At 40.4% G+C, this 56,371-nt stretch carries 63 protein-coding genes, 1 other RNA gene, 1 pseudogene and 2 riboswitches (2 of these 67 running past the window's edge); of the genes and pseudogenes, 15 read left to right on the top strand and 50 right to left on the bottom strand.

The window, feature by feature from the left end:
* The 13 genes from QF028_RS32915 to QF028_RS32855 all read right to left on the bottom strand — a co-directional run.
* Nucleotides 1–14, bottom strand: the 5' end (the start) of a protein-coding gene (locus tag QF028_RS32915) for a bifunctional metallophosphatase/5'-nucleotidase (RefSeq protein WP_429472042.1). The gene continues 1,339 nt to the left of window position 1, outside the view; only the first 14 of its 1,353 coding nucleotides appear in the window; its start codon is at nt 12–14; its stop codon lies beyond the left edge, outside the window.
* Between the two features lies 1 nt (nt 15).
* Entirely contained in the window at nt 16–843 is an 828-nt protein-coding gene (locus QF028_RS32910; protein ID WP_429472039.1) for a sulfite exporter TauE/SafE family protein, read from the bottom strand.
* Between the two features lie 39 nt (nt 844–882).
* Nucleotides 883–1,728 carry a DUF72 domain-containing protein gene (locus tag QF028_RS32905; protein WP_429472036.1) on the bottom strand — a complete coding sequence of 282 codons (846 nt, stop codon included), beginning with the start codon at nt 1,726–1,728 and terminating at the stop codon, nt 883–885.
* 243 nt (nt 1,729–1,971) lie between these two features.
* Complete coding sequence (sufB, locus tag QF028_RS32900) at nt 1,972–3,369, bottom strand: Fe-S cluster assembly protein SufB (RefSeq protein ID WP_429472034.1); 1,398 nt, start codon at nt 3,367–3,369, stop codon at nt 1,972–1,974.
* Between the two features lie 90 nt (nt 3,370–3,459).
* Nucleotides 3,460–3,903: a Fe-S cluster assembly sulfur transfer protein SufU gene (gene sufU / locus QF028_RS32895; protein ID WP_088089494.1), complete on the bottom strand. Its 444-nt coding sequence runs from the start codon at nt 3,901–3,903 to the stop codon at nt 3,460–3,462.
* Nucleotides 3,893–5,122, bottom strand: a complete 1,230-nt coding sequence (locus QF028_RS32890; RefSeq protein WP_215015362.1) for a cysteine desulfurase — start codon at nt 5,120–5,122, stop codon at nt 3,893–3,895. Before QF028_RS32890 ends, sufU begins: the two co-directional genes overlap by 11 nt.
* Nucleotides 5,122–6,432, bottom strand: a complete 1,311-nt coding sequence (gene sufD / locus QF028_RS32885; protein WP_168245597.1) for a Fe-S cluster assembly protein SufD — start codon at nt 6,430–6,432, stop codon at nt 5,122–5,124. The genes QF028_RS32890 and sufD overlap by 1 nt, the downstream gene beginning before the upstream one ends.
* A gap of 21 nt (nt 6,433–6,453) precedes the next feature.
* Nucleotides 6,454–7,239 (bottom strand): Fe-S cluster assembly ATPase SufC, encoded by a 786-nt coding sequence (sufC, locus tag QF028_RS32880; RefSeq protein ID WP_088089497.1) that lies wholly within the window; start codon nt 7,237–7,239, stop codon nt 6,454–6,456.
* Between the two features lie 395 nt (nt 7,240–7,634).
* A complete protein-coding gene (locus QF028_RS32875; RefSeq protein ID WP_429472030.1) occupies nt 7,635–8,474 on the bottom strand; it encodes a MetQ/NlpA family ABC transporter substrate-binding protein in 840 nt (279 codons plus the stop codon).
* A gap of 16 nt (nt 8,475–8,490) precedes the next feature.
* Nucleotides 8,491–9,156, bottom strand: a complete 666-nt coding sequence (locus QF028_RS32870; protein WP_215005393.1) for a methionine ABC transporter permease — start codon at nt 9,154–9,156, stop codon at nt 8,491–8,493.
* Nucleotides 9,149–10,174: a methionine ABC transporter ATP-binding protein gene (locus tag QF028_RS32865; protein WP_429472027.1), complete on the bottom strand. Its 1,026-nt coding sequence runs from the start codon at nt 10,172–10,174 to the stop codon at nt 9,149–9,151. The genes QF028_RS32870 and QF028_RS32865 overlap by 8 nt, the downstream gene beginning before the upstream one ends.
* 166 nt (nt 10,175–10,340) lie before the next feature.
* Nucleotides 10,341–10,450: riboswitch (SAM riboswitch) on the bottom strand.
* Between the two features lie 133 nt (nt 10,451–10,583).
* Entirely contained in the window at nt 10,584–11,900 is a 1,317-nt protein-coding gene (locus QF028_RS32860; protein ID WP_410882620.1) for an O-acetylhomoserine aminocarboxypropyltransferase/cysteine synthase family protein, read from the bottom strand.
* 66 nt (nt 11,901–11,966) lie between these two features.
* Nucleotides 11,967–12,077: riboswitch (SAM riboswitch) on the bottom strand.
* A 79-nt stretch (nt 12,078–12,156) separates the two neighbouring features.
* Nucleotides 12,157–12,516 carry an SCP2 sterol-binding domain-containing protein gene (locus QF028_RS32855; protein WP_410882618.1) on the bottom strand — a complete coding sequence of 120 codons (360 nt, stop codon included), beginning with the start codon at nt 12,514–12,516 and terminating at the stop codon, nt 12,157–12,159.
* 229 nt (nt 12,517–12,745) lie between these two features.
* On the opposite strand from QF028_RS32855, the gene QF028_RS32850 reads away from it, so the two are divergent.
* The gene (locus QF028_RS32850; RefSeq protein WP_429472024.1) at nt 12,746–13,120 is read left to right on the top strand and encodes a nuclease-related domain-containing protein; all 375 of its coding nucleotides are present in this window, start codon (nt 12,746–12,748) and stop codon (nt 13,118–13,120) included.
* A 25-nt stretch (nt 13,121–13,145) separates the two neighbouring features.
* Here the strand turns inward: QF028_RS32850 and QF028_RS32845 are convergent, their stop codons facing one another.
* From QF028_RS32845 to QF028_RS32810, 8 genes are all read right to left on the bottom strand, one after another.
* Entirely contained in the window at nt 13,146–13,454 is a 309-nt protein-coding gene (locus QF028_RS32845) for a thioredoxin family protein (RefSeq protein WP_168245604.1), read from the bottom strand.
* 7 nt (nt 13,455–13,461) lie between these two features.
* On the bottom strand, nt 13,462–13,818 hold the full coding sequence (locus tag QF028_RS32840; protein WP_088089506.1) for a toprim domain-containing protein: 357 nt from the start codon (nt 13,816–13,818) through the stop codon (nt 13,462–13,464).
* 146 nt (nt 13,819–13,964) lie between these two features.
* Nucleotides 13,965–14,204: a YusG family protein gene (locus QF028_RS32835; protein ID WP_429472022.1), complete on the bottom strand. Its 240-nt coding sequence runs from the start codon at nt 14,202–14,204 to the stop codon at nt 13,965–13,967.
* A 108-nt stretch (nt 14,205–14,312) separates the two neighbouring features.
* A complete protein-coding gene (gene gcvH, locus QF028_RS32830) occupies nt 14,313–14,696 on the bottom strand; it encodes a glycine cleavage system protein GcvH (RefSeq protein ID WP_215005408.1) in 384 nt (127 codons plus the stop codon).
* An 80-nt stretch (nt 14,697–14,776) separates the two neighbouring features.
* Nucleotides 14,777–15,133: an arsenate reductase family protein gene (locus tag QF028_RS32825; protein WP_429472019.1), complete on the bottom strand. Its 357-nt coding sequence runs from the start codon at nt 15,131–15,133 to the stop codon at nt 14,777–14,779.
* A gap of 193 nt (nt 15,134–15,326) precedes the next feature.
* Nucleotides 15,327–17,111 (bottom strand): acyl-CoA dehydrogenase family protein, encoded by a 1,785-nt coding sequence (locus QF028_RS32820; protein ID WP_429472016.1) that lies wholly within the window; start codon nt 17,109–17,111, stop codon nt 15,327–15,329.
* Between the two features lie 95 nt (nt 17,112–17,206).
* Entirely contained in the window at nt 17,207–18,382 is a 1,176-nt protein-coding gene (locus tag QF028_RS32815; RefSeq protein ID WP_215005417.1) for an acetyl-CoA C-acetyltransferase, read from the bottom strand.
* A gap of 120 nt (nt 18,383–18,502) precedes the next feature.
* The gene (locus QF028_RS32810; RefSeq protein ID WP_429472013.1) at nt 18,503–20,890 is read right to left on the bottom strand and encodes a 3-hydroxyacyl-CoA dehydrogenase NAD-binding domain-containing protein; all 2,388 of its coding nucleotides are present in this window, start codon (nt 20,888–20,890) and stop codon (nt 18,503–18,505) included.
* 188 nt (nt 20,891–21,078) lie between these two features.
* On the opposite strand from QF028_RS32810, the gene QF028_RS32805 reads away from it, so the two are divergent.
* From QF028_RS32805 to QF028_RS32795, 3 genes are all read left to right on the top strand, one after another.
* On the top strand, nt 21,079–21,213 hold the full coding sequence (locus QF028_RS32805; protein WP_215005423.1) for a YuzL family protein: 135 nt from the start codon (nt 21,079–21,081) through the stop codon (nt 21,211–21,213).
* A 103-nt stretch (nt 21,214–21,316) separates the two neighbouring features.
* Entirely contained in the window at nt 21,317–21,610 is a 294-nt protein-coding gene (locus QF028_RS32800; protein ID WP_088089513.1) for a hypothetical protein, read from the top strand.
* A gap of 172 nt (nt 21,611–21,782) precedes the next feature.
* Entirely contained in the window at nt 21,783–22,124 is a 342-nt protein-coding gene (locus QF028_RS32795; RefSeq protein WP_098930876.1) for a spore coat protein, read from the top strand.
* Nucleotides 22,125–22,169: 45 nt separating this feature from the next.
* Here QF028_RS32795 and QF028_RS32790 read toward each other — a convergent pair whose 3' ends face one another.
* From QF028_RS32790 to QF028_RS32770, 5 genes are all read right to left on the bottom strand, one after another.
* A complete protein-coding gene (locus QF028_RS32790; protein WP_215005429.1) occupies nt 22,170–22,421 on the bottom strand; it encodes a YusU family protein in 252 nt (83 codons plus the stop codon).
* On the bottom strand, nt 22,381–23,160 hold the full coding sequence (fhuF, locus tag QF028_RS32785; protein WP_429472010.1) for a siderophore-iron reductase FhuF: 780 nt from the start codon (nt 23,158–23,160) through the stop codon (nt 22,381–22,383). The genes QF028_RS32790 and fhuF overlap by 41 nt, the downstream gene beginning before the upstream one ends.
* Complete coding sequence (locus tag QF028_RS32780) at nt 23,153–23,971, bottom strand: ABC transporter ATP-binding protein (RefSeq protein ID WP_429472650.1); 819 nt, start codon at nt 23,969–23,971, stop codon at nt 23,153–23,155. The genes fhuF and QF028_RS32780 overlap by 8 nt, the downstream gene beginning before the upstream one ends.
* Nucleotides 23,972–24,067: 96 nt before the next feature.
* Complete coding sequence (locus QF028_RS32775) at nt 24,068–25,123, bottom strand: FecCD family ABC transporter permease (RefSeq protein WP_429472008.1); 1,056 nt, start codon at nt 25,121–25,123, stop codon at nt 24,068–24,070.
* Nucleotides 25,120–26,124: a FecCD family ABC transporter permease gene (locus QF028_RS32770; RefSeq protein WP_429472005.1), complete on the bottom strand. Its 1,005-nt coding sequence runs from the start codon at nt 26,122–26,124 to the stop codon at nt 25,120–25,122. The genes QF028_RS32775 and QF028_RS32770 overlap by 4 nt, the downstream gene beginning before the upstream one ends.
* Nucleotides 26,125–26,314: 190 nt before the next feature.
* Here QF028_RS32770 and QF028_RS32765 point away from each other — a divergent pair, with 190 nt between their 5' ends.
* On the top strand, nt 26,315–27,301 hold the full coding sequence (locus QF028_RS32765; protein ID WP_429472002.1) for an ABC transporter substrate-binding protein: 987 nt from the start codon (nt 26,315–26,317) through the stop codon (nt 27,299–27,301).
* Between the two features lie 323 nt (nt 27,302–27,624).
* Here the strand turns inward: QF028_RS32765 and QF028_RS32760 are convergent, their stop codons facing one another.
* The 3 genes from QF028_RS32760 to QF028_RS32750 all read right to left on the bottom strand — a co-directional run bounded on the left by QF028_RS32760 (nt 27,625) and on the right by QF028_RS32750 (nt 30,080).
* Nucleotides 27,625–27,813 carry a hypothetical protein gene (locus QF028_RS32760; RefSeq protein ID WP_429471999.1) on the bottom strand — a complete coding sequence of 63 codons (189 nt, stop codon included), beginning with the start codon at nt 27,811–27,813 and terminating at the stop codon, nt 27,625–27,627.
* A 200-nt stretch (nt 27,814–28,013) separates the two neighbouring features.
* Nucleotides 28,014–29,183, bottom strand: a complete 1,170-nt coding sequence (locus QF028_RS32755) for an FtsW/RodA/SpoVE family cell cycle protein (RefSeq protein ID WP_429471997.1) — start codon at nt 29,181–29,183, stop codon at nt 28,014–28,016.
* A 132-nt stretch (nt 29,184–29,315) separates the two neighbouring features.
* Complete coding sequence (locus QF028_RS32750; protein ID WP_429471995.1) at nt 29,316–30,080, bottom strand: DUF4931 domain-containing protein; 765 nt, start codon at nt 30,078–30,080, stop codon at nt 29,316–29,318.
* Nucleotides 30,081–30,283: 203 nt separating this feature from the next.
* Between QF028_RS32750 and QF028_RS32745 the strand changes: the two genes are divergently transcribed.
* On the top strand, nt 30,284–31,066 hold the full coding sequence (locus QF028_RS32745; protein WP_429471992.1) for an undecaprenyl-diphosphate phosphatase: 783 nt from the start codon (nt 30,284–30,286) through the stop codon (nt 31,064–31,066).
* 148 nt (nt 31,067–31,214) lie between these two features.
* Here the strand turns inward: QF028_RS32745 and QF028_RS32740 are convergent, their stop codons facing one another.
* The gene (locus tag QF028_RS32740; protein WP_429471990.1) at nt 31,215–31,391 is read right to left on the bottom strand and encodes a hypothetical protein; all 177 of its coding nucleotides are present in this window, start codon (nt 31,389–31,391) and stop codon (nt 31,215–31,217) included.
* A 43-nt stretch (nt 31,392–31,434) separates the two neighbouring features.
* Complete coding sequence (locus tag QF028_RS32735; RefSeq protein WP_429471987.1) at nt 31,435–31,614, bottom strand: hypothetical protein; 180 nt, start codon at nt 31,612–31,614, stop codon at nt 31,435–31,437.
* Nucleotides 31,615–32,045: 431 nt separating this feature from the next.
* Here QF028_RS32735 and QF028_RS32730 point away from each other — a divergent pair, with 431 nt between their 5' ends.
* The 4 genes from QF028_RS32730 to QF028_RS32715 all read left to right on the top strand — a co-directional run bounded on the left by QF028_RS32730 (nt 32,046) and on the right by QF028_RS32715 (nt 35,360).
* Entirely contained in the window at nt 32,046–32,993 is a 948-nt protein-coding gene (locus QF028_RS32730; RefSeq protein ID WP_429471985.1) for a substrate-binding domain-containing protein, read from the top strand.
* Nucleotides 32,987–33,853: a substrate-binding domain-containing protein gene (locus QF028_RS32725; RefSeq protein WP_429471983.1), complete on the top strand. Its 867-nt coding sequence runs from the start codon at nt 32,987–32,989 to the stop codon at nt 33,851–33,853. The genes QF028_RS32730 and QF028_RS32725 overlap by 7 nt, the downstream gene beginning before the upstream one ends.
* Nucleotides 33,854–33,921: 68 nt before the next feature.
* Entirely contained in the window at nt 33,922–34,620 is a 699-nt protein-coding gene (locus QF028_RS32720) for an ABC transporter permease (RefSeq protein WP_429471981.1), read from the top strand.
* On the top strand, nt 34,617–35,360 hold the full coding sequence (locus tag QF028_RS32715) for an ABC transporter ATP-binding protein (protein ID WP_429471979.1): 744 nt from the start codon (nt 34,617–34,619) through the stop codon (nt 35,358–35,360). Before QF028_RS32720 ends, QF028_RS32715 begins: the two co-directional genes overlap by 4 nt.
* A 95-nt stretch (nt 35,361–35,455) precedes the next feature.
* Here QF028_RS32715 and QF028_RS32710 read toward each other — a convergent pair whose 3' ends face one another.
* Both QF028_RS32710 and QF028_RS32705 read right to left on the bottom strand, forming a co-directional pair.
* Nucleotides 35,456–36,829 (bottom strand): HAMP domain-containing sensor histidine kinase, encoded by a 1,374-nt coding sequence (locus tag QF028_RS32710; protein ID WP_429471977.1) that lies wholly within the window; start codon nt 36,827–36,829, stop codon nt 35,456–35,458.
* Nucleotides 36,807–37,517 (bottom strand): response regulator transcription factor, encoded by a 711-nt coding sequence (locus QF028_RS32705; protein ID WP_214715590.1) that lies wholly within the window; start codon nt 37,515–37,517, stop codon nt 36,807–36,809. The genes QF028_RS32710 and QF028_RS32705 overlap by 23 nt, the downstream gene beginning before the upstream one ends.
* Before the next feature lie 347 nt (nt 37,518–37,864).
* On the opposite strand from QF028_RS32705, the gene QF028_RS32700 reads away from it, so the two are divergent.
* Entirely contained in the window at nt 37,865–39,229 is a 1,365-nt protein-coding gene (locus tag QF028_RS32700; RefSeq protein ID WP_429471974.1) for an ATP-binding protein, read from the top strand.
* Nucleotides 39,230–39,264: 35 nt separating this feature from the next.
* Here the strand turns inward: QF028_RS32700 and QF028_RS32695 are convergent.
* From QF028_RS32695 to nadE, 6 genes and pseudogenes are all read right to left on the bottom strand, one after another.
* Nucleotides 39,265–40,080: pseudogene (locus QF028_RS32695) on the bottom strand (flotillin domain-containing protein); the annotation flags it as partial.
* A complete protein-coding gene (locus QF028_RS32690; RefSeq protein WP_429471972.1) occupies nt 40,065–40,469 on the bottom strand; it encodes a hypothetical protein in 405 nt (134 codons plus the stop codon). The gene QF028_RS32690 and the pseudogene QF028_RS32695, both read right to left, overlap by 16 nt.
* A 550-nt stretch (nt 40,470–41,019) precedes the next feature.
* Entirely contained in the window at nt 41,020–41,754 is a 735-nt protein-coding gene (locus QF028_RS32685) for an amino acid ABC transporter ATP-binding protein (protein ID WP_088089532.1), read from the bottom strand.
* A gap of 15 nt (nt 41,755–41,769) precedes the next feature.
* Nucleotides 41,770–42,468, bottom strand: coding sequence for an amino acid ABC transporter permease (locus QF028_RS32680; protein ID WP_429471969.1), 699 nt, complete (start codon nt 42,466–42,468; stop codon nt 41,770–41,772).
* A complete protein-coding gene (locus QF028_RS32675) occupies nt 42,455–43,285 on the bottom strand; it encodes an amino acid ABC transporter substrate-binding protein (RefSeq protein WP_429471967.1) in 831 nt (276 codons plus the stop codon). Before QF028_RS32675 ends, QF028_RS32680 begins: the two co-directional genes overlap by 14 nt.
* Nucleotides 43,286–43,445: 160 nt before the next feature.
* On the bottom strand, nt 43,446–44,267 hold the full coding sequence (gene nadE, locus QF028_RS32670) for an ammonia-dependent NAD(+) synthetase (protein WP_429471965.1): 822 nt from the start codon (nt 44,265–44,267) through the stop codon (nt 43,446–43,448).
* Between the two features lie 127 nt (nt 44,268–44,394).
* Here nadE and QF028_RS32665 point away from each other — a divergent pair, with 127 nt between their 5' ends.
* Nucleotides 44,395–44,907 (top strand): acyl-CoA thioesterase, encoded by a 513-nt coding sequence (locus QF028_RS32665; RefSeq protein WP_215005493.1) that lies wholly within the window; start codon nt 44,395–44,397, stop codon nt 44,905–44,907.
* Nucleotides 44,908–44,949: 42 nt separating this feature from the next.
* Here the strand turns inward: QF028_RS32665 and QF028_RS32660 are convergent, their stop codons facing one another.
* The 5 genes from QF028_RS32660 to QF028_RS32640 form a co-directional block, all read right to left on the bottom strand.
* On the bottom strand, nt 44,950–45,945 hold the full coding sequence (locus tag QF028_RS32660) for a DUF3231 family protein (protein ID WP_429471963.1): 996 nt from the start codon (nt 45,943–45,945) through the stop codon (nt 44,950–44,952).
* 110 nt (nt 45,946–46,055) lie between these two features.
* Nucleotides 46,056–47,030, bottom strand: coding sequence for a cation diffusion facilitator family transporter (locus tag QF028_RS32655; RefSeq protein ID WP_429472648.1), 975 nt, complete (start codon nt 47,028–47,030; stop codon nt 46,056–46,058).
* Between the two features lie 123 nt (nt 47,031–47,153).
* Nucleotides 47,154–47,387: a group-specific protein gene (locus QF028_RS32650; RefSeq protein ID WP_168245634.1), complete on the bottom strand. Its 234-nt coding sequence runs from the start codon at nt 47,385–47,387 to the stop codon at nt 47,154–47,156.
* Nucleotides 47,388–47,453: 66 nt separating this feature from the next.
* The gene (locus QF028_RS32645; protein WP_429471960.1) at nt 47,454–48,455 is read right to left on the bottom strand and encodes an AI-2E family transporter; all 1,002 of its coding nucleotides are present in this window, start codon (nt 48,453–48,455) and stop codon (nt 47,454–47,456) included.
* Between the two features lie 96 nt (nt 48,456–48,551).
* Entirely contained in the window at nt 48,552–49,571 is a 1,020-nt protein-coding gene (locus tag QF028_RS32640) for a polysaccharide deacetylase family protein (RefSeq protein WP_429471958.1), read from the bottom strand.
* Between the two features lie 505 nt (nt 49,572–50,076).
* On the opposite strand from QF028_RS32640, the gene QF028_RS32635 reads away from it, so the two are divergent.
* Complete coding sequence (locus tag QF028_RS32635; protein WP_215005511.1) at nt 50,077–50,544, top strand: hypothetical protein; 468 nt, start codon at nt 50,077–50,079, stop codon at nt 50,542–50,544.
* A gap of 41 nt (nt 50,545–50,585) precedes the next feature.
* On the opposite strand, the gene QF028_RS32630 is transcribed toward QF028_RS32635, so the two are convergent.
* The 3 genes from QF028_RS32630 to QF028_RS32620 all read right to left on the bottom strand — a co-directional run bounded on the left by QF028_RS32630 (nt 50,586) and on the right by QF028_RS32620 (nt 52,617).
* Complete coding sequence (locus QF028_RS32630) at nt 50,586–50,972, bottom strand: 2Fe-2S iron-sulfur cluster-binding protein (protein ID WP_429471956.1); 387 nt, start codon at nt 50,970–50,972, stop codon at nt 50,586–50,588.
* 3 nt (nt 50,973–50,975) lie between these two features.
* On the bottom strand, nt 50,976–51,824 hold the full coding sequence (locus QF028_RS32625) for a family 1 encapsulin nanocompartment shell protein (RefSeq protein ID WP_168245639.1): 849 nt from the start codon (nt 51,822–51,824) through the stop codon (nt 50,976–50,978).
* A 220-nt stretch (nt 51,825–52,044) separates the two neighbouring features.
* Nucleotides 52,045–52,617: an IMEF encapsulin system ferritin-like cargo protein gene (locus tag QF028_RS32620; RefSeq protein ID WP_429471954.1), complete on the bottom strand. Its 573-nt coding sequence runs from the start codon at nt 52,615–52,617 to the stop codon at nt 52,045–52,047.
* A gap of 196 nt (nt 52,618–52,813) precedes the next feature.
* Between QF028_RS32620 and QF028_RS32615 the strand changes: the two genes are divergently transcribed.
* Nucleotides 52,814–53,482: a spore coat protein gene (locus tag QF028_RS32615; protein WP_429472646.1), complete on the top strand. Its 669-nt coding sequence runs from the start codon at nt 52,814–52,816 to the stop codon at nt 53,480–53,482.
* 158 nt (nt 53,483–53,640) lie between these two features.
* Nucleotides 53,641–54,048, top strand: coding sequence for an LAGLIDADG family homing endonuclease (locus QF028_RS32610; RefSeq protein WP_410882495.1), 408 nt, complete (start codon nt 53,641–53,643; stop codon nt 54,046–54,048).
* Between the two features lie 333 nt (nt 54,049–54,381).
* On the opposite strand, the gene ssrA is transcribed toward QF028_RS32610, so the two are convergent.
* The 3 genes from ssrA to rnr form a co-directional block, all read right to left on the bottom strand.
* Nucleotides 54,382–54,716, bottom strand: a transfer-messenger RNA (tmRNA) gene (ssrA, locus tag QF028_RS32605).
* 192 nt (nt 54,717–54,908) lie between these two features.
* Entirely contained in the window at nt 54,909–55,376 is a 468-nt protein-coding gene (smpB, locus tag QF028_RS32600; protein ID WP_168245642.1) for an SsrA-binding protein SmpB, read from the bottom strand.
* Nucleotides 55,377–55,468: 92 nt separating this feature from the next.
* Nucleotides 55,469–56,371, bottom strand: partial view of a ribonuclease R gene (gene rnr / locus QF028_RS32595; RefSeq protein ID WP_429471951.1) — the final stretch only. 1,464 nt of this gene lie beyond the right edge of the window; the window shows 903 of its 2,367 coding nt (coding positions 1,465–2,367); its start codon lies beyond the right edge, outside the window; its stop codon occupies nt 55,469–55,471.

Here is a 56,371-nt window from a genome sequence, read left to right as displayed (position 1 = left end):
TGTATGGTTTCCATCCTAGACCTGCCCAAAAATTCCTTGATAAATTAACCTGATTCCAACAATGACAAGAATGGTTCGTAAAATTAACACAATTGTTTTACTCTTAAGCTTTGTGTTTAAAAAGACACCCACCTTAGCTCCAATCCAAGCCCCAGGAACCAATGCTAGAGCATAAAGCCAGTTCACATTTCCTAAAGTAATATGTGTAATCGAGCTCAGCAAGGATGTTGGTAAAATCATAAACATCGACGTGGCGGTTGCCACATGTGGTGGAAAGAAAAACACCAAAATCATGGTCGGAACCATTAAGGACCCGCCGCCCACACCAAAGACTCCCGATAAAAAGCCCACTATAAAAGCAATCAGGACTCCCACTATTGGGTTATATCCATATTCAAAGGTTTTACTCGCATTATCTGTAAAAGTGCGGATAATCCCCCGATCCTTCTGATAAGGAATGGGCTTTAATTTGTCCTTCAGTAATAAAATAATCGAAATAAAAATAATAAATAGACCAAAAAAGATATTGAACGTCTTCATATGTAAGCCTTCAGTTACCCATGCGCCCAGAATACTCCCTGGACCACTTCCGATTAGAAAAATCAGGCCGCTTTTATAATCAACTGTTTTGTGTTTCATATAAGCTAATGTAGATGATAGACCTGTAAAAATCATCGTAAACAGTGATGTTCCTACCGCAACCTGAGGTGTTATATGTCCAAAGGCTGATAGGGTTGATAAATAAAGCAACGAGGGAACAATAATAATTCCTCCGCCTAATCCTATCAGCGAGCCTAACGAACTCGCAATAAGTCCAATCACTACTAGAATAATCCATTCCATGTTTTCTTTCTCCTAACCTCTCGCTGTTTTGTATCCCTTTTATAATAAATCTAGCTGGCGTGGAGCAAGTCCCTGATATTCAATTTGTAAAAGGTTGACCATTTCCTTGGCATTGTCTGCCGCATCTCCGCCAGAGTTGTTGTTAAAAAGGAGATAAACATCTCTTGATTCCTGGGTTAATTTTTGAATGGAATCTGCCCATTCTTCTAGCTCTTTTTGGTTATAGCGGTAAAGATAACGGACCTCACGCCAATCCTCTCCGATTCGTTTTTGCCAGCCATGGACATTACGGCCATGAAAACGGACAAGGACCTTCTTTGAAGTGGTCGCCTGTACTACCATTGGGATAGAACCTTCTCCGGATTGTGGTTCATCACAAATACTATGAATCCATTTTTCTTTTTTCATAAAATCAAGTGTTTTTTGACGATACTGGGGAGCGAACCACGACTGATGTCTAAATTCTAACGCACAAGGAAGGTCACCCATGTCATGCTTGCACCATCTTAAGTATTCGACATTTTCGCGAGTACATGTAAACCATGGTGGAAATTGAAAAAGGGTCATCGCTAGTTTATTCGTTTCTATGTATGGTTCGAGCGACTCTTTGAAGGCTCTGAACATCGCCTTTTTATTTTCAAACGGAATTTCCCCTCGCATATGTCCGGTCATTCCCTGGTAGGATTTTACAATAAACTGGAAGCTGGCAGGTGTTTCATTGACCCACTTCTCAGCATTTCTTTTTGGCTGAATCGCATAAAAGGCTGAATCTACCTCTACGATTGGAAAGTGGCCTGCATATGCCTTTAGTTTGTCCCTTGACGAAATTTGGCCTGGATATAAGCTATCATGGTCGCCCCAGCCGGTTACACCGATGTAGATCAAAAAATTCACCTCCAACTATTAATAATAGCATATCCATTTTTCGATTTGAGAAAAAGGGTGGAAGATATTTAGGTGCAAACAACAATTTCATAGCAAATGGGGGCAGTCGCCAGTAAAGTGAGGCTATTCGCCAGTAATCTCACCTTATCCGCCAGTATACTGGTGCTATCCGACAGTAAACTGATTTTCAACGCAAAAACCCGCCTGCCATTGCGGCAAAGCGGGTAAATTTTATAAAAAATATTAACCGATCGATCCTTCCATCTCGAATTTAATGAGACGGTTCATTTCAACGGCGTATTCCATTGGTAATTCTTTCGTAAATGGCTCAATAAAGCCCATAACGATCATTTCTGTTGCTTCCTGTTGAGAAATACCACGGCTCATCAAGTAGAAGAGCTGCTCTTCAGAAACTTTAGAAACCTTCGCTTCATGCTCGAGCGAGATGTTATCGTTTAAGATTTCATTGTATGGGATTGTATCTGATGTCGACTTGTTATCCATAATTAATGTATCACATTCGATATTAGAACGTGCCCCATCTGCCTTACGTCCGAAGTGAACTTGACCGCGATAGGTTACTTTACCGCCATGCTTAGAAATTGATTTAGAAACGATGGTTGACGATGTATTTGGAGCTAAATGAATCATTTTCGCCCCAGCATCCTGGTGCTGACCTTTACCAGCAATTGCAATCGAAAGCGTCATACCACGAGCGCCTTCGCCTTTTAAAATGACGGCAGGATACTTCATCGTTAATTTTGAACCGATGTTACCATCAATCCATTCCATTGTCGCATTAGCATCACAAACCGCACGCTTTGTTACAAGGTTAAAGACGTTATTAGCCCAGTTTTGGATCGTTGTATAACGGCAGTAAGCATCTTTTTTAATAACAATCTCTACAACGGCACTGTGCAGGGAGTTTGTTGTATAGACTGGTGCTGTACAACCCTCAACATAATGCACGTGTGCGCCTTCATCAACAACGATTAATGTCCGTTCAAATTGACCCATGTTTTCAGAGTTAATACGGAAGTAAGCCTGTAATGGTGTATCTACTTTCACACCTGGTGGCACATAGATAAACGAGCCGCCTGACCATACAGCAGAGTTAAGCGCAGAAAACTTGTTATCGGTTGGCGGAATTGTTTTTCCAAAGTGTTCGCGGAAAATTTCTTCATTTTCCCTTAAAGCAGAATCTGTATCCTTAAAGACAATTCCTAAGTCTTCAAGTTCTACCTTCATGTTGTGGTAAACAACTTCAGATTCGTACTGAGCGGATACACCAGCAAGGTACTTTTGTTCAGCTTCTGGAATTCCTAGCTTATCAAAAGTTGCCTTGATTTCTTCTGGTACTTCATCCCATGACTTCTCTGATTTTTCGGATGGTTTTACATAATAAGTAATTTCATCGAAATTTAAAGAAGCCATATCCCCGCCCCATTGTGGCATAGGCATTTTGTAAAAATGCTCAAGCGACTTCAAACGGAAGTCTAACATCCATTGTGGCTCATTCTTCAATTTAGATATTTCTTTTACAATATCAGATGTTAAACCACGTTTTGATCGGAATATGGAAACGTCTTTATCGGCAAAACCATATTTATAATCACCGATTTCCGGCATTTTTTTCGCCATCGTCGTGTTCCTCCATTCTTCGAAAAGCGGAAGCGCCTTAGTTAGGCACTGGAGCTGGACATTGCCCTCTCCCACCGCGTTTTCTTAATTTTATGCTTGTTCCTCTTCTTTCAAACCTTTTTCCATCGCTTTCCACGCTAGAGTGGCACATTTGATGCGGGCTGGAAACTTACATACACCCTGAAGTGCTTCAATATCACCTAAATCAAGATCGTCATCGTCGTATTCAATTCCCTGCATCATATCAGAAAAAATCTTCGCTAATTTTAAAGCTTCTTCGATTTTTTTCCCCTTAATCGCCTGCGTCATCATCGAAGCAGATGACATTGAAATCGAACAGCCTTCCCCTTCTTGCTTTGCGTCGACCACAATTCCATTCTCCACTTTTAGTGTTAATTGAATACGGTCACCACAGGTAGGGTTATTCATATTAATAGTATGGCTGCCATCCTCTAAAACACCGCGATTACGAGGATTTTTATAATGATCCATAATCACCTGACGGTACAGTGTATCTAAATTATTAGAAGACATCGCTGAAATACTCCTTTGTTTTAACAAGTCCTTCAACAAGTTTATCTATATCATCTTCTGTATTATACAAGTAGAAGCTTGCACGTGCAGTCGCGGAGGCTTTAAGCCATCTCATTAGCGGCTGAGCGCAATGATGTCCGGCACGAACAGCAATACCTTCTGCATCAAGTACCGTTGCTACATCATGAGGATGAACATCACTTAAATTAAAAGTGATTAGCCCTGCCCGCTTCGCTGCATCAAGTGGACCGTAAATAGTCATTCCTTCTACAGCAGACATTTTTTCCAAAGCATATGCTGCAAGTTTATGTTCATGTTCGGCAATTTGGTCTAAGCCTACTTCATTTAAAAAGTCGATAGCAGCCCCAAGACCAATGGCGCCTGCAATGATTGGAGTACCGCCTTCAAACTTCCAAGGCAGCTCTTTCCAAGTTGATTCGTACAATTGCACGAAATCAATCATTTCGCCGCCGAATTCGATTGGCTCCATGTTTTCGAGTAGATGTTTTTTTCCATAAAGAACACCAATACCGGTCGGACCGCACATTTTATGTCCTGAAAAAGCTAGAAAATCACAATCTAAATCTTGAACATCAATTTTCATATGCGGAGCACTTTGCGCTCCGTCTACAACCATGATAGCCCCATTCTCGTGTGCAATTTGAGCAATTTCTTTGACCGGATTAATGACGCCAAGTACGTTTGATACTTGCATGACAGATACAACCTTGGTGTTTGCTGTAATCGTCGCACGTGCATCATCGAGTGAAATTGTTCCATCAGCTTGAAGTGGAATATATTTCAACTGTGCTCCAGTCCGTCTGGCCACTTGCTGCCACGGAATGATATTACTATGGTGCTCCATATAGGTTATAACGATTTCATCGCCTGCTTTTAAATTTGCTGCCGCATAGCTTGCAGCTACCGTGTTCAAAGACGTTGTCGTTCCACGGGTAAAAATTACTTCTTGAATGGACTTGGCATTGATGAACTTACGAACCTTTTCCCTTGCACCTTCGTAAGCATCTGTTGCTCTTGTTCCTAGTGTATGGACGCCACGATGGACATTGGAATTGATTTCACGATAATATTTTTCGATTGCCTCGATTACTTGGAGCGGCTTTTGAGATGTTGCAGAACTATCCAAGTATACCAATGGCTTCCCATTGACCTCTTGTTCTAAGATTGGAAATTGTGAACGAATATCCTGGATATTCATTAGCGTACTTTCCTTTCAATTACCTCAGTTAACTGTTTCTTTACTCCTTCAATTGGGAGCTGATTCACAACCGGTGCAAGGAAACCATGAATAACTAAGCGCTCTGCTTCTTCTTTACGAATTCCGCGGCTCATCAAGTAGTAAAGCTGAACAGGGTCAACACGTCCGACAGAAGCAGCGTGGCCTGCTGTTACATCATCTTCATCAATCAAAAGAATTGGGTTAGCATCACCGCGTGCTTTTTCACTTAGCATAAGTACGCGTGATTCTTGTTCCGCATTTGATTTAGAAGCACCATGTTCTATTTTTCCGATACCGTTAAAAATGGAGGTAGCACTGTCCTTCATGACACCATGCTTTAAGATATAACCTTCACTATTTCTTCCAAAGTGTACAACCTTTGTGGTAAAGTTTTGCGTTTGCTCGCCACGCCCAACAACGACTGTTTTCGTATCACCGTAGGAGCCATCACCGATCAAATTAGTTGTGTTATCTGAAATTGTATTTCCTTCATTCATTAAACCTAATGCCCATTCAATTCGTGCATCTCTTCCGACAACACCACGACGATTTACATAGGTTGTGATTCCTTTTGCAAGCGTATCAACTGCGCCAAATTGAACTTTCGCGTTTGTATTTACAATGACTTCCGTCAAGATATTTGCAACAGTAGTTGATACTTCCATCGTTGAAATGTAGTTTTCAACATAGGTTACTTTGCTATTGTCCTCAGCGACGACTATGACATGATTAAACAAGTTCGCCTGATCATTATCATGCACATAAATGGCATGTATTGGTTCAGAGACTTCTACATTTTTTGGAATGTATAAGAAAACTCCGCCATTGACTAGTGCAGCATTTAGAGCGGTTAAGCGATGCTCATCGGCATTGATGGCTTGTGTCATATAATACTTTTTCAATAAGTCACCATGTTCTTTAGCTGCTGTAAAAATATCTGTGAAAATAACACCTTGGCTCTTTAGCTCTTCCGATAAAGATAAAAAGGCCGGAGTTTGATTTCGTTGAATATATAAATTATTATTTTCAGCATCCACATCAATCAGTGCTTTTACTTCTTCTGGCAATTCAGCAAGTGAAGTATAAGGAGCACTTTTTACAGTATGTTGTGAGAATTGGGTGAAGTTCCACTTATCAATCTTTGTTTTGTCTGGTCTTGGCATTGGCAGTTGATCGAACTCAGCTAATGCTTTTAGACGTAGTTCTTCAAACCAAGCAGGCTCGCTCGTTTCTTTTGAAAAGGAGCGAACATTGTCCTTGTCAAATGGTAATTTGGTTTCAGTTGTCATTGTAATCCTCCTAACCCTCTCTTACGCTTCTTGCCCAACTGTTTCATCTTCAATTCCTAGCTCTTGTTTGATCCAGTCATATCCTTCAGCTTCTAAGCGTTGTGCCAGTTCTGCTCCACCGGATTTTACAACACGGCCTTGCATCATCACATGCACATGGTCTGGAGTGATATAGTTTAAAAGTCGTTGATAATGTGTAATAACTAAGCAGCCAAAATCTTCGCCGCGCATTTGATTGATCCCTTTTGAAACTACCTTCAAAGCATCGATATCTAGTCCGGAGTCAATTTCATCTAAAATTGCAATTTTCGGTTCTAACATCATTAATTGCAGGATTTCGTTACGTTTTTTCTCACCGCCGGAGAAGCCTTCGTTTAAATAGCGTTGTGCCATATCAAGGTCCATTTCAAGGTATTCCATTTGCTTATCCATTTTGCGGATGAATTTCATTAATGAAATTTCATTTCCTTCACCAAGACGGCTATTAAGTGCTGAACGTAAAAAATCGGCATTGGTAACGCCGTTAATTTCACTAGGGTATTGCATTGCAAGGAATAGACCTGCTCGTGCACGCTCATCTACTTCCATATCCAGGACATTTTGTCCATCTAAAGTGATTGTTCCGCTTGTCACTTCATATTTTGGATGACCCATAATTGCAGAAGATAAAGTGGATTTACCCGTACCGTTTGGACCCATGATTGCGTGGATTTCTCCACCCTTTATTTCAAGGTTCACACCTTTTAAAATTTCTTTCCCATCAATTGCTACATGTAAATCTTTGATCGTTAAAGTTGATCCAGCCATATCTATACCTCCGAAAAGAAAGTGTTGTTTCTTGTAGATTGAGTTATTCTATAACTCTATTCTCATTTTATTCTCATTCCAATCTTATAACAAATGAAATGTATTAGCAACTCTTAAACAGTAAAAACAGTCCATCTATTTTCATTAAGCTTGTACCAAATGAGAATGAAAAGGGGATTTGGAGTGGTTTTGAATAATAATTCAGTATATTATTATTAATGGAAATGACACTCGATTAAAATCATACCTCATTTTTTTAGCATTTCCAAGTGAATTCAGGTCTAATGTTCTCTCTATTTTTACCCATCGTCATTGTTTAAATGTATGCCATCTTTAAACACAACTACAGAGAAAAAGCCAGTGTTTCCCCACTGACTTTCTTCCTATTTATAACCTTATTCAGAAACTGGTACAACGGCACCTTTGTATTTATCAAGAATGAAATCTTGAATTTCTTTTGAGTGAAGCACTTCTACAAGCGTTTTGATTTCTTTTCGGTCTTTGTCCTCTGAACGAACGACAATTAGGTTTGCCGGAACAACGTCATCGCCTTCAAATGCAATTCCATACTTTCCGATGTCAATACCGCCTTCTAATGCGTAGTTCGTATTAATGACGACCGCATCACCTTCACCGCTATCGAAAGAAGAAGCTAATAATTTTGCTTCAATTAAAGTTGAGAAATCAAGGTTCTTAGGATTTTCGACAATATCCTCTACTCTTGCATTCGCGCCAACGCCTTCTTTAAGCTTAATTAAACCTTCTTTTTCAAAAATAGGTAAGATACGTCCATGGTCACTTAGTGAATCACTCATAATGATTTTTGCACCTTTTGGAAGGTCTTTTAAGCTTTTATATTTTTTAGAATAAATTCCGATTGGTTCCTTATGAATTCCACCAACACTTACAAAATCAAAATCCTTATTTTCTTTCATTTGAAGATCTAAATACCCTGGAGTTTGAAAATAGTTTGCGTCGAGTTCTTTATCCCTTAACGCTACGTTTGGCAGGATATAATCTTGAAAAACTTGCACTTCTAGGTCAATACCTTTTTTCTTTAATAAGGGTTTTGCCGCTTCTAGCACTTCCGCATGCGGCACAGCAGATGCACCAACGACTAATTTCTTGTTACCATCTTTTCCTTCTTTTTCCCCCGCATCGTTTTTAGCACCAGCGCACGCTGTTAGGGCAAATGCTAATAGAGCAATGACAATAAAACTAAATACTCTTTTCATAATTTAACTCCTCCTGTTATCGTTTATCAGTTTTCTTTGTAAAATAATCTCCAGCAAATTGGATGATAAATACTAAAATTAAAATCGCAATCGTTGCAACTAATGTGACAATCGGTCGATTACGCTGAAAACCTTCAAGGTAGGCAAAATGGCCAAGTCCCCCAGCTCCAATGACTCCGGCCATCGCTGTAAAGCCGACGAGCGAAATTGCTGTAACTGTAATCCCTGAAATTAATGCCGGCAAGGATTCCGGTATTAATACTTTAAAAATGATATGACCCTGTGTTGCCCCCATCGATTGTGATGCCTCAATAACACCTTTATCAATCTCCCTAAGGGCAATTTCTACCATTCGTGCGTAAAAAGGAGCTGCTCCAATAATTAGGGCCGGCATCGCTGCATTTGCACCGAGCATGGTCCCAAGCAATAATTTTGTAAAAGGAATTAATAAAACAATTAAGATAATAAAGGGGATCGATCTGAAAATATTAACAAAGCCAGCAATAACGACATTAACAGTCCGATTAGCCCATATATTTCCTTTATCTGTTAAAAATAATAGCAGACCGAGGAATAATCCTAATATGAAAGTCGTAAATACTGAAATGGAAGTCATATAAATGGTTTCACGTGTTGCTTCTATTAAATTTTCCCACTTTACCATTTCCATAAAATCAGCCATTACTGATCACCTCCACGCCGACTTGCTGTGAGTGAATATAATCGATGGCTTTCTGTATTTCGCTTGACTGTCCATCCAAGTGAATAAATAATGTTCCGTATGATCCGTTTTGCGTGTGCGAAATTTTCCCTTGAAGAATATTTACGACAACATCGAAATCTCGGATGACGTTTGTGATTAATGGTTGTTCTGCTGCTGCCCCGATGAATGAGAGCTGAACCACTTGTCCATGCGGATAAAGTTCGAGTAGATGTTTGATTGTTTCTATCGTTTCATCCGGTTCCGTTACCTGCTGGACAAATCGCTTTGTAATCGGCTGCTGCGGGTTTTTAAACACATTCAACACCGGACCAAGCTCAACGACTCTTCCGTTTTCCATTACTGCCACCTGGTGGCATATTTTACGGATGACATGCATTTCATGGGTAATCAAAACAATCGTTAAACCAAGCCGTTTATTAATATCCACTAACAAATCCAATATAGAATCTGTTGTTTGCGGGTCAAGTGCGGAGGTTGCTTCATCACAAAGCAGCACTTTTGGATTGTTAGCGAGTGCCCTGGCAATCCCTACCCGTTGCTTTTGTCCACCGCTTAACTGGGATGGATAAGCATTTTCTCTTCCCTCTAGGCCAACTAGTTTAATAAGCTCTTCCACTCTTTTTTTTCTTTGTGGACCATTTACACCTGCAATTTCGAGTGGAAAAGCGATATTTTCACTAACCGTCCTCGACCACAGTAAATTAAAATGCTGAAATATCATGCTGATTTCCTGACGTGCTTTTCGAAGCTCACTGCCTTTAATCTTCGAAATAACGCGGCCAGCTACTGTTACAGTTCCGTCGGTTGGCAGCTCTAATCCATTTAACATTCGGATTAAGGTACTTTTACCAGCACCACTGTATCCAATCACTCCGAATATTTCTCCCTCTTGTATTTCCAGGTTGACATCATCGACGGCTCTTAGCTGACCTTGTTTAGAAGGGAATATCTTCTGGACATTTTTTATTGATATCATTGAATCACCTGCTTCTTATCCAATTTACTTAACATTCTGAAAGATTTGTATTGTAATATACCGCTTATATAATATAGGGTTTGACTTTTTCAACAAAAAGATTCTGTTTTAACAAAATAAAAGCCTTTCTGCGCAGGCAGAAAGGCATCATTAAAAATAATCCTTTCTCCCATCTCCCAAAGCAATCGCTTTGTGTGAATTGGCACCATTTCAATAATAAATATTGACGGTTGCCGGGCTTCATCGGGCACATCCCTCCACCTCTCTTGATAAGAGCATCAAGTAACCTATATTCAATTAAAACGTTAATTTGTTTAAGTAATTATATTACGAAAGTTATCGTATCATGGATAAAAAGGGGTGTCAATGAAAATAACTTCATATTCGGAAAAATAAGTTTTGGTAACTTTTATGCATTTACCTTTAATGAGATTACACCAGTAGCAGCCAAAATAGCTGATTCGAGATCTTCGATTAAATCCTCAACATTCTCGATACCGATTGAAAGGCGAATCAAATCCTCTGTTACACCTGCAGCTTTCAGGCCATCAGCATCTAATTGCTGATGGGTGGTGCTTGCTGGGTGAATAATTAAACTTTTTGCATCGCCAACGTTTGCCACATGCGCCCATAGAGTAATCGAATCGATTAATTTGGCTCCTGCTTCTTTACCGCCTTTAATCCCGAAGACAACCATGGAACCTGCACCTTTTGGCAAGTACTTTTTGGCTAATTCATAATCTGGGTGGGATGGGTGTCCTGGATAAGATACCCATTCCACAGCAGGGTGATTGGTTAGATATTCCACCACTTCTTTTGTATTAGCCACATGCTCCTTCATTCGAACATGCAGTGTTTCAAGTCCAAGGATAAACTGGAAGGAATTTTGCGGACTTAACGCCGGTCCTAAGTCCCGCAGCAATTGGACACGGGCTTTGATAATATAGGCGATCTCACCTAGGGCTTCTGCATAAACCAGGTCATGGTAGCTGGCATCTGGCGTTGTAAAACCAGGGAATCGCGGCGAATTCCAATCGAACTTCCCACCATCGACAATAACTCCACCAGTAGTTGTTCCATTTCCTAAAAGCCATTTGGTGGCAGAATGAATCACAATATCGGCACCATATTCAATTGGCCGGCACAGATATGGAGTGGCAAAGGTGTTATCAATAATTAATGGAACACCTGCTGCATGGGCAATATCGGCGACTTTTTCAATATCAAGTACACGAAGGCTTGGGTTACCAATCGTTTCAGCGAAAACAGCCTTTGTTTTGTCGGTAATAGCCGCACGGAAGTTTTCCGGATTTTCAGGGTCAACAAATTTCACTTTAATCCCGTATTTTGGAAGCGTCACTGCAAAAAGATTATATGTTCCGCCATAGAGATTTGATGCCGATACGATTTCATCGCCAGCTTCAGCAATATTTAAAATGGCGAGGGTAATCGCTGCCATACCGCTAGCAACTGCTAGGGCACCAACGCCGCCTTCCAATAATGCTACTCTTTCTTCAAAAACGGTAGTAGTAGGGTTGTGAATGCGTGTGTATATGTACCCAGGTTCCGCTAAGCTAAATAGGTTTGCCGCATGCTCTGTATTCTTAAATTGATAGGCGTTGTTTTGATAAATCGGAACGGCTCGAGCCCCCGTTACCGGATCCGGAGACAATCCACCATGAACACTCAATGTTTCAAAACGATACTTCTTTTGATTTTCACCCATACTACTTCCTCCTTTTTTGCAATTCAACAAACAAAACCCCCGCTTCATAGAAGAGGGGGGACTCTCTCCTCATCTCTCAGAGCATCTCCGCTCTGCTGGATTTAGCACCGTGTGATTGTGTTATAAACCGGTTGCTGGGCTTCAAAGGGCCAGTCCCTCCGCCACTCTCGATAAGAATGTTTATTGAATTGTCTTTATTATTTGATTATTCACCTAAAACTTTACAGTAAGTTTAATTCCGAGTCAATAGCTCTGATTAGAAATTTGTTATTTTTGGTAAATTTTCCTGTGCCTTTGTCAAATAGAAGACAGATTCTAGTAATAATGTGCTGCGAATTGGAGCGGAAATACGTAATTGGCCGTTATGTTCAAGGGCCCTTAACCGTTCCTTCCCTTCAAGTAGTTGTTTCATTGCCTTAAGGTCACCGCGGATTTCGGATATCGTTCGTGTCACTTCGCTATCATGAAGTATGAAAATTTCTCCATTCTTTATGATAATCTGAATGGCTTTTTGTTCACAAACCAAATTCACTCGCAAATCGATATGTTCTAGTAACGGCAGAACATGCCTTTGCTGTTTGATTGCTAATTGAAAGTTTTTCAGCATCTCTATCATAATCCACCACTCCGGTCTGCTCTCTTATATTAAATATACAGGAACGGGGCATGAAATCCTCTTTAAAGTGGTCGACAATTATCAACCTTTTGGAGGGGATTTACGGAGATTTCCTGAGAAATATGTCGGATGGAGAGAATTTTTTGAAAAGTGTTGAAAATTATTCAAACATTACTGCTGATTAAAGGGCAGCATTTTGTAAAATGAAGTTAGATTCGATATCGAAAGGATGTGGATTATGAGTTTTAAAGACCGTAATGAATCAGATGAAATTAAAATTTTAAGATTTCTAAACTCGCGAATGAAATTAGCTGAAAAGGATAAAATTCGCTTTCATAACCTTGTGAAAGGATTTGAAGGTGACCGATTCTATGCTCTACCCAAAAAGGAATACAAAAATCCCCTGCATCAACTACAACGAAGTGAATCCCTACTCCGCCAGCTGTTAGAAAGCCTTGGGTATCGAATCCCTATTGAGGCTTATGTAGTTTTTATCAACCCCCATTTACTTGTTATAAAGTCCCACTTAATGAACAGACCATGTTGCGGACTGTTCCCTCTCTTCTCGGGTAGGATTTTACTTAAGAGGCTTGAGTACACCTAAAAAGCAGATGCAAGCGCGCATCTGCTTAGGATAAATGCTGTTTTATTTTTTCAAGCAAAAATGGAACTGATTGAAAAGCGTAGAGGGTTTCTTTTATCTTGCCGGCTTCAACAAATAATAGGCAAGGGACACTTTCAATTGCTAAATCCCTAGCAAGGTCTGGGTAGAAATTTAAATTCATTTTTCCCATATCTAACTCTACTAGTTGCTCAATGACCTGCAGCATTTTTGAAGCTACCTGACAGGTACCGCACATGGGTGTATAAAAATAGACTAACCCGGTCGCCTTTTTTTCAAGAAAGGCAGATAAATCTGTTCGATTCCATTCGTTCATATATCTTTTAACCCATTTCTAAAAATTCAGTATGAACATCGATATTCGCCCCTATTAGAACGGTTGCCAAATGGTGCACTGGCGCAGTTGCCACCTCACGATACATCCGATCAATATACAAATGTTCCGCTTGGGGAAATTCTCGTTTTAACTGTTTGCGAAGCTTTTCACCTGAGGAGTCGGCATCCACAAGAATATAGACATCCTTATCCTCAAGAAATTCAATTAGTTCATCTAATTTTGTGATACTGATTGTACCATTGGTACAAATAATCTCTACTGGTTCCTTAACAATTCTTTTGACCTTATTTTTATCTGATTTTCCTTCGACAATAAGAACTTTGTCAACATACGAATCATTCATCATCCATCACCTGTATTAGAAGTTGTTTATGTTAACATATTCTAAAATATTGATTACGTGTGTATTCTTCTGCCTATGTTAACTTTATCATTATTGTCATTTTAAAAATAGAGATTTGACTCAGAATTCACGTGAAATTTACCTAGTTAACACCATCCTCCATCATCACAATCTGTATATTTTGCATTAGGGTTTTCTGTTGTCGTGACATGTTGATAGATTTTTTGCTGATCCACTTCAAAATGATGCTCTAATTCTACTTGCATTTGATCTGAAAGCTTCATTTTTCCAATCGGTGTATTATCAAGAAACAGTTCCATTTCCCCATTTTTCATTTTGCCAATCACTCGATTAGTAACATCGACTCTTTGCTGCTTTAACGTCATTCTCCCACCCTCTACAATATATTTATTATAAGGTTCCCTAAAATAGTAGAAGAAAAAGTGGGAAATTAAGAGAAAAAGCACCTTGACAAGGTGCTTTTTCGGGATTAATTAGTCTTCTTTAATCATTTCTTCATATTGTTCAGCCGTCATGAGCTTGTCTAGTTCGCTGCTGTCTGATAATTCAATGACAATCATCCATGCTTTTTCATATGGAGATTCGTTGACAAACTCAGGGCTATCACTTAAATCTTCATTTACTTCAACGACTTTACCACTAACTGGAGCGTAAAGCTCAGAAACGGTTTTTACAGATTCAACACTTCCAAATGGTTCGTCAGCAGATATCTCATCGCCAACTTCTGGAAGTTCAACGAAAACGATATCTCCTAATTCATGCTGTGCAAAATCAGTAATCCCAACACGCACTTTTTCCCCTTCAACCTTTACCCATTCATGTTCTTCTGAATACCGTAATTCTTTTGGTGTACTCATCTTAAAAAACCTCCATTTATTTTTTTAAAATCTATCATCGAAATAAATCGATTCCCATTAGTAATGAAGGAAGAGCAGGCTCACAGCCACATTTTTTCATACTCTTCTTCTTTAAAGCCCACGGTGACACGGTCACCATCAGTTAAAATCGGCCGTTTGATTAACATGCCATCGGAAGCCAGTAATTCTAGCAGTTCTTCATCAGTTGCAGACTTCATTTTATCCTTTATACCTAATTCACGATATTTCATACCGCTTGTGTTAAAGAATTTCTTTAATTCCAGTCCGCTTTTTTGATAAAATTCCTGCAATTCCTCACGACTTGGAGGATGTTCAACAATATGTACTTCTTCATAGGAAAGCTGATGGGCATCCAGCCATTTCTTCGCGTTTCGACAAGTGCCGCATTTCGGATACCAGTAAAACGTCAGAGACATCAATATCACCGCCTTTTCCTATAAAATATCAATGACTTATTAGTGTCAATTGAATATTATCATACCGTTTTTCAAAATCCTAATGCAAAAAATATGTTCTACTTAAAAAAATTCGACTAATTTTTCAAAATTCCTTCCTTTTCTAATATAAAAATTTAAGCCCCCTTCCTAATAGAAAGGGAGCCTGATTTAATTAAACAAGATAGCGTTCAGCCTTAATTATGATATCAGCAGCTTCACGTTTTTTCGCAATGACATTAATTGGAGTATGACGTGTAAATTTACGAAGCGAGGACAACATCATGCGCAAGGTATCGCCTTGTTCAACAGCCACTAATGTTTCTTTGGCAATCGCCTCAAGCTCATTGAAGGCTTCTTGGCAGTAAATTTGTGTATAAAGAAGTTTCTGCTTGTTCTTATCTAAACCAGTTTTTGCAATCGCCTTTTCAGTACGTAACACAACGGATTCCATTGCATACACGTTAGAAATAAGATCCGCGATATTTGCTAAAACTTCCTGCTCTTTTTCAAGTGCTTTACCATATTTTTGCGTGGCTAAACCAGCTGCTAAAAGGGCAATCTTTTTTGCATTTCTTACAAGATATTTTTCCTGGGCAAGTGGCTCATCACCAGGTTCTTCTGGTGTTAACATCATTAATTCCTCTTGAAGGGCCACTGCCTTTTGGAATAATGGGAGCTCCCCCTTGAACGCTTTTTTCAATAAGGTGCCTGGCACTAGCAGGCGGTTAATTTCATTTGTTCCTTCAAAAATACGCTGAATACGTGCATCACGATATGCTCTTTCAATTGGATACTCCTGCATAAATCCGTATCCACCATGAATTTGTACACCTTCATCCGTTACATAGGCTAATACTTCACTTGCAAAGAATTTATTCAATGAACACTCAATCGCATATTCGGCAATTGAATTTGCCACTAATTTAATATCCTTTTCTTCTTCAGTTGAAAGTTTGCCTTGGTTTTCTTCGTACAGACCTATGGTACGGTAAACAGAGCTTTCTGCCGCGTAAATCTTAGAGGCCAGGGTTCCGAATTTTTCTTTGGTTAAATTGAATTGTGAAATTGGTGTTTTAAATTGTTGACGCCCATTTGCATATTTAACAGTCAATTCAAAGGCCTTCTTGGAACCACCCACACTGCCAACTGCAAGCTTGTAACGCCCGATATTTAAGATGTTAAAGGCAATCACATGACCTTTACCAATTTCACCTAATAAATTTTCGACAGGAACGGGAACATCTTCTAAAATAAGCGTCCGAGTGGAAGAACTCTTAATTCCCATTTTCTTTTCCTCTGCACCAGTTGAAACTCCAGCGAAATCCCGATCAACAATGAATGCAGTGAATTGCTCGCCATCAATTTTTGCATATACTACAAATACATCAGCAAAACCGGCATTGGTAATCCATTGCTTTTCCCCGTTTAGAATATAATGAGTACCTGCAGCATTTAATTTGGCCGTTGTTCTGGCACCAAGGGCATCAGAACCAGAACCTGGTTCGGTTAAGGCATAAGCGGCAAGTTTTTCACCTGATGCAAGGGCAGGTAAATATCTGCGTTTTTGGTCCTCATTCCCGAACAACACGATTGGCAGGGAACCAATTCCCACGTGTGCCCCGTGAGAAAGAGAGAAACCACCGCCTCCAGCCATTTTTTCGGTAAGTAGCGATGAGGTAATCTTATCTAGGGCTAAGCCTTCATATTCCTCCGGTACGTCAACTGCTAACAGACCAAGTTCACCGGCTTTTTTAAGGAGCTTCACCGTCCGGTCAAACTCATGGTTTTCTAAATGTTCAAGCTGTGGAACCACTTCTTTTTCAACAAAATCTTCTGCTGTTTTCGCAATCATCAAATGCTCTTCGGTAAAATCCTCCGGTGTAAATAGTTGCTCATAAGAAATATCTTCAATTAAAAAGCTTCCGCCTTTAATGATTTTTTCTGTTTGGTTTGCCATTATTTATTCCTCCTAATCTTTGATTAGTGGGGGCAGATAGCCGCCCCCTTGTAAAAGGTATATGTTGCATTTTGCTTGGGACAGCCCAAAATGGATTAAAGTAATTCAAATACGCCCGCTGCACCCATTCCGCCGCCAATACACATGGTTACTACACCAAATTGTTCTTTCCTGCGTTTTAATTCGTGAATGAGTGAGAGCGTTAATTTTGCTCCTGTACATCCAAGCGGATGTCCTAGGGCAATGGCGCCTCCATTTACGTTAACAATTTCATCATTTAGACCTAATTCACGAATAACTTGGAGGGATTGGGAAGCAAAGGCTTCATTCAATTCAAATAAGTTAATATCCGATAACTCTAGACCTGCAAGTTTAACCGCTTTTGGAATCGCAACGACCGGTCCAACACCCATAATTTCAGGCGGGACACCGCCAACAGCAAAGGATCTGAATTTTGCCAATGGCTTAAGACCAAGTGCCTCTGCCTTTTCACGGTCCATGACAAGCAAGACGGCAGCCCCGTCACTTGTCTGTGAGGCATTACCAGCCGTTACCGAACCTGTCACGGAGAAAGCCGGGCGGAGTTTACCTAATGTCTGCAAATTTGTATCTGGGCGAACGCCTTCATCCTGTGAAAATTGAATTGTTTTTTCAACAAGCTTATTGTCATTACCGACCGTCCGAATCGTCACATCGACTGGAACAATTTCATCGAAGAATTTCCCTTCGGTAATCGCTTTTGCGGCACGCTGATGGCTTCTTACCGCAAAAGCATCTTGATCCTCGCGGGAAATTCCATATTTCATCGCCACTTGCTCGGCCGTGTGACCCATTCCCATATAATATTGAGGAGCCGTTTCTGCTAGTTTGATATTTGGACGGACGACATGCCCCATCATTGGGATCATACTCATGGATTCAGCACCGCCAGCGATAGCTGTATCGGTGTGGCCAAGCATGATTCCCTGTGCGGCATAAGCAATTGCTTGCAATCCTGAAGAACAGAAACGATTCACTGTGATGGCAGGTACAGTGTATGGAAGTCCTGCTAAAGCTCCAATATTACGAGCCATGTTGTTGCCTTGTTCCGCTTCAGGCATTGCACATCCAATGATTAAATCATCAATATTCCCTTCATAATTTCCAGCACGCCTTAATGTTTCCTTTACCACCAATGCTCCCAAATCATCAGGGCGAACATGGGCGAGCGTACCTTTCTTCGCTTTACCTACCGGGGTCCTTGCTCCGGCAACGATTACTGCTTCTCTCATGTAAGTTCCCTCACTTTCTGTTAAATTAGAAAAATACGAATCTATTTTGGGGTCTATCCCCTCGTTCTTAACGATCTAAGCGAAACCTTTTATAAGGGGGGTCAGCCCCTTTTTTTAAAATTAGTTTCTTAATTGTTTACCCTTCACAAGCATATGCTGCATGCGCTGCTGGGATTTTGGCTCCGAAATAAGGCTTAAGAAAGCTTCTCTTTCAAGATCCAATAAATATTGCTCATCAACTTCTGTCCCGAATGGCACTTTTCCGCCTGCAATCACATAGGCAATTTTCTTGGCAATTTTCAGATCATGCTCTGAAATATACCCAGATAAACGCATCGCTTCGGCTCCAAGTAACAGGGTCGCATAGCCAGTTTCACCAACGACCGGCACCTTTCTGCGTACTTTCGGCTTATAGCCTTGTTCGTGTAAGGCTAACACTGCTTGCTTCGCATCATAAAGTAGATGATCATTATTAAAGCTGATTCCATCAGAAGAATCCAAGAAATTATTTTCACGTGCTTCTTCAGCGGAAGTGGAAACTTTTGCGGTGGCAATCGTTTCAAACACTTTATTTGCGACATTTTGCAGGTCAAATGGTACACCGTTTGGAAGGTTTTCTAAGTGCTTCATATAAAGCTCTTTGTTTCCGCCGCCGCCTGGAAGTAAGCCGACACCGACTTCAACAAGACCCATATACGTTTCGGCTGAAGCTTGAATGTGCGCAGCCGGCAGGCACACCTCAGCACCGCCGCCAAGTGTCATTCCAAACGGGGCAGCGACGACTGGCTTAGGGCTGTATTTCACTTTCAGCAAGGCACTATGAAGGTGACGGACAATCATATCCAACTCATAAATATTGTCATCCTGGACTTCCATGAGCATCATCGCTAGGTTTGCTCCGACACAGAAGTTCTTTCCTTGGTTCCCGATGACTAGCCCCTTATAGTTCTTCTCAACTTCTTCCACTGCAAAGTTAATCATTTGAACAATATCAAGACCAATGGCATTGTTAGGTGAATGGAACTCTAATAGAGCTACGCCTTCACCGATATCAATCAGACTTGCCCCGCTATTCTTTTTAATAACACCTTTTTGTTTCTTAATCTTTTTCAGGTCGAGTGCCTTCGGATTAAGTTCAACCAATCGATATTGGCCGTTATCATAGAAGAACAACTCGCCATTTTCTTCTAAATAGCAGGATGAATGTCCTTTTTCTAACATTTCCGTTACCCAGGCAGGAACTTCAAGACCGGCTTCCTTCATTTTTTGAACGGATTTTTCCACACCAATCGCATCCCATGTTTCGAATGGGCCTGTTTCCCAGCCAAAGCCCCATTTCATTGCGCGGTCGATGGAAACGATATCATCAGCAATCTCGCCTAATAGCTGAGCAGAGTATACAAGTGACTGTGCCATTGTATTCCATAAGAATTGTCCGGCCCGATCATTGGCATATACAAGCGCTTTCAATTTATTCGCTGTCCCTTTTTCCTGCTTGCTAAGTTCAACCGCAGGTGTCGATAACTTTTTACGTGGACCATATTCTAACGTGTTTGGATCCAATTCAAGAATTTCTTTCCCTTTTTTCAAAAAGAAGCCTTGACCTGATTTGCTTCCAAGCCATCCTTTTTCAACCATTGCTTTCAAAAAGGCAGGGATTTCGAAAACTTCCTTTTCTTTGCCTTCGACTTTTTCATAGACGTTATTAGCCACATGATAGAATGTGTCCAATCCAACCACGTCTAGGGTTCGAAAGGTTGCACTCTTTGCACGGCCAATAAGTGGCCCAGTGATGGAGTCTACTTCGCCGACACTTAAGCCCGCCTTCAGCATTTCCTGAACAGTTACGAGCAGACCGTAAGTCCCGATCCGGTTAGCGATAAAGTTTGGTGTATCCTTGGCGACAACCACACCTTTTCCTAAGACATCCTCACCGAAAGTTTTCATGAATGAAATTACTTCTGGAGCCGTATATTGAGTAGGAATCACTTCAAGTAATTTCAAATAGCGCGGCGGGTTAAAGAAGTGAGTGCCAAGGAAATGCTTTTGGAACTCTTCGGAACGGCCTTCAATCATTGCTTCTACAGAAATTCCAGATGTATTGGAACTGATAATGCTGCCTGGTTTTCGGTATTGCTCGACCTTTTCAAATACCTGTTTCTTGACATTGAGGTTTTCAACAACCACCTCAATGACCCAGTCCACATCTTTCAATTTGACTAAATCATCTTCCAGGTTACCTGCTTCAATCAGTGCTAAATTCTTTTTCACCGCTAATGGCGCAGGTTTTTGCTTCAATAATTTTTGAATAGATGTTGCACTGATGCGGTTACGTACTTGTTTATCCGCTAAAGTCAGTCCTTTTGCTTCTTCTTCTTTCGTTACTTCACGTGGCACAATATCCAATAATAGTGTAGGAATACCGATATTCGCTAGGTGGGCAGCAATTCCTGCCCCCATGACTCCGGACCCTAGGACAGCTGCTTTTTTAATCAATTGGTTCAACATTGTCTCCCCCTTCAAACTTTGAATGAATACTCATTCATTTTTTTGTCAAAAAAAATTCACATGTGAATGAGTCTTATTATTACTTACTATAGAATATTTTGAAAATTTGTGCAATCCATAAACGTGGAATTTTATAATTTTTTTTAAAAAATATATAAAAGGGCACCCTAATATCCGAGGTGATAACGATGGCGAAAATGAAGAAGGATCCTTCTAAAGCAGGCGTTAGTGCTGCAAGTGTGAAGGGCAATGGCGGGCCAGGCGGCGAAGAGGCTCAAGTTGACAAAAAAAACAGCCAAAACAATCAATTTAGACGAGGATGAAGAAAAACAGGCTGAGCACTTCAGCCTGTTTCTCTTTTTGCATAAAAATTCCTGTTTGAGAGACCATATAGTCGTAAAGATTACACGAATTAGGAGGGTTATTATGCAGCAACAAAATATGAATATGCCCAACATGAACATGCAAAATCAACAAACGAGAATGCCAGAGCCACCCGGAGTTGTATCAACAAAAGATGCCCTTTATTTAACAGATATGATGTCATGGAATTTGCTCTCTGCTAAAAAAGCACACTTTTTTGCCGGTCAGTGTCAGGACCCTGAATTAAAAGCGGAAGCAGAAAAAGTGGGACAAATGCACCAGCGTCATTACCAACAGCTGCTAGGTCACCTAGGACAGCACGCCAACCAACAGCAGCCACTCAATAATATGCAATAAAGAAAAGCGGAAGCGACCGTTTAGCGGCGTATGGACTGGAGCGCTCTGACTGAGATAAAGGAAACACGAAGAGCGTAAGCGCATTCGTGCTTGACTTATCGTAGGGAAGAGAGCGAAGTACACTAGCCGCTGGGAGCTGTAGCTAGACAATTAAAAAGGAGGATACTTTTCAATGAATCAAAACCAACAACAAAAGATAAAAAACCCTGAGACCCAGGTACCAAAAACGCCGCAAATGAACGAACGCGATTTCATCAATGATTTACTAACAACGGAAAAGTATATGACAAGTGCTTACAGTATGGCCCTGCATGAAGCAAGCCACGAAGGATTGTATCAGGACATTATGCAGGTTTTTACAGAAACTCAACAATGCCAGCGCAACCTTTATGACCTCATGTTTAAAAAGGGCTGGTATTCAGTTGAAGCCGCTGATCAGCAAAAGCTGCAGCAGTCCTACCAGCAATTTCAAGGATATACGAATCAGTTACCAAGTGGCGGGACTATTCAATAATTGTAAAAACCGGAGGCATCGCTGCCCTCGGTTTTTGTATGAATTTTATTTTTGAGAAGATGAGCGATGTTGTTCATTCATGACTTTTATTTCATTAATAATCTGCATCATTTCTTCCTTCGCATCCGGGTAGAGCCCATTCCAGTGCTTAGCCAGAGCAGGCATTGACTTGGCGATATGCGAATACAAAGCCCATACCTTCACCTTTTCCTTCGTTTCATCAGTGGATTCCCCAACTAAAAGTTCACTATATTTTTCAAGCAAAGCTTCGAACTGCTTCACAAATGCTTTCTCCATCATGACACCTTCTGTCCTTTGTAATTTGGGTACATGGGCAAGTTTTGCAGCGCTTGCCTGCCGGCAGTTGGTATGTAAAACAACAGGTCTTTCTTACTCTTACCACTGCATCCCATTCTTCCAAATAGATCTTTTCAGCAAAGTATTTTTGCAGTGGATTTAAGTTGTAGCGGCCAAATAACTTTCCTTCGGCTTCTAAAATTAAGTAGCGAAAATCCTCTGCAACTTGATCATAATCTTTAAGTTCGCTTTCATAGAGCCAAAATAAGTAGACAGCGATATTTTCCCACAGGATTAACTTCGAAATACCGATTGTTTTTTCCAGTTGTGAGATCAGTGGAAAAATGTTCATTGCAAACAGATCTTTCAAAACCCTGGCTCGCCATTCAGAACGGTCGTTTCCATCCCAGTCCTGAACTGTAACATCGTTAAATGAAATTGCCGGAAGCCAATCTCTCCCTCGAACAGCCGACTCCATTTTTATATTATCCAACGATACATTTAGCTTTTTATTCAAAGCAGTCATCGCATAAAGCGACATCACTACTAAAAAGGCATACCGTTTAATAAAAATGGAAGCAGCTGCTTTTTCAGACGGCGCCTCAAGGGCATCGGTTAAATTTTTCAAAAAGGCCTTAAGGTTCGATTCATCTAAGAGATCAGCAACATTGAATGAATGCTCTAAGTTGGCCTTGAATCTGTATTTTTCCAATTGATTTTCCACGAATAATTTAACCATTCATCGCTACCGCCTTTTCGAGGATACATCTTCCCTTTCCATAAGGAATGCAGAGCGGTGTCCCAAATAGTGGGTCTATCGTTACCTCACAATCCATGCCAAAAACATTTTTGACGAGGCTCCTATTAATGACATGTTCCGGTTTTCCTTGGTCATATACCTTCTGATCCTTGATAGCCACGACATTATGGGCGTAACGGCAGGCCAGATTGAGATCGTGAAGCACCATGACAACGGTCCGCTTTTTCTTTTCATTTAGTTCAAACAACAAATCGAGGATTTCGATTTGGTGGGTCATATCCAGGTAGGTAGTCGGTTCATCTAGAAGGATGATATCCGTATCCTGAGCCAGTGTCATCGCTATCCAGGCACGCTGTCTCTGACCTCCAGAGAGCGAATCAACCGTTCTTTCTTTTAGGTCCACTAATCGAGTTGCCTTGAGGGCGTCATTGACCTTTTTCTCATCTTCCTCTGACCATTGTTTTAACCATGTTTGGTGTGGATAGCGGCCTTGTTTGACGAGTTGCAGGACGGTTAACCCTTCAGGTGCTGCAGGCGATTGTGGTAAAATTGCCATCTTTTTCGCAATGTCTTTCGTGGACAGCTTGGCAATCGCTTTCCCTTCAAGCAACACAGCGCCAGACTTTGGCTTCAAGAGACGAGCGATTGAACGAAGCAGAGTTGATTTTCCGCAGCCATTTCCGCCAATAAACACGGTAATTTCCCCCTTTGGAATCTTCAAATCTAATTCATCAATAATGAGAGTCTCCCCATAGGATAGTGATAAATTCTTCGTTTCAATCGCATTCATCATCTGACAGCTCCTTGTCGACTTTTTGGTTTGCTTATTGTCTAGCTCCAGCACCCAGCGACAAGTGTTCTTCGCTAAACGGGCGCTTCCGCTTTTCTAGGCATTTCGTGTTTTAAAAAGTAAGTAAATAAAATACGGTGCCCCGATGCCAGCGGTAAACACTCCGGCTGGGACCTCTAACGGTGAAAACATCGTTCTGCCAATTAAATCAGCGATCATGACAAGAATCCCGCCAATCAAGGCGCTCGCTGGAAGCAATGCTCCAAACGATGAACCCACTAACCTTCTCGCCATATGCGGTGCCATTAAGCCGACAAAACCGATGCCCCCGGCAAAAGCAACGGAACCTCCTATCAAGGCGGTGCTGATCATTAATAAGAGAAAACGTTGTTTTTGCACCTTGCCGCCTAATCCAGTTGCAACCTCATCACCGAGTTCTTGGAGATTAATCGTCCGTGCCACTGCCAAAGCAATAATCACGAAGACAACCGTCCACGGGACAATAATCGCAACATTACTCCAATTGGAACCATACACGGTTCCGGTAATCCATATATTGGCTTGGCTCGCCTGATAAATCGGGCCCATCACCATGGTTAAAGTGGTGATCGCTTGCATTAGCGTTGAGATCCCAATTCCAATCAACACAAGCCTGATCGGTGAAACACCATTTTTCCAAGCAAGGAAATACACTAAAAATCCTATCACTGTTGCACCTATAAAAGCAGCTAATGGCAGCCATGCGATACTTACCGTTAATGAATGATTTTTATCACTAAAAATCGCTAAAAAACTTACAACGGCAGCCGCTGCGCCACCTGTAATCCCTAAAACATCTGGGGAAGCTAGCGGATTTCGGATCATTCCTTGTAAAATACCGCCTGCAATCGCTAGTGAAATACCAACCATTAAGGCGACAATAATTCTTGGGAGGCGAAAAGATGTAATAATAAGCGTTTCCATCTCAGGTCCGCCGCCGAATAACACTTTTAGCACTGTAAGCGGGTTAATATTCATTTCACCGCTTCCAGTGCTAATCACAAAAACAAAGCAGGCAACGACGAGAAGGATGGTAAAAGTTAATGATGCTTTTCGATCAACTAAAAAGGACAATCTGCCATTAAAAAGGCGGAAATTTTTATATTTTCTCATCGTCCATTGAACCCCCTTCTTGCGATGTAAATAAAGAATGGAGTTCCAATGATGGCTGTCATGACACCAACAGGCACCTCAGACGGCATGAAAATGTATCTTGCGGCGATATCTGCCGCGATTAATAGGATCGCACCTAAAACAGCAGAAAATGGTATGACCCAACGATGATCAATTCCAACAATCGATCTAGTAATGTGTGGGACCACAATTCCCACAAAACCAATTGGACCTGCGACAGCTACAGAACCGCCCGCTAGTAAAATAACAATTATGCCTATGGCGATTTTGATAAGTCCTGTGTTTAAACCAAGCCCCTTGGCAACATCTTCCCCCATGGACAGGATATTCATTTTACCAGCAATTAACACAGCACCAATCCAGCCGACCCCAATATAAGGTAAAACTGAGACGAGCGTCTCTAATTTTCGACCCTGGACAGAGCCTGCCAGCCAAAACAAAACCTGATCAAGCATGACCTCATCCAGTACAAGCAATCCTTGGGTAAAGGAGGAAAACATCGCTGACATCGCAGCTCCCGCTAATGTGAGCTTCATTGGAGTTAAACCTTCACGGCCAAATGAACCAATGGCGTAAACACTTATCGCTGCAACGGCAGCTCCTAGAAAAGCAAGAATGCTAAACGCTTGTAAACTATTTACAGAAAACACAGTCATAGCTACGACAACTGCAAACCCTCCACCGGCATTGATCCCAAATATACCTGGGGATGCGAGCGGATTCTTTGTTAAGGTTTGCATGAGGACACCGGCAACAGCCAGGCTAGCCCCGACGGCTGAAGCGATTAACGCTCTTGGCAGCCTGACGGTTTGAATAATGATATGTTCATTGGATCCGTTATTATTTGTAAATGCATCAAATGCTGTATGCCAACTGGTATCTGTATAACCATAAATGACACTGGCACACATGAATAACACCATCACCAAGATGGCGATTAGTAAACCAATCCATTTTAATGGGGTACTTTTTAAAAGCATATCATGGTAACCTTTCTAACTTCTTAATAGTTTAATTAATTTAAGTCTAGCTCCAATTGATAATTGTTGTCAATGACTTTGATAATCATTTTCAATTAAATTGTTGACATAACGGTAGTACTCATTTTATGATTAAGTCGTCATTGAAAATGATTATCATTAACAATTAGCTAAGGAGGATACATAAACAATGAAGGCAATCAAGACGATACTTACTCTTTTTTCAGTTATGACCATTTTCTTATTAGCTGCTTGCGGCGGCGGTAATGAAGCAAAAACTGGTGATAAGACGAAAACTACTGCAGAAAAATCTTATACGGTTGAGCATGCGATGGGATCTACCATCATTAAAGGTACCCCTAAAAAAGTCGTTATTCTTACAAATGAAGGAACAGAAGCACTGCTTGCACTAGGTGTAAAACCAGTTGGTGCAGTTCAATCCTGGCTTGGAGATCCATGGTATGAACATATTAAAAAGGATATGGACGGCGTTGAGGTTGTTGGAGTTGAAAGTGAAGTCAATGTGGAGAAAATTGCCTCATTGAAACCAGATTTAATTATCGGTAACAAGCTGCGTCAAGAAAAGGTTTACGACCAGCTTAGTGCGATTGCCCCGACTGTTTTTTCAGAAACGCTTAGAGGAGATTGGAAGGATAACTTCAAATTGTATGCAAAAGCATTAAATCTTGAGGCAAAAGGAAACGAAGTGTTAAACGCATACGATACACATGTGGAAGATCTAAAAGCCAAGCTCGGCGATAAAGTGAATCAAGAGGTTTCTGTTGTGCGCTTCATGGCAGGAAAATCTCGAATTTATTACACGGATTCTTTCTCAGGAGTACTTTTCAATCAATTAGGATTTAAACGTGCTCCCCAGCAGGAAGCACTTTTCACTCCAGATAACAAGCTTGGGTTACTCGCTGTAGAGGTAGGCAAAGAAGTCATTCCTAAAATGGATGGAGACCTGCTTTTCTACTTTACCTATGCGCCACCAGGTGATCAAGCAGCCATAGATACTGCAAAAGAATGGACAAACGATCCACTTTGGAAAAACTTAAATGCGGTTAAGAGTGGCCATGTGTATGAAGTAAGTGACGCAACATGGAATACTTCCGGCGGCGTTCTGTCAGCAAATATTATGCTCGATGACCTTGAGAAAATCTTACTAAAGAAATAAGCAATTTTTATAAAAAAACCTCCCATTATATATTAGAAAAGAGCAAGGCTTGCCATGGCCTCGCTCTTTTTGTTTACTTTGAATATTTTTTCTGCTGATTTGAACGCGGATTTTGCCAACCTGACCTAGATACCCATAATTATGTGGTATAGCTCTCCTATCCTGGCGGGATTCCGCCAACTTCCTGATTTATTCCGCCATTCTCATCCGGATTTCCGCGAATTGCCTGATTTATTCCGCCATTCTCATCCGGGATTCCGCCGATTCCCTGGTTTATTCCGCCAAGCCAGAATAGACACCCCTTAAAACGTGGTATAGCTCACTTATCCTGGCGGGATTCCGCCAACTTCCTGATTTATTCCGCCAATCTCATTCGGGATTCCGCCGATTCCCTGATTTATTCCGCCAATCTCATTCGGGATTCCGCCGATTCCCTGATTTATTCCGCCAATCTCATTCGGGATTCCGCCGATTCCCTGATTTATTCCGCCAAGCCAGAATAGATACCCCATAAAATGAGGTATAGTTCTCTTATCCTGGCGGGATTCCGCTAACTTTTCTGGTTATTCCGCCAAACTTATCCGGATTTCCGCGAACTTCTCAATTTATTCCGCCAAACTAAACCGCAATTCCGCCAAATCCTCGGTTATTCCGCCAAACACCAATTTCAAGCACAAAAAAAGAGCGAACCCTGTCGCTCCTTTTTTCTATATTAAGCTGTTGTCGAAAACATGTACTTTTTATAATGGTAGCGAATCGAAAAAATTAAGCCGAGCCCGAACATGTTCCCCATTAAGGCGCTGCCGCCATAACTGATAAACGGTAGTGGAATCCCTGTAATCGGTAGAACGCCAATCGTCATCCCAATATTTTGGAAGACGTGGAAGGTGATCATACTGATGACCCCTACGCAAATATACGTATAAAAATTATTCTTTGTTTCCATTCCAACCTTTGTAATATGATAAACCAATAAGAAAAACAGACTAATCAACACACTTGCCCCAATAAAGCCATATTCTTCGCCAACGACACTAAAAATAAAATCCGTTTGGCTTTCCGGCAGATAAACTTCTCGATTTCCCAGTCCTTTACCGCCCGTTTGGCCTGAACCGATCGCAAGTAATGATTTTGTCAACTGGTAGGCGTCCGATCCTTGGTAACTATAAGGATCTAGCCAAGAGTAAATCCGACGAAGCTGATACTGGCCCACCCCAAGGTACTTTTCCAAGACTTCTGGGTGAATTAATACAAAATAAAAAATCGTCCCAATTAGCGCTATACCTACTGCAAACAATGGTGTGAGCAGCTTCCACGAAATCCCCGAAATAAAGACCATTCCTAATAAAATCGCTAAGAATACAAGCGATGTCCCTAAATCCTGCTTGATGATCAGTGCTAACGGGACCATTGTTACAATGCCAAGCTTAACTAACAGCCAAAAATCCGTTTGTATCGTTTTTATCTGGGTCTTGAGGTGATGATCTTCAATCACTCGTGCAAGCGCCAATATAATGAAGATTTTAACAAACTCAGATGGCTGGATTGTACCGAAGCCAGGAACCTTAAACCAGTTTTTCGCCCCATTGATAACTGGTGCGATACTTTCCGGGGCAACAATTAAAAAGCCAAGCATAAGTATTCCAAACCCATATGCATACCAGGTAAGCTTTCGGAGTTGATCTGAATCGAGGGTCATAACCCCAGTGATAATCCCTCCCCCAACCGCGTACCAAACAATTTGCTTAATTAAAAAATTCTCCTTGTATTGTCCACTCGCCTGCGCACTATAAATTGCTAAACAGCTCGCTAAAAACAGTAATATCAATATAAAAACAAGATTGTAATCAAGTTTTGAAGTTTTGTCGTTATTTGAAGTCATATCAGTTCCACCTTACTATGAAATGCTGCATTCCTACATTATATTTTTATTATCAGCAAATCACAACTTCTAAACTGTGAATGGTTTAATTTACATAAATTAGAAAGCGGAAGCGCCCATAGTTTTTTCTTCTTATTTATTAAAGTAGATCCGCTGTAATTCCATAGCCATCCATTCCAGATTACTTGGAACCTGTGGAATGCCGTATCCAATAAAAAGCGGGGTGGTCACAAAGCGCGAAACAACCTTTGCATAGATTTTATTTTCAATATGATGGAAAAACAAGTTATAGCTCGTTGCTTTGAATGGAAAATGGTTCAAAATATAATGAACAGCCGTTTGCAGGTAATCCGAAAACTTTTCCTGGTAACACGAATCCTCCATTTCAATATTGAATTCATAAAATCCAACACGGGGCTTTGTCGACAGCGTAAACCGGGCTTCCACTGTTTCATCAATTACAATCCCTTCAAACATTTCATGGGTTACCTTCTCTTTATAATCAATATCATCCAATCCAATGATTTGCATATGAGGATGCGAGAGCGTACCTCCTGACAAAGGTCCATGGTTTTTGAAGAAGATCACAGATTGATAGCCGCCAGTTTCCTCCATAGCTAACCAATGCATGATTCCAAATCTCATCAATTTATGTAGATGCTCTTTTGGGTAGGTCGATAATTCACCCTGACAATCATCCGTTTCAATTAACACCGTTTGATAGGTATTTTCTAGAACAGGATATTTATTTTTTAAAAGAATAATCGGTTCGTCCACAGCGATGAGGTTCGTTAGTTGATCTCTTTCGCAAAATGGACAGGCCTGGTCTTTGTTTCGAATATTTTCGGGCTTCATAACACCGATCGACGTATTAAAATGAAGATGTGAATTTTCCAAATGCGTTTCTCCTCTCGAACGAGTATATTTCTATTTTATGGGAGGATGCCATCTAATTGCACTTATTTTGTTTAGACATTAGATATTTTCATTGCTTATTGGAAAAGGAATCCTAAAATAGAATAGGATTTCATTAAATAGGTAATTTTTGCATATCTTTTAAATGTACAGGCTTAACATTTCTTTAGAATGTGAGGGTAACTATGTTAACAAAATTAGAAGCACTAATTCTGGGGATTATCCAAGGTTTAACCGAATTCTTGCCGATCAGCAGTACTGGCCATCTTTATTTAGGAAGAAATTTATTCGGCTTACAGGAAGCCGGACTCTTGCTCGATACGATGCTTCATGTCGGCACATTGCTGGCTGTTTTTGTTTTTTATAAAGATGAATTTATAAAAATTATCAAAAAGCCGTTTAGTAAGTTAACCTTTTTGTTGATCGTTGGAACCATCCCAGCGGTAATCTTTGGACTTGCGTTTAAAGATTATATCGATGAAATTTCGAAAACTGGGGTGACAATTGGCTGGGAGTTTTTAATTACGGGGATCTTCCTGTGGATCGCTGATTCAGCGAAAAATGGCTACAAGAAAATGGATGAGATTAGCTATAAAGATGCCTTCATTATCGGTACCTTTCAGGCCGTTGCGATTATGCCTGCGATTTCACGATCAGGAATGACGATTGTTGCGGCGCTTTGGCGAAAATTAGATCGTGAAACAGCTGCTTATTTTTCCTTCTTATTGTCCACACCAGCCATTGCTGGCGCGATTGTCCTGCAAACGAAGGATTTACTCAGCGGTCAAGGTGAAGAAATCTCCTTGTCGGCATTGCTCGTTGGTATTGTCGCTTCTGCCGTCTTCGGTTATGTTGCCGTTAAGTGGATGATTGGCTATTTGAAAAATCATTCCTTAAAACCATTTGCAATTTATGTTTGGGCATTAGGAGTACTTGTGTTAGTTTTCCAATTTACAGGTAAATTTTAGCGAGTTGAGGTTCAGAAAAATAGTTTCGCAAACAAAGGCCCTAGTTGCGCAACAAAAATGGGTTTTCCGCAAATAGAAATGAGAACTCATGCGATATTTATAAAAAAGCAACAAAAAAGCGACTCGACAGCACTCGAGTCGCTCTTTTTTATAATGAAACAGGCAATTTTGCCATTTCTTTAGCTGCTTTTGCTGCTTGCTCCTTCGCTTTTGCCATAATTTCAGGAATCATCTTTGGATTATGATCCATTCCCTCGGCAAATACCGTTTCCATTAATTCAAAGCCAAGGAATTCAAGGGCTTTACTTAAATAACGGTCTCCCATTTCAAAATCAACCATTCGGCCTATTTATGGGCTATACAAAAGATCAGCTTACCGAAGGAGAGCGGACGAAACGGATATCCATACTATATAAGTGCATATGCTCAATTTCCACATCAGGCTGTTCCTTTTTGAACTCTTCTAGAAACACTTCCCCAATTTGCATTCCTTTTGAAAGTTTACTATCATTTTTTGGATTTGCTGTTATATATAGAAGCTTAGACATTTAGATCCGTCCCCTTTTTCGCAAATTTAATATTCTCTCCTTATAATACAATATTTCTCTATGCTCACGATTGAACAATAAGTGAAGTTTGTGAAAATCTTGTGAAAACTGAATTGTTAATTGAACAATCCATGACAATCCCAAACAAAACTTAACGAAACTCAACAAAACTTAACAAAAATCACTTTTATTATGCTATTCTTTTTATAAAATGGCTATGTTAAAGCTTATTGTTGATTTTGGCACCCTGTTGACCTTCGTTCCAGGCGCGAAGACTCCTGCGGGAGGACGGGGCAGGGGAGACCCCGCAGGAGCGCAGCGACGAGGAGGCTCCCCGAACCGCCCGCGGAAAGCGAAGCGCCTGGAACGGAAATCAACAGGCAAGTTTAACATAGCCTATAAAATAAAAACTGGAAAAAGGAGGGTAGCTTATGGATGAGAAGGCTTATACACCCGATGAAGTTGCCCAAATCTTTCAAATCTCAAAACATACGGTTTATGAGTTAATTAAAAGAGGTGAGTTGCAGGCATTTAAGATTGGAAACAAAATGAGAATTGAACAAGCTGAGCTGGAGAGATTTAAAGAGAACACAAAGGCTCCCGCCAAAAAAAGTCTATCTGAACCAACAGAGACTCCGAGTTATCCGGCCCAATCCATTCGATTATCCGGCAGTCACGACTTTCTTGTCGAACATTTTGCAAAACAAGCAGCTACAGCATTAAACTTGCAAATCCAGCCTTCGTACATAGGCAGTCTTGAAGGGTTAATGATGCTATACCGGGGACAATGTGAAATTGCTGCTATTCATCTATTGGATCCAAACTCACAAGAATATAATCTGCCATTCATTCATCAACTTTTTGTATACGAATCAATTTTGGTGCTTAGATTAGCGGCAAGACAACAAGGCTTTATTGTCGCAAAAGGCAATCCGAAAAATATTCATGATTTTCCTGACCTGACGAGAAATGATGTTCAATTTGTTAATCGCCAGAAAGGGGCAGGAACACGATTTTTACTTGACTCAAAGCTTTCCAGCTATGGAATCAATCCTAGTAAAATTAGCGGGTATAGCAAGGCGGAGTGGAACCATTTATCTGCTGCCTCGTACATTAGCAGGGGCATGGCTGATGTCACCTTCGGAATTCAGTCGGCTGCAAGCCATTTAGGATTGGACTTCATCCCTGTAGCTAAAGAACATTTTGACCTTGTTTTCCGCTTTACCTCTGAAAATAAACAAAGTTTAACAGACCTAATTCAATATTTACAATCTGCTAGTTTCAAAGACAGTTTAACGGATTTAGAAGGATATGATATATCAGAATTAGGAAAAATTACCTATCAAACTAGTCAAACGGAGGAAACAAAAACATGTTAAAAAATCGTTATCTTGGATTCTTATTGGCACTGATGCTATTAATTTTAGCCGCGTGCGGAAATTCTGACACAAATGATTCAGCAGAAAAAGTAAAAAAGACTGAACCTAAAGCAGCACCAACTGAAATGATCCTTGCTACAACAACAAGCACACAGGACAGCGGCTTACTAGATGTCCTGATCCCAATGTTTGAAAAAGAAAACAATGTAAAAGTAAAAACCATTGCAGTTGGCACAGGGCAGGCATTAGAAATGGGAACAAAAGGGGAAGCAGATGCCCTTCTAGTTCATGCTCCAGCAGCTGAAAAAGCAGTTGTTGATGCCGGTGATGCCATAAACTACAAACGCGTGATGTACAATGATTTTATCCTCGTAGGACCAAAGGAAAATCCAGCAGGTGTCAGCGGTGATGACATTAACGCAGCTTTCAAAAAATTGTCTGATTCGAAAGCTACTTTCGTTTCACGAGGTGACGATTCTGGCACACATAAAAAAGAACTTGGTATCTGGGCGGCGGCAAGCATTAAACCCGCTGGGGAATGGTACGTTTCAACTGGACAAGGCATGGGGCAAACCTTACAAGTGGCCGCAGAGAAAAAAGGCTACGTCTTAACTGACCGCGCTACATGGCTGGCACAAGAGAAAAATTTGGATACCCTTCAAATCGTCGTTGAAGGCGGCAAAGATTTAATGAACATTTATCACGTGATGCAAGTAAATCCTGAAAAACATGACAAAATTAATAGCAAAGATGCAGAAAAATTTGTAGAATTTATGGTAGATGCGAAAACACAAGATGTGATTGAAGAATTCGGTAAGAAAGAATACGGTCAATCATTATTTATGAAGTATACAGAATAGTAGATGAAGGCCCTTTTTTAAGGGCCCTTCTGTTTATAAAGCTATAGAAAATCCTGGAGGCACTTTAAATGGAACTACTCATTGATGGACTAAAAAAAGCGATAGAGATGCTCCTTTCTGGTGATCAGGAAGTATTTGCGATTACCTGGCTCACTCTTAAAGTTTGTCTAATTTCCATTCTGATTAGTACCTTGATAGGATTGCCGCTTGGCATTTTTCTTGGATTAACTAGATTCAAAGGCCGCAGACTTCTATTATTATTCATCAATATTGGTTTAGGGCTGCCTCCTGTTGTTGCCGGACTTTGGATTACGATGCTTTTATGGCGCTCGGGGCCGCTCGGAGACCTCACCCTGCTTTATTCACCAACAGCGATTGTGATGGCACAAATATTAGTGAGTTTGCCGATTGTTACCAGTCTAACTTGCACAGCATTTCAGCAAATTAGTGAAAAAATGCTTCTGCAAATTAAAGCTCTTGGAGCAACAAAACTGCAGACATTATGGATTCTCATTAAACAATTAAAAATTGCCATATTGGCGGCAATAATGGCTGGCTTTGGCCGGGTCATCGCTGAGGTTGGTGCTGCGATGATGGTCGGCGGAAATATCCAAGGCGACACGCGCATTTTAACGACGACAATTGTGATGGAAGTTTCAAAGGGGAACTTTGATATTGCCTTAGCGCTATCGTTCATATTATTATCGGTTGCCCTGTTGATTACGGCAGTGTTAACATTTTTACAGCAAAGGAAGCGAATATCATGAATCCCTTAATTGAGCTGAAGAACATTACCTATAAAGCCCATAATAGAACCATTCTTGATATTCCTGAATTTCAGATTCAGACTGGGGAATTTCTCGGCATTATGGGACCAAATGGTGCGGGGAAAAGTACGCTGCTAAAGGTGCTGGCGTTTCTTGATCAACAAAATAGTGGTGAAATCTTTTATCGAGGACAGGCCATTCCTAAGGGGAATGTACCGCTTGAACTGCGAAGGAAATTCTCCATTGCTCTCCAGCAGTCCTTACTGTTAGATGGAACTGTTTTTCATAACATTGCGATAGGTCTAACCTTAAGAAAAGTCTCCAAATCGATTATCAAGGAAAAAGTGGGGCACTGGATGGAGTTATTTGGGATCAGTCATTTGGCGAAAAAAAATGCTCTTTATTTATCCGGCGGCGAGGCACAACGGGTCAACTTAGCGCGGGCGATGATTGTTGAACCAGAGATTCTGTTTTTAGATGAACCTTTTTCCGCTTTAGATTTTCCAACAAAAATAAGGTTAATGGAAGATTTCAAGCAAATTATTGAAGATGCCAAGACAACGGCTGTCTTTGTCAGCCATGATCTAATGGAGGTCAATTATCTCACGAAACAGCTTGCAATCATTGTAAATGGTGAAGTGAAACAAGTAGGACTAACCCCACGCGTCCTAGAACATTCGAATACCTCCACTGCATCGTTCCTAAATGAGTGGAAAAAGTTTTACCCCGTTGCACGTTAATTGACAGTTCCGGTTTGGAGCTGTTTTTTCTTCACTTGGATTAAAAAACAGAAGGCAGTGCGTATTGCAGAGGCCTTCTGTGCAATTATTTAGGGTTAGTCTTCCTGCGGAAACCACAAAGTAACGCTTGTTCCCTTATTTAACTTGCTTTTTACTTTTATGACACCCCTATGCGCATCCATTAAGGCTTTTACAATCGAGAGGCCAATTCCAACTCCTCCGGTTTTGCGGTCTCGTGATTTGTCCCCGCGATAGAAGCGTTCGAATATATGCGGAATATCTTCCTCAGCCATCCCTGATCCCTCATCTTGAATCTTGAAGCCGACATAGCCCGACATATCCGTTTGGACAGAAATAGTGACATTTTTTCCTTCCGGCGTATACTTTAGGGCATTATTGAGGATGTTTGACAGGATTTGCATCAAGCGATCCCTGTCCGCTTCAAACATTTCGTCCTGAACAGGTTCTTCAATATGGAGATGGACACCCTTCTCTGTAAACAACGGCAGAAACATCTCAAATAACGCTGCCAGCACACTTCCTGCATCCAATTCCATTTTTTCAAGTCGAATCTGCGGATTTTCAGCGGCAAGAAGCTTTTCTAGTTCATTGACTAGCCTTACTAATCGCATTAGCTCTTCGTGGGTTGTCTGCAAACGCTGTGGAGTCGTCTCCCAAATACCATCCTGAAATGCTTCAATTTGACTTCTCAATGTGGCCAGCGGTGTGCGAAGCTCATGAGCCAAATCACCCGTAAAGTGCTTTCTTAAGTTTTCTTCCTTTGCCAACGACACTGCAAGATTATTAAACGAAATTGCAATGTCCTTTACCTCGGTAGGCAAGCCCGATAATGGAATGCGAATGTCAAGATTATGGTTCTGCAGCTCATTTGCCGCAAACGATAGCTTCTGTAATCCTGAAGTGAGTTTTTTTGAAAAAAGCATACTAAAGATAATCGCCAGCACGATCGTCAAACAAACGGCTGCATAAATGTACAATTGAATCGTTTGGATAAATGTATACTCATCATCAATTAAACCTTTCGGATAGATGGCAACGAGTTTCCCAATAATATTATCATCTACCCTTAGTGTATAGGTCTTGGAATGCCATTCTTCACCATTTGGAGCAGGTTCAGCTAACCCGAAACTATTCAACATGCCACGGATGTTCGAGGAATCCATTTGCAATTGTCCAAGCCGATCATACAATTGGAAGTAAAGCTGCTCGGTCATCGCATGTTCGTGCAAGAGCCCAAACACTGGGTCACTGGTAAAATGGCCATTTTTTTTATAATCCTTTTCAATTTCCGTGATAATCCGATCAATCTTTTTCTCCCGATTGTGATCTAAATAGCTGCTGAAGCTTTCTTCAAATCCATACTGGATAAAAAAGCTCACAATGATGATAGCGATCATTGAGATGAGTATTAAATAAAAGAGAATTTTAGACCGGAGCGTTTGCAGCATCTAATACGCCTCCAAATTTGTAACCCATCCCGAATACCGTTACGATAAAATCTGGCTGCCGTGAATCCATCTCAATTTTTTTTCGAAGATTTTTGATATGGGTATCCACACTGCGTTCATAGCCTTCATAATACATGCCTTCATCCTGAATCTTTTCAAGCAAATCCATCCGGCTGTAAACCCGGCCCGGATTCACCGCCATATTGGTTAACAGCTTATATTCAATCGGTGTTAGGGTAATATAGTCTCCGTTAACGGTTACTTCCTTTTTTATTAAGTCAATGACAAGTCTTTTCCCATTGAATTCAAGTCGTTCTACTTTCTCCGACTTTTTCACACGCCTTAAAATAGCTTGCACGCGAACAACGACTTCCCGCGGGCTAAACGGTTTGGTTAAATAATCATCCGCCCCCATCACGATTCCGTTGATGCGGTCATCTTCAGCCGATTTGGCGGTCAGCATCAGGATTGGCACGTCCGATTCTTTTCGGACCAGCCGGCAAACTTCTTCACCAGATATATCGGGCAGCATTAAGTCTAATATGATTAAATCAGGGTTTAGTGTTTTTACTTTTTTCAAGGCATCAATTCCATTATCTGCACTATGAATTTCATAGCCTTCTCTTACTAAATAGGCTTCAAGAACTTCTATGATTCTACGTTCATCGTCTACTAATAATATCTTCATTTTTACCACTCCCCACATAATAACTATATCATTTCAAGTCTGTGATGTTTGTAACTTCACAAATTCACCACAAGTTCTTCATAACATCTTCAATCTTTCTCGGTAAGATGTGAGTGTAGTTAGGAATGAGGAAATAACTAAAAGGACTCCCAAGTTTTTGTTATCACCTCATTGATGCAGTAGTTGGTTCAAAACCATCTTACTCATCCCAAATTTAACCTCTCTTTTTTATATAGTTCGGACGTCCCAATCGGTGGGACGTCCATTTTTTTAATAAATTTGCTACAAAATAAGGCGCTCGTACAGCAAACTCTATAGTATGCTTAGGGAGTGAGGTGCTTGGACATATGAATAAAATATCAGTTAAAATAGGCGTCCTATTTTTTATTGCAATCTTTATACTAGAAGGCATTTCGATGTTTTTTTTGCATAATAATATCATTCATTCCCGGGTGCATGAAGAGTTAACTTCTCTCCAGACACGAGGGAATAATCACCGTGAGATCCTCGAGGCTTCATTTCATGATGAAACCATTCGGCACATTGCCATAATGGAGGCACAGACCGATACACAGGTGATTCTGACAAAACCAGCTGGAACGATTTATATGTCGTCCAATAAGGTTACAGATGAAATGAAAAAAATCATGAATATTAAGCCAAAAAGTGTGCCACACGAGGGTTTAATTTTAGAAGACGACTGGAAAAACGAAGCTTATATCGCTTCCATTAGCCCAGTAATTGTTGATAATAAAATCAACGGTTATGTTTATATGTTTCAAAATACAAAAAAAATCAAAGATTTAATTTCCGGACTTAACCAGCATTTCCTGATTGCTGGCCTGCTTTCCCTCTTGTTTATGATTATTATCATTATCTTTTTGACAAGGTTTGTCACTCACCCGCTTATTCAAATGAGTGAAGCAACAAAACGGATCAGCAAGGGTGATTTCTCCGTCTCCCTGCCAAACGTTGGTAAAGACGAAATCGGAGAGCTCGGGGAATCCATTAAGGTGTTAGCAAGTGATTTAGAAATTCTAAAAAATGAACGGAATGAGTTCCTTGCAAGTATCTCGCACGAACTCCGTACTCCACTGACTTATATTAAGGGCTATGCAGACATTGCCCGCCGACAAGGAACGAACAATGAGGACAGAGATAAATATTTAGGAATTATTTTTGAAGAGACTGGCAAGCTATCGAAACTAGTGAAGGAATTATTTAATCTCGCAAAAATGGATGAAAATACTTTTTCAATAGAAAAAGAAGAGGTTCATCTATTACCTTATTTTCAAACAATCATTGAAAAAGTTTCACCGGCTTGCTTGGAGTACCAGATCGAAATCGTTCTCGAATGCCCGGATCATCTTTATGCAAAAATTGACCCGATGCGCTTTGAACAAGTGATCCTCAATCTGCTTGATAATGCACGGAAATATTCGGAGCAGCAAACAAAAATAGACGTCGTCGTTAAAAGAATCGACGGAGCGATTCACATGATTGTTCAAGATGAAGGGAAGGGTATCCCCGAAGAAGATTTACCGCGAATATTCGAGCGATTTTATCGTGTCGATAAATCACGAACGCGTGCTCTCGGCGGTACTGGACTCGGACTTTCAATCGTCAAACAATTAGTGGAAGCCCACGGCGGAACCATTAAAGTTTCAAGCAGCCACAATCTAGGAACAAGCTTTGAAATCATCTTGGAATAAAAAAATCCTTATCGCCATCGATAAGGATTTTTTTCTTATTCTGCTTTTTTCTTTACTTCATCTGTCAATTCCTCAATGCTTTTTCTTACATTCGACTTGCCAGAGTAGTTTTCAATCAATTCTTTTACATCAATGCCGCTTGATGCTTTTAATGATTCTTGAAGACTAGCCATTAAATTGGTGGCATAGCTGGTGATTTTATTGGCACCGCCATTCGCTCCAGTGCCGCCCGTGTCGACAACCGTAATTTTATCAATATTGGATAAGGGGCTAGCCACTTGTTTCGCATATTCCGGCAGCATTTTGATAATCATGTCTAGGATTGCCGCTTGGCCGAATTGCTCGAATGCTTCGGCAATTTTCTCCTTCGCTTCGGCTTCTGCTAAACCTTTTAAGCGAATAATTTCTGCTTCCGTCGAACCCTGTGCCTTTTGCGCTTCCGCTTTGGCGAGACCATCCAATCGAATCCGCTCTGCTTCCGCTTTAGCCATGGCTTCGATTCGATATTTATTTGCTTCTGCTTCTGCCATTTCCTTGGCCTTATTTGCTGCAGCCGATTGTTCCACAGAATAACGGTCGGCGTCCGCTTTTTTCTTCACTTCCGAATCGTATTGACGTTCGCGGCGTTGAATTTCTTTTTCTTCCAATTCAATTTGTTTCTGTCTTTCAATAATCTTGATTTGCATTTCTTGTTCCATTACTTCTTGTTTCGAACGTGCACTTTCAAGGTCGTAGGCTTGGTCAGCACGTGCTTTGGCGACATCTTGTTCACGGCGGTACTCGGCAATTTTCAAAAGATTGATTTTCTCAGCCTCAGCAATTTCTGTTGCCCGCTCTAACTCATTCCGCTTTCCCCATACCCATCAACAGGGATGGTGGTAATAACCGTACCAATCCGGCCACGTAAATCTGATTCTTTATAGACTAGTGACTCCTCCGCACCAGACAGCGGGACAAGAACAAAGACATTTAATAACGTCACCACAATCAAGGCTGCAACAGACGAGATGCCTAAAATGAGTAAATAATGTAATGAAGAAAGGCGCTCAAATAAATAACCGCTTGCCGATAGGGTGGTTACGAAAGCGAAAATCAAGACTGGGTTAAGAAAATCGAGTCCGTCACCAAACCCATGAAAATGAAAGACATCGGCAAACAAGACATAAATTAAGGTTAATACCCCGGAAATGATTAACCCATATAAATAAATCGTTTCTAAAGGAATGCTAAATGGTTCCATGCGCATCAATCCTTCTTATTCATTTGTCTCTATTTAACATGGCTGTTGATTTCCGCTCCAATCAACTTGGCTATAAAAATAACAATGAGCTTTAACATAGCCATTCATTAAAAAACCTTTAGTTTCTTTCTCAATCAAGTAGGTAACCTCCACTCCTCATCCATAAGCATCATCCTTTCTATGTATCTACCTTAAATACGGTTAAACTATGGAAAAGTTTCACTTTTTTCCTAAAATTTTCCGGATTTATTCAATAATTCGATAATGCTTGTCTAAATCCTGCCGTGGTATTAAGGAGATATTATGAAGTTTTACCCTTTATAAATAGGCTCTGTTATACTTGGCTGTTGATTTCCGCTCCAGGCGCTTCGCTTTCCGCGGGCGGTCCGGGGAGCCTCCTCGGCGCTTAAGCGCCTGCGGGGTCTCCCCTGCCCCGTCCTCCCGCAGGAGTCTTCGCGCCTTCCGCTCCAATCAACATGTGCCAAAATCAACAATGAGCTTTAACATAGCCTATAAATAAAAAAGTGCCATAGCACATGGCTACAACACCTTATTGAATCATATTCAAGAACTTCCTTGTTCGTTCTTCTTTTGGATTGGTGAAAATTTCTTCTGGCTTGTTCCTCTCGACAATCACACCTTGGTCCATAAAAATGACTTCATCAGCCGCTTCGCGGGCAAAGCGCATTTCATGGGTAACAACGATCATTGTCATTCCCTCCCTAGCCAGGTCCTTCATGACCTTCAATACTTCACCAACCAGTTCAGGATCAAGTGCGGACGTCGGCTCATCAAAGAGCATTACCTCTGGTTCCATTGCTAGTGCCCGGGCAATGCCGACACGCTGCTGCTGACCACCGGAGAGCTGGGCGGGAAAGTAATCAATTTTATCACCAAGGCCCACTTTTTCAAGTAATGCTTGTGCCTTTTTCCTTGCAGCCTCTTTCCCCTCTCCTTTTACAATGATTGGCCCTTCCATAACATTCTGAAGTGCTGTTTTATGAGGAAAGAGATTATAACTTTGAAAAACCATTCCGGTTAGGCGCCGAAACGAGGCAATTTGTTTTTTAGGTACAGCCTTAGAAAAATCCAAACTTTGACCCTCGATGGAAATGACACCTTTTGTCGGAGTTTCCAACACATTCAAACAGCGGAGCATCGTTGTCTTACCGGATCCCGATGGACCGATGACAACGACCACTTTTCCCTTTTCAACGACGAGGTCAATCCCTTTTAACACCTCTAATTGACCAAATTGCTTATATAAACCTTTAATTGAAATCATTGTAAAACTCCCTCATTAAGACGTGTACCGGTCCATTCTCTTTTCCAAGTATCCTTGCAAGATCGAAAGGAAAAAGCAAATGACCCAATAAAGAAGCGCTGCCTCTACGTATACCAATAGAAATTCATAGGTGGTTGAAGCAATTTCTTGGGCCCGGCGAAACATCTCTGTTACAAGGACAACTGACGCAAGAGAAGTGTCTTTTACAAGACTAATAAATGAATTCGATAATGGCGGTATGGATACTCTTGCTGCCTGCGGAAGAATGATTCTTTTTAACGCCTGGGTATAGGTCATTCCAATCGAATAACCGGCTTCCCACTGGCCCTTAGGAATGGAGATAATCGCTGCTCGAATGATTTCTGAAGCATATGCCCCAACACTTAGAGAAAAACCAATCACCGCGGATATAAATGGATCTATTGTAACTCCGATATTAGGAAGTCCATAAAAAATAATGAATAACTGAACAAGTAATGGTGTTCCGCGAATCGCCGAAACATAAAATCTGGCAATCCCTTGAAAGAATTTAACCTGAGAAATTCGGGCAAGAGCCGTTAACACCGCCAGAATAATCCCAATGATAAACGAAATGATTGTTAATGGAATGGTATTCATAATAGCACCCTCCAGCAGTGGCTGGAGGGAAGTTTTTGTAATATCGATTAACCTTGCCGTTCTTTCTGGGTCAGCAAAAATACTATTTAAGTACATCTTCACCAAACCATTTCTCAGAGATTTTTTTGTAAGTGCCATCGTCGACGATATCTTTTAGCGCTTTATTCACTTCGTCAACAAGTGTGTCACTTTTCTTTCTAAACATAAAGCCGCTTGAAGAAGCATCATTTGCGGTTGCAACAACCTTGATTGGCGCATCTGGCTTTTGCTTTTTATAGTCTAAAAATGAAAGCTTATCGTTAATGGTTACATCCACACGTTTTTGAGCAAGGAGCTCAACTGCTTGCTGGAAACCATCCACTCCAACAATCTTAGCTCCATATTTCTTTGCCATATCTGCGTAGTTACTTGTCATCGATTGAGCTGCATTTAATCCTTTAATATCTTCAAATGCTTTAACCTTATCATTATCTTTATGGGCAATCAGGACACCAGCAGAAGTAATATATGGGTCTGAGAAATCATACTTTTCCTGACGGTCTGGACGAATCCCAACTTCGTTAGCTATCATATCAAAACGCTTCGCATCCAATCCTGCAAACATTGCATCCCACTGTGTTTCTTTAAATTCAGGTTTAACCCCGATACGTTTAGCCACCTCAGTCGCAAGATCCACATCAAATCCAGTTAGATTGCCACTAGTATCATGGAAAGTGAATGGAGGATATGTACCTTCTGTTCCAATCAAAAGTGTTCCTTTGTCTTTTACCGTTTTCAATAAATCATTATCTGCTTTTTCAGCAGTTTTGTTATCAGTTTTTTTATTATCTTTATCGGCATTATCCTTGCCGCATGCCGCTAGCACAAACATAAAGCTTAATAAGAGTGCAAAAATAATGGTAAATTTTTTCACTGGTGAAACCCCCTAATTCTGATTGTTTTTATCGGATTTAATCATATTACACAGATTTGCTTCTGTCAAAGGATAAGATGTGAACGAAATTAAAATTATTTTACCCTTTATTTTAAAATAAAAACCTATCAGATATGTTTCTTATGATAGGCAGCTATTTTTATTTCCACCACTCGTCAAACATGGTGGTTGGTAGTTGGCGTTTATGTTCTGTCATAACATAACGCTGTTCAATTTTCTCTGCGACCTCTTTTGAAACTGGTTTTCCTTCCAGATAATCATCGAGTTCATCATATGTAATCCCTAACTCTGTTTCGTCGGCCTGACCAGGTTTTTGGTCCAGTAAGTCTGCCGTAGGTACTTTTAAATATAAACATTCATCCGCACCGAGCTCTTTTAACAAGGCCCTCCCCTGCCGCTTGCTTAAGCCGCTGAGCGGAAGGATGTCCGCCCCTCCGTCGCCATACTTCGTATAGAAACCCGTGACTGCTTCTGCTGCATGGTCTGTTCCAATCACAAGCAGTCCCTCCATGCCGCCGATTGCATATTGAGCAATCATTCTCATCCTGGCTTTTACATTTCCTTTTTGATAATCACTTAAAGGTGCCCCTTGATAACTTGTATCATATTCCTTTTGTACATCATCAACGGCTGTTTTAATATTAAAGACTGTCTCACGATCTGCACGGATAAAGGCTAATGAACGCTTAGCATCTTCCTCATCTTGCTGGACACCGTAAGGAAGACGAACAGCGATAAACAAGGCATCTAGTCCTTCGTTGCGCAGCTCCTCAACTGCCAGTTGAGCGAGGCGGCCTGCAAGAGTAGAGTCTTGACCGCCGCTAATCCCTAAAACATAGCCCTTAGCCTTTGTTTTAATTATGTAATTTTTCAAAAAATCAATCCGTTTTCGAATTTCTCCTTGCGGTTGAATGGTCGGACTAATGTTTAACTCCTTCATGATCTGTGCTTGCAAACTCATTTATTGTTCCTCCAGACTCACAATTGATATATTAAATAATGTACCACAAATATCTCGATTTCACTAAAAACTACAAGAAAGTTAGTGATTTGGGTAAATTATAATAAACAGTTCTTGGAGGGATTGGATGGAAGCAAAAACATGTAATGAATCTCGAGTCGTGAGAACGAGTCGGATTTTTCCTAATGATGTAAATAACCATAATACCTTGTTCGGCGGAAAGTTAATCAGTGATATTGATATGATTGCTTCTATTTCGGCAGTAAGGCATTCCAGAGCGGAATGTGTCACTGCTTCAATTGATTCGGTCGACTTCCTTAGTCCAATTACACCGAAGGATTCAGTTTGTATCGAAACGTTTGTCTCGTCAACTGGGTCTTCTTCCATGGAGATTTTCGTCAAAGTAATTGCGGAGAACCTGATGTCCGGGGATAGAAAAATTGCCGTGACTGCCTTTTTAACCTTTGTTGCATTGGATGACAATGGGAAACCGACAAAGGTTCCAGGAATCATCCCTGAAACCGAAGAAGAGAAAAAACTATTTGAAACAGGAAAAGAAAGAGCCGAAAAGCGGAAAGAACACAGAAAAAGCAGTAAAGAGCTGGCAAGTGTACTGACCCTACATAAACCTTGGGAATAAGAAAAGCAGAAGCCAAAAAAAGGTTCGCGAAATTCGCGAACCTTATAATTTCTGTAGATCCCTTCGACTTGGTGCATGAGGAGGCAGCTGGGCCCAGCCCCGATCGACCATTAGATCAAACCCTTTAGCGGAATACACCAAAATATCTAAAATGTACTTTTGATAATAGGCAGACAGGTCTGTTCTCATAGATAATGATAACGCATGGCCAATAAGCGTGATATCAATTGCGTTCAATGAATGGAAAAGCGTAACCACCAGCCTATCGGAAAAAGGAGAAACCGTTGAATCCGTCACTTCTACACTTGTTGACACGTTCCCGAGTAGTTCCTCTCTCATAAGGATATCATTGAAGGTAGTGATTTGCTTTTCAGATATTTTCTTACCTTCCTCAATAAAATTATGTATCTCCTTGTCTGATACCACTTGAAGTAACCCCATACATAGAAGGATTGAAAAATAATTCCGCTCCGTATTAAAAAAGATTTCTGTAATTTCAGCCACGTTTAACGGCCTTTTTTTCCCGAATCCACTTATATAAGACAGTTTTTCAATGTATTCCACTTTATTTGGATAAGGGATCATCGGCGGGCGGTCATAGATTCCCTTTGAAAGCATAAGGTTAGTGGATTGCTGGTATAACATCGAAGTTTGCTGAACCATTGTAACAAAAAAATCCATCACATCTTCTCTTGCCGTATTTACTGTTATAAAGCCCATGTTAATCATACTCATCCGGCTCATTGAATAAACAAAACTGAGGCCAAACATATCATAAAATAATGGCGGGGCAGATAAATTAATATCCTTTTCTGAAAATCCATCAGGAATTGGGATGCCTTCATCATTAAAGATGGTCGTGATTTTCTGAACATGTCCCTCAGAAATTTCATATGCCTGTTGTAGAATTTTTTTAATCTCTTCATCTTGATTGTGATGAAGAAAATATGTAAGTAAACAAACAGTCATATTCTCCTGGATATACGTAGCCCATAATCCCCCGATTTCCGCACTGGTTAACCGTATATTGTGTTCCACCTTCTGACCTCCTAAATAGCGCCTTAAGAATAGAATTCCACTTGATAAACGCATTATTCGTTCGTTCAAGACTGAAGGTCTCCAATTTGATTCATATACAAGGGCATTCTCTAATCTGTAGCTGATTCACTGCGCGCCTTCCAACTCATCACTCCGTCTTCTTCATCAATCTCAATGGTGACATCGACGACACCTTTTTCTGCCATAATCTTTTCGTGTAAACGGTCTTTAATATTATCAGCCGCGGCCACCGTCAATTTTGGATCGACCTCGATTTCTAACTCCACATGCAGGTCCTCACCCTCTTTAATAACAGTTATCCCTTGAACATCTTTGACATCAGGGTCCTCCATAACAAGAGTGCCGATTTTATTCTCCATCTCTTCATCTGCTTGACCAAGGACTCCTGCCGCATTATCCAAAAAGACTCTTCCAACAACAAAGAGCATCATCCCACCAATAAGCATCGAGGCCAATCCCTCTATTTGATGGAAGGCAGTGAAGTGAGAAATGACAACAGCAATAATCGCCAACAAACCACCCAAGGTTGCAACGAGGTCTTCCATGAAAACGAGCTTTGTTGCAGGTTTAGCTCTTCCCAAATTGGCAAAACTTTTAGTGAAAATTTGAAGCCCACTTGCTTCAAGCTCAATCTCATGTAAAATTTCTTTCATTGCTTTAAATAACACAAACATTTCTAGCAGTGTTGCAACGGCTAAAACAATAATATTAATAGCAAATCCACCTGACTCGGTTGGATGAATTACATGGTGGTAGCCTTCTTTTATGGTTTCAAATGCCATAATTCCGATAATTAACACAGCACCCAAAAGAACAAGATTCACTAAGCGCCCGAACCCATTTGGATATTTTTCAGTCGGTGCCTTCTTACTTAAGGCGGAGCCGATAAACACAAAAAACTGGTTCGCAGCATCACCAAGGCTGTGCATCGTTTCAGCGAACATCGCCACATTGCCTGTAAACATAAAAGCGACACCTTTTATAATTGAAATGATCGTATTAATTATTGCCGCCAGCATGGCAGATTTATTGCCACGTTTTAATAATTGCAGTAGTTCGCCCATCATATCCTCTTTTCTTTGTTAAACTTTGCTTTTCTTAATATTTTCAAAAACCAGCGATTTCATTATAAATTTTGTTTATGTAAAATAAATCGGGCCCCAATTTTTCATAGGGGCCCTCCTTACTTATACGTTCTTCAGCACCAAATATAAGCGGTTGTTCCTGTGAGCTTGTTCATCTTCTGGAGCTAAATCGTATTTTTTCAGCAAATGGAACACCTCGTTTAAAAGGTCCTGTGTATGCTCTTTTTCAAAGAATTGATTAAATAATGGCTTCATATCTTCAGGTAAAAAAGCAGCAAGAGATACGTATTTACTTTTTACATCTTCATGGGTATGGTCTAGCTTGCATTCGCTCAAACTTACATCCTCCTTAATGGTTTATACCCTTAGTATAAACAAAAAAGCCCAACAAATGGGCTTTTTTTATGCCTTCTTATTCTCTGTCACTTCTAGTACATCCAAAAGGAAAACAAAGACAGGAATTCCGACAATCAATCCCCAAACACCAAAAAAGTGCTCGGAGAATATCAAGACAAGGAATGTATAGAAAACAGGAAGGTTTGTTTTTGAACTCATTAAATTTGGATTGAGAATATACGCCTCAATACCATGAATAATCATAATGGCAATGCCGACATAAAGGACTTTGATCAAACCGCCAATACTATAAGCGATAATTGCAAGCGGAATTAAAGAAATAATCACACCTGCAACAGGAATAAGACCCAAAATAAAAATTAAGATAGATAACCCGCCAAGCTGTGGGAAATCCAGGATCCATAAGGAGATGGTTGTCAAAATACAGTTCACAACAGCAATGATTAGTTGTGCTTCAATCACTTTACCAAACGTTCCAACAAACTTTCGTCCAAAAAATTCAATTTCACTGTAAATGGGTGCAACTTTACTGGTTCTAAATTTCTTTGTAAAGGCAATCAAACGCGGCTTTTCCAACAGGAAGAACAAACTCATTAACAGAGCCAATAAAATTTGCAAACCAATTTTACTAATATCAGTAAAATATTTAAATACAAAGGTAAAGCCTTGCTCTAAATAGCTTGAGATTTTTATTTCTTCCATTCGACTCATTATATAATTCAGCACAATATTATCATGCTTAGTTGTATAAAAGGCGGTTAATTGCTTGATTAATGCGGTAATTTCACCTGCAATCATTGGAAGATACATGACCAATCCATAAGAAAGCAAACCGACAATACTCGCATACGATATTACAACAATTAACTTTCGGTTAAGCGGAATTTTCCTTTCAATGAATTGGACTAACCGATCCATTAAAAAAGTAAGTATGAACGTTAGTAAGATTAGATTAATCATTGACTTCATTGCATAAATAGCAATGGCAATTAAGACAAAAATTGATATTCTCTTGAAACCGGTGCTCTGCAATAGTTTATTCATCATAGCCCATTATCGATCCCCATTATATTCACTATAAATCACATGAAAGAATTTTTAATATATGGTTAGTTTACCAAATCTGCAGATATTTGTCTTATCTCAAAATTGGATTGGAGTAGTAGTATTTTCAATTGGTTTACCTTCAAAGCCTTGTTTCTTTAAATAGTCTAGAAGTAATGGTAAATAAGCAAGAGTTTCCTTTCGCTCATGTAAAAGGATAACTAGCGGTCCATTATGGTCTTTCTTCTGGTTTATTTGGTTGATAACGCAGTTGACATAGCGTTTATCCTTATAGTACCAATCCTTACTATCAATATTCCAGTCCCACATCAAATACCCATTTTCCTTGACGGCCTTTTTATACTCGTCTGTCATGTTTGGTACGCTGCCATAGGGCGTTCGCATAATAAAAGAATTGACACCTGACACTTCCTTTAAGGTGTTACGGTTTTGGGTTAATTCACTAAGCACTGATTCTTTAGATTTATAAAATTTCTTTTGACTGTGAGATACACTATGTAGTCCAAGCGTTTCACCCGTCTTGGTCATTAATTTAACCGCTTCAGGATATCTCTTTATATTCCCATCAATCATAAAGAATGTTGCTTTAAATTGATACTTTTCAAGAAGCGCAATTATCTTATCGGAAAAAGCTGCTGGACCATCATCAAATGTTAAATAGACAATTTTCTTACCACTATTTCTTGGTTGTGTATTTTTTGGTTTAGACGGAGCTGCAATGGATTCCTTTGTCGGTGGTTGAGAAGTAGTTTTATCTTTTGTGGTGGGGTGTGCCACAGCTTTATTTGTAGTATGATTGTTTGGCACCTTACTAGTCTCTCGTTCTTGCTGATTACTCCATATCACGGCTTTGTCTTGTTGCTTTCTTATTAATTCTTTTTCCAATTTTAAATCGTTTGTGTTCCGTACAATCATCTCCGCTGACACATTTTTCTTTACAGGTAGATTAGTAACTTTATTTTTTTGATGATTTTTAGATTCATCACCTGCAGCTTTTGCTTGAAAATAATTACTAACAAATATCCCTGTAAACAAAAAAACAACGGCAATGACAGCAATTAATGTCCCCTTCGACCAACCGCCTTTAAGTTTCCCCATCGATCAATCCCTCTTTGATGTTTATTATTTTTCTTTCTCCATTATAGACGAAATTTTGAGCAAAGTGTTACCAAACTATGAAAATATTACAATATTAATAAAAGGTGAATATCGGTATAAAACATGCTAAATTTTGGCTAACCTCAGGAATGAAGATGGGTAGTCTTAAGCTGTATATGTTGATTTGCACTTACTGCTCTCACACTCGCCACTGCGATTATGACGGGATATTTCCTTATATTAGGTCAAGGCAATAAGGACTTAGGTTCGGAAAAGACAAAAGCCCAATTTCTCAAGGAGAATTGGGTCTTTGTTTAAGGTTTGGTGATGTTGTTACAAGAGGTTTTGCATTTCTTTGGAAGGGCAATCTGTCATAAATCGGAAGGACGTTCACTCGTTTTTTTGTTCAAACAACCTCCACAATTTGGTGCCTGAAACCCATTGACAATGATTCTCATTATCTATAATATAACGGTATAGAGATTATATTGGAGGGGGATACAACATGTTTAACATGCTATATGGGTTGAAGGATATTCACACGGTTATTTCAAATCAACGTAAAATCGGCGGTGCGGCTGAGGCTGATTCGATTCGGTTATCATCAGGTGAAACCTATCTAAACCCTGTGTTTACTAATGTTGATATCTCAAAAGGTCATTATGTTTCTGTTGGTTTCATCGACCAAGATGGTGCAAATGTCATCGTACATGTTGATCAAATCGCTATTATTAAAGGATTGCAGCACAAATTAATTTGTCAGCTCAATAATACTTATATTAAACAATATCTGTTGCACGATACATTGAAATATTTACAAAAGTTATGTGAAGTGAATGAAGGTTTCGTTACGAGTTCATTTAAAAAAGAAGCGCTGAAACTTGTGCGTGATATCAGTGTAAAAGAATTGAAAAACCATAATGTTTCGCTTCCATTCCCTGTTGAAGATAAATTAGTTCAATTATTTGCTTAATAAAAACGCGGTCCGCCTTGTGCTGGACCGCGTTTTGCTATTTATAGAATGACAGCTTGGCAAGCCAATCGATAGCCATTGTTTAATTCGTTCCCTAGCTTGATATGCTCTTGTTCATTTGGCTTCGATAGTCCTGAACCTTGCAGGACCTGTACGGTACATTGTCCGCAGGTTCCTTTTTGGCATTTATATTTGATTTGCTTCCCTTGGTTTAGAGCGGCATCAAGCAACTTTCCTTTAACAGGTGTTATTTCGAATTTATTCTCGCCTTGGAGTACGATTATTTTTTCAGAGTGAAGTTCTTCCCTAATCGTATCGTATTGCTGTTTAGGTTCTTCTTTTTCAAAAAGGGTACTTGCGGGTGGGTGCAGAACAGGCGCCAATGAACCCGGAATGAGTGAGCCAACCGTAAAAACTCGTTTGTTCACACGTTAATCTCCTATTGCCTCGAGTGTGCAAATTGCCCCAGGACGCTTGATTCTTAATACTACGGTTTCATAAACACGGAAAGGGTGATTCATCCCTTCCTGGCCCATGTAGGCTGTATCAAAATCCTCTGATACGGCAAGATCTAAGTTATTTCGCCCTGTATTAAGGATCACTCCTGTTTTCCCTTTTAAAACTGGTGATTGGAACACGCCATCTGTCACAAGCTCACGAATATGTTCAATTTCTAAGACATTGGTATCTTTATGGACACGATGTATTAGCGAATAAAGCTCTGGTGCTAGGACAAGTGCAAACGGTCCATGATGGTTCATTTCGAGCAGTTTATTCCTTGCATCGACAATATCCTGAAATGCAGTTCCTGATTCATACCATTCCCCAATCAAGTGCGTCAGCCGTCCTTGGACATTCATTATTCCAGGGATATCAAATTCTTTTGCTCCGTGAAAAATCATCTGGTCTTCCAGATTTGCGACGTCTCGGGCAGCATTTGCAGCTGGTGAGAAATCAATTGGAATATCGAGTACCTTGGTTTGTTCTATGTCGCGCCAATATAGGATGAAATCCTTGTAGAGTAAAGGAATCGTATGGTTTACCCGTTTACTTGTTTCGAATGTGGTATCAAAAGATCCTTGGAAGTCCATTTTCGCTTCTTGGTTTTCGATAAAGATGTCATTTGAGATGCTTTGCATGCCTCGTCCGAGCGGGCCATATAGTTCTATAAAACGACGGCCTATCAACTGTCTGCGTGCTGTTTCGATGACCGTTTTGTCTAATTGGGCGAATTCTTGGTCTGTTATCGGTGAATCCGGAAATAATTGCGATTTGTTCATGTTTCGATCCTCTCTTCTTTTTGTATTTATTTTTTAGGTTAGTTCTGCTGGTGTGGATTCCGCCAAGTCTGGGATTTATTCCGCCGATGTGAGCGGGGATTCCGCCAAATCAGGATGGAATTCTGCTAAACTTGTTCGAGATTCCGCCAAGTTCTCAACTTATTCCGCCAAACATCATAAATCGTATGAGTTTAAGTCTATTTACTTATGTAAGTACTACCTAAATTAAGCTCCCAACAGTAAACCCCTTTTTATATTTAGCTGAAGATACGACTGGGACAGCAGCCGATGTTGTACCAGACCGGTCTAAGTGGTCATGATCATGATCATGATGGGCATGCGGGTCTATGTAGTCATTATCGAAACGTTTATTAATCTCCAGTAACATCGCCTTTACTTGCTGATAATCCCGGTAGGATACTTCCCGTAATTGGTTAAGCATCGTGCTGCGTTCCTCATCGGTAAAGCGAAATAGGGCTAAATCGAGATGTTCCACAAAATTATGTAACCCGAATTTTTCGAGGTTCAACTCTTGCAAGAGCCGATTAAATTCATTATTGGTCGGCGCAAAATCTTTCTCGTCTTTTTCCTTTTCAAATTTACTGATCAGCGGAATCAGCTCTACTAATCGGGAAAGCCGCTGCTCCTCTTCTTCAAAAATATGATGGTAGTAAAGTCGTTCATGGTCATCGGTAGCGTTCTGAATGACCGGATCCAACATATTCATAAATTTTTCAATCGCATCTTTGGTTGTCGTAAAAATTTGATAAAAAATCTTTAATTCCTCTTTCATATTAAGCACCCCTAGTTCCTCAACTACTGTCATTATTGACGCTAGCGTGCGCTTTTAATACCTATTTAGCTTTAATTAGTTTGCGTTTTGTAACAATCATGTGACTGCTTAATAAGTGTATTTACGAGAATAACCCTTCTTCAATGAAACATAATAATATGGTTACACCAATACCTTTAGGAGGAGATTTAAAATGATGCAAAATCAACAGGGACAAATGCACCAAAACATGCATACAGGGAATATACCTCAACAATTAAATCACGGCGGCCATGAAGTGTTCGATGTCCATGAGGTACTATCAGGAGCAATAGGGACATTAGACCAATACATGATGTTACGCCAACATGTAAAAGACCCAGAATTACTTGATATTCTGGATCGCCAATATCAATTTATGCAGGATGAATATAACATTACTTTAGAATGTTTCAAATCGGGACAAGATCCTTCCAAACGAACCCAAAGCTATAAAATGAACCAAGGAAATGACTTTGTTTATGGGCTAAAACCATCCCAGCCGAAAAAGCCGCTGCAATCCGTTTCTGAGCTTACTGATGAGTGTATTTCCAGCATGATGCTTGGATCTGTAAAATCAGGTGCATCGATGAAGACTATGGCAGCTTTAGAAGTTACGAATCCAGTTGTCCGTCGTGTGCTAGCTGACTCTGTTCCGAATTGCATTGAAATGGCCTATGAAATCTCGATTTATCAAAATAAACACCATTACTATCAAGTACCACAGCTTGCCGAGCAGGATATGAATCAACTGCTTAATGCCTTCGCCCCTGCACAAGGAATGCCGCAAACTAACAATATGAACATGAATGGAAATATGAATATGAATTCTAATATGAGTCATTAAAAACTTTTATATTAATGAGTGAAGTAATTGCAAGCTATCCTATTTTTTAGGATAGCTTGTTTATTTAAAATTTGAAAAGCGCTTATTTAGATAGTAAAATAATAACAGAACATATGTTTTGATAGTGGGATTTAGAACGAATCTTAGGAGGAGTGTAGATGGAATCATGGGAAGCCGCCTATATTGCTGGGATTATTGATGGAGAAGGGTCTATTACATTAACTAGAATGCATGAAAATGAAAATCGACGGCCTTGTATTACAGTTGCTTCAACAGATAAGGAACTTTTAGTGTATCTTCGTTCTTTAACCGATGGAACTATTAATAGTAAAAAAAACTATAACCCTGAACGACATAAGGATTCTTATACTCTAAGTATAAAGAAAAAAGATTCAGTTGTTACTCTTTTAAAAAAAATATCACCCTATCTTCGGGTGGATAAGAAAAGAAAGCGTGCTCTATGGATACTCGAAAATTATGAAAAGGTTACTCCCCGAAATGGAAAATATAATTCTTTATTATTAACAAAGAAGATTGCATTTGAAGACAACTTTTTTAGAATATAAAAAAGACCAGCATTTTCTGCTGGCCTTTCTTTCCACTATGTAGTGGAGACGGTGGGACGTGCTCTTCCATGCTTTCGTCATGGCACTGACTATATCTTGAACCTGTCTTCAAACAGGTCCTCCGGCGTCTTATGCGAATCATAAATTTACCTCTTCAAGGTATAGATTTCGCATCCTAGTACTACCATATACATGGCAGCCTATAAGTCGATACACGGCTGTTGGATTACTCCACATACCGCTCGGCATTGCCCTATCACATGGAAGTGACTTAGGTTTCACCGATAAAGCCGAATTTTCACTTATGTGTTACCACATAAGGCGACTAATTACTAATCGAACCCACGTCCAAAGATATCGCCACTTAAGCTTCTACGAGTGTAGTCGATATATTGGTGTTTCGCTGATTCTTCTGCCTATCGACCGGCGTCCGGTCAGCTAGCCTGGTTGTTCTCTTCCTTCATCCTCAGGCGGTGGAATCCGGCGTAGCCCACTTAGAGTGAGTCCCTTACCCTACCACATGGGCAATGGAGGGAGGAACCGCTATGCAGTATTAAGCTGCGAAAGCGAGGTTGTTGTTAGTTTTGCCAGTTATGGCTTTGACGTTTTAACGAGGCCGATCCCCTCGACTCGCGACCTAAGCTCAAACTACCCCTGTCGAATCCGTAGCGTCCCCATAATAAAAGGAGCTGCAATCTAATGAAAGATTAAAGCTGTAGACGTTAGGAAGCTCAACAATGTTCTTTGAGCAAATGTTACCGTCGCTCTCTTGGCGACAAACTTATTATAACACACTGTAGGGATTTTTCAATTGTAAGTATCTGTAAAATAATTTCCAATTCAGCAACTGACGATTCAGATTACATCTTCTGACGATCACGGAAGGCACGTTCGATTTCACGCTTGGCTTCTTTTTGCTTTAAGGATTCGCGCTTATCATAATTCTTCTTACCTTTTGCGAGCCCAATTAACACTTTGCAAAAACCATTTTTCAAATAGAGCTTTAATGGAACAAGCGCATAACCTGCTTCCTTTGTTTCACCAATTAACTTACTAATTTCACGTTTATGTAATAGCAGTGTCCGTGTTCTTAATGGGTCGTGGTTAAAACGATTTCCTTGCTCATAGGGGCTGACGTGCATCCCGAATAGAATGGCTTCTCCATTTTGGATCCGTGCATAGGAATCCTTTAGATTTACTTTTCCGGCCCGAATCGATTTGATTTCTGTTCCCTGTAAGACAATTCCAGCTTCGTAGGTTTCTTCAATAAAATAGTCATGGTAAGCCTTTTTGTTTTGGGCAACTACTTTTCCTTCACCTTTTGGCATTTTTCTCACCTCGTCTTAAAATTTATTTTAGCAGAATATACAAGCTACTACAATTGAAAGAGAGCCCCACATGGAAGGCTCCCTCAACGCTATCATTTATTTTTACGCTTCGTACTTTTGTTTTTTGGCACATTATCATAAAATTTACGTTTCTTCTTCGCTTTATTACCTTGACTGCTGCCGCCTTCAGACTTTGCATTGGAATTGCCGCCTTGACCACGACCGCCGCCGCCTTGCTGTTTATTCCTCCGTGGCTTCTTGGTATCGCTGCCCGTACTGAAAACCTTTGGCGTTTCCGATCGTTCGCGACGCGGTGTACCCTTCATGCCCACAATTTCAAAATCAATCGCACGTTCTTCTTTATTGACTTTTACTACTCGAATGGTAATTTCATCGCCGATCCGGAACACATTTCCGGTTCGTTCGCCAATCATCGCGAGGTGGCGCTCATCGTAACGATAGTAATCATCCGTCATATAGCTGACATGGACGAGGCCTTCAATCGTATTTGGCAGCTCCACAAACATTCCAAAATTGGTGACAGAGCTGATAATGCCGTCATACTCCTCGCCAATCTTGTCTTCCATGTACTCTGCTTTCTTCAAATCGTCCGTTTCTCGTTCGGCATCCACCGAGCGTCGCTCCATTTTTGAAGAATGATCCGCAATTTCAGGTAAGCGAGCATTCCATTTTTCCTGAGTGGTTGAATCCAGCTTTCCTTCGATTAAGTAGGTCCGAATTAAACGATGAACAATTGTATCCGGATAACGGCGAATCGGCGAAGTAAAATGGGTATAGAACTCTGTTGATAAACCAAAATGTCCAAGACTTTCAGGATCATATTTGGCCTGCTGCATCGAACGAAGCATAACCTTCGAAACAACCATTTCCTCAGGCTTTCCTTGAACCTCTTCAATAATCTCCTGAAGAGCCTTAGGGTGGACATCATTTGCTGTCCCTTTTACAATGTAGCCGAAATTGGTGATAAACTCGAA

It is taken from the genome of Neobacillus sp. B4I6, from assembly GCF_050434045.1.
Taxonomy (GTDB): Bacteria; Bacillota; Bacilli; order Bacillales; family Cytobacillaceae; genus Neobacillus.
Note: the sequence above shows the minus strand (reverse complement) of the source record. Positions and strands in the feature narration are given on the sequence as shown.

Excerpts from the sequence above, each read along its gene's own strand:
- QF028_RS32910 (WP_429472039.1), bottom strand. The coding sequence starts at position 843 with ATGGAATGGATTATTCTAGTAGTGATTGGACTTATTGCGAGTTCGTTA.
- sufB (WP_429472034.1), bottom strand. The coding sequence starts at position 3,369 with ATGGCGAAAAAAATGCCGGAAATCGGTGATTATAAATATGGTTTTGCC.
- sufU (WP_088089494.1), bottom strand. The coding sequence starts at position 3,903 with ATGTCTTCTAATAATTTAGATACACTGTACCGTCAGGTGATTATGGAT.
- QF028_RS32890 (WP_215015362.1), bottom strand. The coding sequence starts at position 5,122 with ATGAATATCCAGGATATTCGTTCACAATTTCCAATCTTAGAACAAGAG.
- sufD (WP_168245597.1), bottom strand. The coding sequence starts at position 6,432 with ATGACAACTGAAACCAAATTACCATTTGACAAGGACAATGTTCGCTCC.
- sufC (WP_088089497.1), bottom strand. The coding sequence starts at position 7,239 with ATGGCTGGATCAACTTTAACGATCAAAGATTTACATGTAGCAATTGAT.
- QF028_RS32875 (WP_429472030.1), bottom strand. The coding sequence starts at position 8,474 with ATGAAAAGAGTATTTAGTTTTATTGTCATTGCTCTATTAGCATTTGCC.
- QF028_RS32870 (WP_215005393.1), bottom strand. The coding sequence starts at position 9,156 with ATGGCTGATTTTATGGAAATGGTAAAGTGGGAAAATTTAATAGAAGCA.
- QF028_RS32865 (WP_429472027.1), bottom strand. The coding sequence starts at position 10,174 with ATGATATCAATAAAAAATGTCCAGAAGATATTCCCTTCTAAACAAGGT.
- QF028_RS32860 (WP_410882620.1), bottom strand. The coding sequence starts at position 11,900 with ATGGGTGAAAATCAAAAGAAGTATCGTTTTGAAACATTGAGTGTTCAT.
- QF028_RS32855 (WP_410882618.1), bottom strand. The coding sequence starts at position 12,516 with ATGATAGAGATGCTGAAAAACTTTCAATTAGCAATCAAACAGCAAAGG.
- QF028_RS32850 (WP_429472024.1), top strand. The coding sequence starts at position 12,746 with ATGTGGATTATGAGTTTTAAAGACCGTAATGAATCAGATGAAATTAAA.
- QF028_RS32845 (WP_168245604.1), bottom strand. The coding sequence starts at position 13,454 with ATGAACGAATGGAATCGAACAGATTTATCTGCCTTTCTTGAAAAAAAG.
- QF028_RS32840 (WP_088089506.1), bottom strand. The coding sequence starts at position 13,818 with ATGAATGATTCGTATGTTGACAAAGTTCTTATTGTCGAAGGAAAATCA.
- QF028_RS32835 (WP_429472022.1), bottom strand. The coding sequence starts at position 14,204 with ATGACGTTAAAGCAGCAAAGAGTCGATGTTACTAATCGAGTGATTGGC.
- gcvH (WP_215005408.1), bottom strand. The coding sequence starts at position 14,696 with ATGAGTACACCAAAAGAATTACGGTATTCAGAAGAACATGAATGGGTA.
- QF028_RS32825 (WP_429472019.1), bottom strand. The coding sequence starts at position 15,133 with ATGTCTCTGACGTTTTACTGGTATCCGAAATGCGGCACTTGTCGAAAC.
- QF028_RS32820 (WP_429472016.1), bottom strand. The coding sequence starts at position 17,111 with ATGGCAAACCAAACAGAAAAAATCATTAAAGGCGGAAGCTTTTTAATT.
- QF028_RS32815 (WP_215005417.1), bottom strand. The coding sequence starts at position 18,382 with ATGAGAGAAGCAGTAATCGTTGCCGGAGCAAGGACCCCGGTAGGTAAA.
- QF028_RS32810 (WP_429472013.1), bottom strand. The coding sequence starts at position 20,890 with ATGTTGAACCAATTGATTAAAAAAGCAGCTGTCCTAGGGTCCGGAGTC.
- QF028_RS32805 (WP_215005423.1), top strand. The coding sequence starts at position 21,079 with ATGGCGAAAATGAAGAAGGATCCTTCTAAAGCAGGCGTTAGTGCTGCA.
- QF028_RS32800 (WP_088089513.1), top strand. The coding sequence starts at position 21,317 with ATGCAGCAACAAAATATGAATATGCCCAACATGAACATGCAAAATCAA.
- QF028_RS32795 (WP_098930876.1), top strand. The coding sequence starts at position 21,783 with ATGAATCAAAACCAACAACAAAAGATAAAAAACCCTGAGACCCAGGTA.
- QF028_RS32790 (WP_215005429.1), bottom strand. The coding sequence starts at position 22,421 with ATGGAGAAAGCATTTGTGAAGCAGTTCGAAGCTTTGCTTGAAAAATAT.
- fhuF (WP_429472010.1), bottom strand. The coding sequence starts at position 23,160 with ATGGTTAAATTATTCGTGGAAAATCAATTGGAAAAATACAGATTCAAG.
- QF028_RS32780 (WP_429472650.1), bottom strand. The coding sequence starts at position 23,971 with ATGAATGCGATTGAAACGAAGAATTTATCACTATCCTATGGGGAGACT.
- QF028_RS32775 (WP_429472008.1), bottom strand. The coding sequence starts at position 25,123 with ATGAGAAAATATAAAAATTTCCGCCTTTTTAATGGCAGATTGTCCTTT.
- QF028_RS32770 (WP_429472005.1), bottom strand. The coding sequence starts at position 26,124 with ATGCTTTTAAAAAGTACCCCATTAAAATGGATTGGTTTACTAATCGCC.
- QF028_RS32765 (WP_429472002.1), top strand. The coding sequence starts at position 26,315 with ATGAAGGCAATCAAGACGATACTTACTCTTTTTTCAGTTATGACCATT.
- QF028_RS32760 (WP_429471999.1), bottom strand. The coding sequence starts at position 27,813 with ATGGGGTATCTATTCTGGCTTGGCGGAATAAATCAGGGAATCGGCGGA.
- QF028_RS32755 (WP_429471997.1), bottom strand. The coding sequence starts at position 29,183 with ATGACTTCAAATAACGACAAAACTTCAAAACTTGATTACAATCTTGTT.
- QF028_RS32745 (WP_429471992.1), top strand. The coding sequence starts at position 30,284 with ATGTTAACAAAATTAGAAGCACTAATTCTGGGGATTATCCAAGGTTTA.
- QF028_RS32740 (WP_429471990.1), bottom strand. The coding sequence starts at position 31,391 with ATGGGAGACCGTTATTTAAGTAAAGCCCTTGAATTCCTTGGCTTTGAA.
- QF028_RS32735 (WP_429471987.1), bottom strand. The coding sequence starts at position 31,614 with ATGTCTAAGCTTCTATATATAACAGCAAATCCAAAAAATGATAGTAAA.
- QF028_RS32730 (WP_429471985.1), top strand. The coding sequence starts at position 32,046 with ATGGATGAGAAGGCTTATACACCCGATGAAGTTGCCCAAATCTTTCAA.
- QF028_RS32725 (WP_429471983.1), top strand. The coding sequence starts at position 32,987 with ATGTTAAAAAATCGTTATCTTGGATTCTTATTGGCACTGATGCTATTA.
- QF028_RS32720 (WP_429471981.1), top strand. The coding sequence starts at position 33,922 with ATGGAACTACTCATTGATGGACTAAAAAAAGCGATAGAGATGCTCCTT.
- QF028_RS32715 (WP_429471979.1), top strand. The coding sequence starts at position 34,617 with ATGAATCCCTTAATTGAGCTGAAGAACATTACCTATAAAGCCCATAAT.
- QF028_RS32710 (WP_429471977.1), bottom strand. The coding sequence starts at position 36,829 with ATGCTGCAAACGCTCCGGTCTAAAATTCTCTTTTATTTAATACTCATC.
- QF028_RS32705 (WP_214715590.1), bottom strand. The coding sequence starts at position 37,517 with ATGAAGATATTATTAGTAGACGATGAACGTAGAATCATAGAAGTTCTT.
- QF028_RS32700 (WP_429471974.1), top strand. The coding sequence starts at position 37,865 with ATGAATAAAATATCAGTTAAAATAGGCGTCCTATTTTTTATTGCAATC.
- QF028_RS32690 (WP_429471972.1), bottom strand. The coding sequence starts at position 40,469 with ATGGAACCATTTAGCATTCCTTTAGAAACGATTTATTTATATGGGTTA.
- QF028_RS32685 (WP_088089532.1), bottom strand. The coding sequence starts at position 41,754 with ATGATTTCAATTAAAGGTTTATATAAGCAATTTGGTCAATTAGAGGTG.
- QF028_RS32680 (WP_429471969.1), bottom strand. The coding sequence starts at position 42,468 with ATGTACTTAAATAGTATTTTTGCTGACCCAGAAAGAACGGCAAGGTTA.
- nadE (WP_429471965.1), bottom strand. The coding sequence starts at position 44,267 with ATGAGTTTGCAAGCACAGATCATGAAGGAGTTAAACATTAGTCCGACC.
- QF028_RS32665 (WP_215005493.1), top strand. The coding sequence starts at position 44,395 with ATGGAAGCAAAAACATGTAATGAATCTCGAGTCGTGAGAACGAGTCGG.
- QF028_RS32655 (WP_429472648.1), bottom strand. The coding sequence starts at position 47,030 with ATGGGCGAACTACTGCAATTATTAAAACGTGGCAATAAATCTGCCATG.
- QF028_RS32645 (WP_429471960.1), bottom strand. The coding sequence starts at position 48,455 with ATGATGAATAAACTATTGCAGAGCACCGGTTTCAAGAGAATATCAATT.
- QF028_RS32640 (WP_429471958.1), bottom strand. The coding sequence starts at position 49,571 with ATGGGGAAACTTAAAGGCGGTTGGTCGAAGGGGACATTAATTGCTGTC.
- QF028_RS32635 (WP_215005511.1), top strand. The coding sequence starts at position 50,077 with ATGTTTAACATGCTATATGGGTTGAAGGATATTCACACGGTTATTTCA.
- QF028_RS32625 (WP_168245639.1), bottom strand. The coding sequence starts at position 51,824 with ATGAACAAATCGCAATTATTTCCGGATTCACCGATAACAGACCAAGAA.
- QF028_RS32620 (WP_429471954.1), bottom strand. The coding sequence starts at position 52,617 with ATGAAAGAGGAATTAAAGATTTTTTATCAAATTTTTACGACAACCAAA.
- QF028_RS32615 (WP_429472646.1), top strand. The coding sequence starts at position 52,814 with ATGCAAAATCAACAGGGACAAATGCACCAAAACATGCATACAGGGAAT.
- QF028_RS32610 (WP_410882495.1), top strand. The coding sequence starts at position 53,641 with ATGGAATCATGGGAAGCCGCCTATATTGCTGGGATTATTGATGGAGAA.
- smpB (WP_168245642.1), bottom strand. The coding sequence starts at position 55,376 with ATGCCAAAAGGTGAAGGAAAAGTAGTTGCCCAAAACAAAAAGGCTTAC.